Annotated in this window: 51 protein-coding genes (2 of these 51 cut by a window edge); 12 read left to right on the top strand and 39 right to left on the bottom strand. The window is 65.4% G+C overall.

Translation table 11 applies throughout. The annotated features are described in order from the left end of the window. Positions 1–3312 carry the 5' portion of a LamG-like jellyroll fold domain-containing protein gene (locus tag ETR14_RS09125; protein ID WP_206186005.1) on the bottom strand. 105 nt of this gene lie to the left of the window's left edge, so only the first 3312 of its 3417 coding nucleotides appear in the window; its start codon is at positions 3310–3312; its stop codon lies beyond the left edge, outside the window. A 115-nt stretch (positions 3313–3427) separates the two neighbouring features. Here ETR14_RS09125 and ETR14_RS09120 point away from each other — a divergent pair, with 115 nt between their 5' ends. Continuing rightward, on the top strand, positions 3428–4765 hold the full coding sequence (locus tag ETR14_RS09120) for a sugar porter family MFS transporter (RefSeq protein ID WP_129384322.1): 1338 nt from the start codon (positions 3428–3430) through the stop codon (positions 4763–4765). 96 nt (positions 4766–4861) lie between these two features. Beyond that, entirely contained in the window at positions 4862–6079 is a 1218-nt protein-coding gene (locus ETR14_RS09115; RefSeq protein ID WP_129384321.1) for an ROK family transcriptional regulator, read from the top strand. Positions 6080–6085: 6 nt separating this feature from the next. On the opposite strand, the gene ETR14_RS09110 is transcribed toward ETR14_RS09115, so the two are convergent. From ETR14_RS09110 to fliG, 5 genes are all read right to left on the bottom strand, one after another. Then, on the bottom strand, positions 6086–7597 hold the full coding sequence (locus tag ETR14_RS09110; RefSeq protein ID WP_129384320.1) for a tryptophan halogenase family protein: 1512 nt from the start codon (positions 7595–7597) through the stop codon (positions 6086–6088). Positions 7598–7690: 93 nt separating this feature from the next. Then, a complete protein-coding gene (locus ETR14_RS09105; protein WP_243455832.1) occupies positions 7691–10801 on the bottom strand; it encodes a TonB-dependent receptor in 3111 nt (1036 codons plus the stop codon). Between the two features lie 229 nt (positions 10802–11030). Continuing rightward, complete coding sequence (locus ETR14_RS09100; RefSeq protein ID WP_129384319.1) at positions 11031–11276, bottom strand: hypothetical protein; 246 nt, start codon at positions 11274–11276, stop codon at positions 11031–11033. 111 nt (positions 11277–11387) lie between these two features. Then, complete coding sequence (locus ETR14_RS09095; RefSeq protein WP_129384318.1) at positions 11388–12044, bottom strand: FliH/SctL family protein; 657 nt, start codon at positions 12042–12044, stop codon at positions 11388–11390. A 19-nt stretch (positions 12045–12063) separates the two neighbouring features. Then, positions 12064–13089 carry a flagellar motor switch protein FliG gene (gene fliG, locus ETR14_RS09090; protein ID WP_371416811.1) on the bottom strand — a complete coding sequence of 342 codons (1026 nt, stop codon included), beginning with the start codon at positions 13087–13089 and terminating at the stop codon, positions 12064–12066. A 107-nt stretch (positions 13090–13196) separates the two neighbouring features. Between fliG and ETR14_RS09085 the strand changes: the two genes are divergently transcribed. Both ETR14_RS09085 and ETR14_RS09080 read left to right on the top strand, forming a co-directional pair. After that, positions 13197–15902, top strand: coding sequence for a hypothetical protein (locus ETR14_RS09085; RefSeq protein ID WP_129384316.1), 2706 nt, complete (start codon positions 13197–13199; stop codon positions 15900–15902). A 19-nt stretch (positions 15903–15921) separates the two neighbouring features. Beyond that, positions 15922–16338 (top strand): flagellar basal body protein, encoded by a 417-nt coding sequence (locus ETR14_RS09080; protein WP_129391595.1) that lies wholly within the window; start codon positions 15922–15924, stop codon positions 16336–16338. A gap of 403 nt (positions 16339–16741) precedes the next feature. On the opposite strand, the gene ETR14_RS09075 is transcribed toward ETR14_RS09080, so the two are convergent. From ETR14_RS09075 to ETR14_RS09065, 3 genes are read right to left on the bottom strand one after another with little or no spacing between them, the layout of a single operon-like run. Then, positions 16742–17164, bottom strand: a complete 423-nt coding sequence (locus ETR14_RS09075; RefSeq protein ID WP_129384315.1) for a flagellar biosynthesis protein FlgN — start codon at positions 17162–17164, stop codon at positions 16742–16744. After that, entirely contained in the window at positions 17154–17462 is a 309-nt protein-coding gene (locus ETR14_RS09070; protein WP_129384314.1) for a rod-binding protein, read from the bottom strand. The genes ETR14_RS09075 and ETR14_RS09070 overlap by 11 nt, the downstream gene beginning before the upstream one ends. A gap of 9 nt (positions 17463–17471) precedes the next feature. After that, entirely contained in the window at positions 17472–18566 is a 1095-nt protein-coding gene (locus ETR14_RS09065) for a flagellar basal body P-ring protein FlgI (protein ID WP_129384313.1), read from the bottom strand. Positions 18567–18650: 84 nt separating this feature from the next. On the opposite strand from ETR14_RS09065, the gene ETR14_RS09060 reads away from it, so the two are divergent. Continuing rightward, positions 18651–19046, top strand: a complete 396-nt coding sequence (locus ETR14_RS09060; RefSeq protein ID WP_165356387.1) for a flagellar assembly protein FliX — start codon at positions 18651–18653, stop codon at positions 19044–19046. Between the two features lie 112 nt (positions 19047–19158). Here ETR14_RS09060 and ETR14_RS09055 read toward each other — a convergent pair whose 3' ends face one another. The 11 genes from ETR14_RS09055 to flgC form a co-directional block, all read right to left on the bottom strand. Further along, positions 19159–21018, bottom strand: a complete 1860-nt coding sequence (locus ETR14_RS09055) for a methyl-accepting chemotaxis protein (protein ID WP_129384311.1) — start codon at positions 21016–21018, stop codon at positions 19159–19161. A 318-nt stretch (positions 21019–21336) separates the two neighbouring features. Further along, complete coding sequence (locus ETR14_RS09050) at positions 21337–23172, bottom strand: methyl-accepting chemotaxis protein (protein WP_129384310.1); 1836 nt, start codon at positions 23170–23172, stop codon at positions 21337–21339. A 312-nt stretch (positions 23173–23484) separates the two neighbouring features. Continuing rightward, entirely contained in the window at positions 23485–25332 is a 1848-nt protein-coding gene (locus ETR14_RS09045; RefSeq protein WP_129384309.1) for a methyl-accepting chemotaxis protein, read from the bottom strand. 157 nt (positions 25333–25489) lie between these two features. Beyond that, positions 25490–27235, bottom strand: a complete 1746-nt coding sequence (locus ETR14_RS09040) for a methyl-accepting chemotaxis protein (RefSeq protein WP_165356386.1) — start codon at positions 27233–27235, stop codon at positions 25490–25492. 256 nt (positions 27236–27491) lie between these two features. Then, positions 27492–29264 (bottom strand): methyl-accepting chemotaxis protein, encoded by a 1773-nt coding sequence (locus ETR14_RS09035; protein ID WP_129384307.1) that lies wholly within the window; start codon positions 29262–29264, stop codon positions 27492–27494. Positions 29265–29452: 188 nt separating this feature from the next. Continuing rightward, positions 29453–31303 (bottom strand): methyl-accepting chemotaxis protein, encoded by a 1851-nt coding sequence (locus tag ETR14_RS09030; protein WP_129384306.1) that lies wholly within the window; start codon positions 31301–31303, stop codon positions 29453–29455. 452 nt (positions 31304–31755) lie between these two features. Continuing rightward, positions 31756–32829 (bottom strand): flagellar biosynthesis protein FlhB, encoded by a 1074-nt coding sequence (gene flhB / locus ETR14_RS09025; protein ID WP_129384305.1) that lies wholly within the window; start codon positions 32827–32829, stop codon positions 31756–31758. A 3-nt stretch (positions 32830–32832) separates the two neighbouring features. Beyond that, a complete protein-coding gene (gene fliR / locus ETR14_RS09020; protein WP_129384304.1) occupies positions 32833–33585 on the bottom strand; it encodes a flagellar biosynthetic protein FliR in 753 nt (250 codons plus the stop codon). Positions 33586–33589: 4 nt separating this feature from the next. Further along, positions 33590–33853: a flagellar biosynthetic protein FliQ gene (locus ETR14_RS09015; RefSeq protein WP_129384303.1), complete on the bottom strand. Its 264-nt coding sequence runs from the start codon at positions 33851–33853 to the stop codon at positions 33590–33592. A gap of 2 nt (positions 33854–33855) precedes the next feature. After that, entirely contained in the window at positions 33856–34182 is a 327-nt protein-coding gene (locus ETR14_RS09010) for a flagellar hook-basal body complex protein FliE (protein ID WP_129384302.1), read from the bottom strand. 11 nt (positions 34183–34193) lie between these two features. Continuing rightward, complete coding sequence (flgC, locus tag ETR14_RS09005; RefSeq protein WP_129384301.1) at positions 34194–34601, bottom strand: flagellar basal body rod protein FlgC; 408 nt, start codon at positions 34599–34601, stop codon at positions 34194–34196. A 166-nt stretch (positions 34602–34767) separates the two neighbouring features. On the opposite strand from flgC, the gene ETR14_RS09000 reads away from it, so the two are divergent. The 3 genes from ETR14_RS09000 to fliP are packed head-to-tail and all read left to right on the top strand — an operon-like array spanning position 34768 to position 36349. Beyond that, complete coding sequence (locus ETR14_RS09000) at positions 34768–35004, top strand: FliM/FliN family flagellar motor switch protein (protein WP_129384300.1); 237 nt, start codon at positions 34768–34770, stop codon at positions 35002–35004. 2 nt (positions 35005–35006) lie between these two features. Continuing rightward, entirely contained in the window at positions 35007–35600 is a 594-nt protein-coding gene (locus tag ETR14_RS08995; RefSeq protein ID WP_129384299.1) for a flagellar biosynthetic protein FliO, read from the top strand. Between the two features lie 17 nt (positions 35601–35617). Further along, complete coding sequence (gene fliP, locus ETR14_RS08990) at positions 35618–36349, top strand: flagellar type III secretion system pore protein FliP (RefSeq protein ID WP_129384298.1); 732 nt, start codon at positions 35618–35620, stop codon at positions 36347–36349. Between the two features lie 81 nt (positions 36350–36430). Here fliP and ETR14_RS08985 read toward each other — a convergent pair whose 3' ends face one another. The 13 genes from ETR14_RS08985 to motA are packed head-to-tail and all read right to left on the bottom strand — an operon-like array spanning position 36431 to position 45738. Next, positions 36431–37057, bottom strand: a complete 627-nt coding sequence (locus ETR14_RS08985) for a PilZ domain-containing protein (RefSeq protein WP_129384297.1) — start codon at positions 37055–37057, stop codon at positions 36431–36433. Further along, positions 37057–37485, bottom strand: coding sequence for a hypothetical protein (locus ETR14_RS08980; RefSeq protein WP_129384296.1), 429 nt, complete (start codon positions 37483–37485; stop codon positions 37057–37059). Before ETR14_RS08980 ends, ETR14_RS08985 begins: the two co-directional genes overlap by 1 nt. Before the next feature lie 11 nt (positions 37486–37496). Then, positions 37497–38336, bottom strand: coding sequence for a flagellar motor protein MotB (locus ETR14_RS08975; RefSeq protein ID WP_129384295.1), 840 nt, complete (start codon positions 38334–38336; stop codon positions 37497–37499). Positions 38337–38338: 2 nt separating this feature from the next. Beyond that, positions 38339–38635 carry a hypothetical protein gene (locus ETR14_RS08970; protein WP_129384294.1) on the bottom strand — a complete coding sequence of 99 codons (297 nt, stop codon included), beginning with the start codon at positions 38633–38635 and terminating at the stop codon, positions 38339–38341. Positions 38636–38667: 32 nt separating this feature from the next. Then, a complete protein-coding gene (locus ETR14_RS08965; protein WP_129384293.1) occupies positions 38668–39192 on the bottom strand; it encodes a chemotaxis protein CheD in 525 nt (174 codons plus the stop codon). A 3-nt stretch (positions 39193–39195) separates the two neighbouring features. Continuing rightward, the gene (locus tag ETR14_RS08960; RefSeq protein ID WP_199193033.1) at positions 39196–39585 is read right to left on the bottom strand and encodes a response regulator; all 390 of its coding nucleotides are present in this window, start codon (positions 39583–39585) and stop codon (positions 39196–39198) included. A gap of 12 nt (positions 39586–39597) precedes the next feature. Further along, the gene (locus tag ETR14_RS08955) at positions 39598–40623 is read right to left on the bottom strand and encodes a chemotaxis response regulator protein-glutamate methylesterase (protein WP_129384292.1); all 1026 of its coding nucleotides are present in this window, start codon (positions 40621–40623) and stop codon (positions 39598–39600) included. Between the two features lie 3 nt (positions 40624–40626). Continuing rightward, the gene (locus ETR14_RS08950; protein ID WP_129391592.1) at positions 40627–41499 is read right to left on the bottom strand and encodes a protein-glutamate O-methyltransferase CheR; all 873 of its coding nucleotides are present in this window, start codon (positions 41497–41499) and stop codon (positions 40627–40629) included. A 2-nt stretch (positions 41500–41501) separates the two neighbouring features. Then, the gene (locus ETR14_RS08945) at positions 41502–42011 is read right to left on the bottom strand and encodes a chemotaxis protein CheW (protein WP_129384291.1); all 510 of its coding nucleotides are present in this window, start codon (positions 42009–42011) and stop codon (positions 41502–41504) included. Further along, the gene (locus ETR14_RS08940) at positions 42008–44197 is read right to left on the bottom strand and encodes a chemotaxis protein CheA (RefSeq protein ID WP_129384290.1); all 2190 of its coding nucleotides are present in this window, start codon (positions 44195–44197) and stop codon (positions 42008–42010) included. Before ETR14_RS08940 ends, ETR14_RS08945 begins: the two co-directional genes overlap by 4 nt. Continuing rightward, complete coding sequence (locus tag ETR14_RS08935) at positions 44194–44559, bottom strand: response regulator (RefSeq protein ID WP_106515538.1); 366 nt, start codon at positions 44557–44559, stop codon at positions 44194–44196. Before ETR14_RS08935 ends, ETR14_RS08940 begins: the two co-directional genes overlap by 4 nt. After that, a complete protein-coding gene (locus ETR14_RS08930) occupies positions 44556–44834 on the bottom strand; it encodes a lipid asymmetry maintenance protein MlaB (RefSeq protein ID WP_371416771.1) in 279 nt (92 codons plus the stop codon). Before ETR14_RS08930 ends, ETR14_RS08935 begins: the two co-directional genes overlap by 4 nt. A gap of 19 nt (positions 44835–44853) precedes the next feature. Further along, a complete protein-coding gene (gene motA, locus ETR14_RS08925) occupies positions 44854–45738 on the bottom strand; it encodes a flagellar motor stator protein MotA (protein WP_129384288.1) in 885 nt (294 codons plus the stop codon). Positions 45739–46060: 322 nt separating this feature from the next. Here motA and flaF point away from each other — a divergent pair, with 322 nt between their 5' ends. Next, positions 46061–46423 carry a flagellar biosynthesis regulator FlaF gene (gene flaF / locus ETR14_RS08920; protein WP_129384287.1) on the top strand — a complete coding sequence of 121 codons (363 nt, stop codon included), beginning with the start codon at positions 46061–46063 and terminating at the stop codon, positions 46421–46423. Positions 46424–46510: 87 nt separating this feature from the next. Next, the gene (locus tag ETR14_RS08915; RefSeq protein WP_129384286.1) at positions 46511–47887 is read left to right on the top strand and encodes an alginate export family protein; all 1377 of its coding nucleotides are present in this window, start codon (positions 46511–46513) and stop codon (positions 47885–47887) included. A 104-nt stretch (positions 47888–47991) separates the two neighbouring features. Here the strand turns inward: ETR14_RS08915 and ETR14_RS08910 are convergent, their stop codons facing one another. The 4 genes from ETR14_RS08910 to ETR14_RS08895 all read right to left on the bottom strand — a co-directional run bounded on the left by ETR14_RS08910 (position 47992) and on the right by ETR14_RS08895 (position 53741). After that, positions 47992–49572 (bottom strand): MFS transporter, encoded by a 1581-nt coding sequence (locus tag ETR14_RS08910; protein WP_129384285.1) that lies wholly within the window; start codon positions 49570–49572, stop codon positions 47992–47994. A gap of 147 nt (positions 49573–49719) precedes the next feature. Beyond that, positions 49720–51252 carry a PAS domain-containing protein gene (locus ETR14_RS08905; RefSeq protein ID WP_165356385.1) on the bottom strand — a complete coding sequence of 511 codons (1533 nt, stop codon included), beginning with the start codon at positions 51250–51252 and terminating at the stop codon, positions 49720–49722. Positions 51253–51475: 223 nt separating this feature from the next. Beyond that, a complete protein-coding gene (gene ftsZ, locus ETR14_RS08900; RefSeq protein WP_129384283.1) occupies positions 51476–52939 on the bottom strand; it encodes a cell division protein FtsZ in 1464 nt (487 codons plus the stop codon). Between the two features lie 100 nt (positions 52940–53039). Next, on the bottom strand, positions 53040–53741 hold the full coding sequence (locus ETR14_RS08895; RefSeq protein WP_129384282.1) for a response regulator transcription factor: 702 nt from the start codon (positions 53739–53741) through the stop codon (positions 53040–53042). Positions 53742–53935: 194 nt separating this feature from the next. Here ETR14_RS08895 and pncA point away from each other — a divergent pair, with 194 nt between their 5' ends. Further along, positions 53936–54577: a bifunctional nicotinamidase/pyrazinamidase gene (gene pncA / locus ETR14_RS08890; protein ID WP_129384281.1), complete on the top strand. Its 642-nt coding sequence runs from the start codon at positions 53936–53938 to the stop codon at positions 54575–54577. Here the strand turns inward: pncA and ETR14_RS08885 are convergent. Beyond that, the gene (locus tag ETR14_RS08885) at positions 54574–55194 is read right to left on the bottom strand and encodes a flavodoxin family protein (RefSeq protein ID WP_129384280.1); all 621 of its coding nucleotides are present in this window, start codon (positions 55192–55194) and stop codon (positions 54574–54576) included. The two genes, pncA and ETR14_RS08885, sit on opposite strands and share 4 nt — an antisense overlap. 149 nt (positions 55195–55343) lie before the next feature. On the opposite strand from ETR14_RS08885, the gene ETR14_RS08880 reads away from it, so the two are divergent. After that, complete coding sequence (locus ETR14_RS08880; protein ID WP_129384279.1) at positions 55344–55574, top strand: hypothetical protein; 231 nt, start codon at positions 55344–55346, stop codon at positions 55572–55574. A 416-nt stretch (positions 55575–55990) separates the two neighbouring features. Here the strand turns inward: ETR14_RS08880 and ETR14_RS08875 are convergent, their stop codons facing one another. Continuing rightward, positions 55991–57131, bottom strand: the 3' portion of a protein-coding gene (locus ETR14_RS08875; protein WP_129384278.1) for a response regulator. 953 nt of this gene lie beyond the right edge of the window; the window shows 1141 of its 2094 coding nt (coding positions 954–2094); its start codon lies off the right edge, out of view — the gene reads right to left on this strand; the stop codon is at positions 55991–55993.

Here is a 57131-nt window from a genome sequence, read left to right as displayed (position 1 = left end):
CTCGCCTGGCAACAAGGCGACGTAATTGTCGCTGTAGAATGCGGGCAGGATTCGCTCGCCCTTGCCGTCGACCAAGGTCAGCTTGGCATTCAGGGCAGGGACGCTGGTGGTGTTGGTGAGGGTCGCAGTGACGATCCGATCGCTGCCGGCAACTCCCCCGGCGGCTGCGTTCAAGGTGAGCCCCGCCGGCGCGAGCGCGTTGAGCGCGCGGTAAGCGGACGCGTCCTTCCCGCGCCAGTAGAAGTTCTCCGACACGAGTTGCCCCCCTGCGTCGGTGAGGCGCAAGGAGACCAGAGCGACGCCGTTCTGCGCGAGCAGCGGGTCGAGCGGAATGGCCTCCAGCCGGGTGGCGCGATTGGCCTTGGCATCGACCCGGTCGGTGCGCGTGAACAGTTCGCGATTGTCGAGGCCGACGACGCGGGTGGTGGCGGTGAGGCCGGGTCGATCCTCCCGCGTGGTGTTGAGCACGACCAGGGCGTTGTCGGGCAGGTTGATCTGCACGTGGAGCGGCTCCGCCGCTTTCTTGGCGCCATAATAAGCGGCGTGGGTGTCGTAATCCCAGCTGTAAATCTGCCACGCGTTGGAGGGCCAGGCCGGATGGGTCATCCACAGCAGCCGGCCGCTATTCTTGGTCCAGAGATGGCCAAGGAACCCTTCGTACATCGCCTTGTGAGTCTCGAGGTTCATCATCTGCGACTTGCGCTCGAAATCCTCGAAGCTGGTCGCAGGGCCGAACATCGTGTCGAGGGCCTGCATGAACGTCTTGGTGTCGCCGTTCCCGGCGAAATGCCAATCATGATAGGCCAGCGTGTCGCTCAGCGGCCAGAGATCGGCCTGCGGCACATAGCTCTTCACCGATTCGATCGTGGACAAGGACGGGGTGCCGGTCTCGACCGAGAAGCCGGTGGCGAGATCGGTGAAATAGCCGACCGGCGGCCGGTAATTGTAGGGCCCGGAGCCCTGAAGGTTGACGACGTTCGAGCTGCCCGTGAACCAGCGCGTGCCGTCCAGCGCGGCGACGGCATCGTCCAGCCCTTCGTTGAGCATCGGATAGGGCACGCCCTCGTTGCGGCCGAACCAGAGGATGATCGAGGGATGGTTGCGGTAGCGCGCGATCGTGTCGCGGGCGTTGGCGAGGAAGAGCTGCGGATCCTGCGGCTCGACCTGGAAATTCTGGGTCGATTGCCAGAAATCGTTCATCACCATCATGCCGTATTCGTCGGCAAGATCGTAGAATTGAGGTTCGGTATTGGTCCCCATCCAGTTGCGGATGATGTTCATGTTGGCCTCCTTCTGGAGGCGGAAATACGGTTCGAGCCGCTCGCGGGGGACGCGCTTCATCGCGTCGTCCATGCCCCAATTGCCGCCGCGTGCCGCGATCTTGACGCCATTGACCCGGATGGCGAGGTGAGGCTCGGGCAGGCTTTCGTCGATCGCGGTGACGCCGGCCGATTTCTCGCCGGCCGGAGTCAGCGATTCGGCAAAACCGCGCGGGCTCTGCTTGATCGCCTCATGGGTGACGTCGATCAGCTTCTCGCCGTCGAGCTTGCCGTCGGTGGTCTGGACGTTGACCCGCCGCAATCGGCCCTTGCTGTCGAACAGCGACAGATCGTAGCTGACCTCGCGAATACCGAAGCGGACATCCTTCGTGTCGGAGGCCGCGCCGCCGTCCAGCGCGGTAACCCGCAAGGTGTGCAGCGCCGGATCGCCATAGCCGTTGGGCCACCACAATTTCGGATTGCGAACTCGCAAGGCCGCGAACTCGGCCGGGGTGAAGCGCACGCTCGATGGCCCGGCGGGCGCGGTGATCGTCTTCTCGACGGTAACGTCGTCGAATGCCGCGCGGACCGTCACCGTCCGCGATGCATCGGCGTCGTTGCGGATCGGGATTTCGATATGAACGTCGGCGCTGTCGGTGCGCGGCAGCGGCAGATCGGTGATCACCTGCGGATCCAGGATACGGATGGCGCCGTGGGCCTGAAGCTCGACGGGCAGCCAGATGCCGGTGTTGCGATCCCGAATGCCGGGGATCCAGTCCCACCCTTCGGTGGCGACGAAGGTCGGGCCATCGATCGCCATCTGACCGCCATTCTCGCCGACTCCGCCCTTAATCGATTGCTCGTGCGGGATGCCGGGATGCGGCGGCGGCGACACGCGAACGGCCACCACATTCTCGCCGGCCGCCGGAACGATGTCGAACTGGCCGCGGATGAACGCGCCGACCGTGCCGCCGAGCTTGCGGCCGTTCAGCCAGACTTCCGAGGCGTAGTTGATACCGTTGAACACCAATGTCAGACGCTTGCCCGCTGCTTCGGGCGGTATCGTGAAGCTGGTGCGATACCAATAATCCTGGCGCGACAGGCTCTCCGGGATCGCCATGTTGTTGAGCCCGTAATAAGGATCGGGATAGATGCCGCGGTCGACCAGAGTGGTCAGTACGGTTCCGGGTACCGTCGCCACGTGCCACTTGCCCGCGTCGAACGCGGGGGCCGACAGCTGCGCGCCGTCCGCCTTGACATCCGGCGCGGCCGCCAGCCGCCAGCCGTTGACCTGCCAGCGATCTTCCGCGATCCGCTCGACGGCCGGCTTGGGCGCGAGCGCCTTTGCGACCGGCTTCGTCGTTGCGCCCTTGCTCTGCGGCAGGGTCCAGGGATCCTGCTGACGCCACAGGCCGGTATTCGCCTGTTTCTGCCATTCCCAGCCGACGCCGACCTTCCACATCTGCACGAGTTCGAATTGCGGGCGGGCGCGCACGGCAGCGGTGATCGCAGGGGCGTCCAGCGCCTCGTCGTGAAGGGTGGCACCGACCAGGCTGCCACCGAAATGCGGCTGGCCCTCGATCGCGGGTGCAATCGCCAGGCGGGGGGCGATGCCGGGCTGCGGCAGTGTTCCGGAGGCGACGCGGCGGCCATCGACATAGAGAGCGATCGTCCTGCCGTCCGACGAGGCCGCGACATGGGTCCAGCGTCCCGACGGGACGGCCGCATTCGAGGACAGCACACGCCCGCCGCTGCGGAAGGCGAGGCGTCCGTCACTCACGAGCAGACAGCGGCAGCCCTCTGCGGTCGCGCCGCCGGCGGCGATGAGGACGATCTCGCCCTTGCGCTCCGCATCGGGACGCACCCAGGCAGTCATCGTGAACGGCCGCGCGGCGCCGAGCATTGGCTCGGCCGCCTTCAGATCCCGCTCGACGCCGATGCCGCCCTGGAGAATGCTGACATTGTACGGCCCTCCCTGGTCGGGAACGGTCGCCGAAGCGGCGCCCGCAAGAGCCAAGGCTGTCAGAGATGTCCCGATTCGAAGCATGCGCATGTCTTCCCCCCTCCGTGCCGGCGTACCGCTTTATGCGTGCTCGCCATCTGAACCTACTTTCCCATAGGGTCAGGATATGATTAAACACAACAAATTTAGAAAATAGGGGAGGGGCATGGAAGAGGCTCGGGCGCCGTACAACAGGGCCGCCGTCATTGCCGCCGCGCTGGCGGGCTTGCTGTTCGGGTTCGACACGGCGGTGATCGCCGGGACGACAGGCGCCCTGCGCGACGCTTTCGCGCTGAGCCCCTCGGGCCTCGGCGCCGTTGTGTCCGCCGCGCTCTGGGGCACGCTCGTCGGCGCGCTCGGGGCCGGTATCCCGGGCGATCGGTTCGGAAGCCGAGCGGTGCTTGGCTGGATCGCCTTGCTCTACGTCCTCTCGGCAGCGGGTTCGGCGCTGAGCTGGAATCTTGAATCCCTGTTTTTCTTCCGTTTCCTCGGGGGTCTCGCGATCGGCGGCTCGTCGGTGCTGGCGCCGGTCTATATCGCCGAGATCAGCCCGGCAGCGCGCCGGGGTGCCCTGGTCGGTCTGTTCCAGCTCAACATCGTCATCGGCATCCTCGCCGCCTATCTCAGCAACTTCCTCGTCGCCCAGGCTTTGGCCGACGCCGACGCGTGGCGCATGAAATTCGCGGTCGCGGCGGTTCCGTCCCTGATCCTGCTGCTCGCCTTGCTGCGCATCCCGCAAAGCCCCCGCTGGCTGCTCGAACGGGGCCGCCGGGCCGAGGCGCTGGCGGCGATCGAACGCCTGCAGATGGGCGCGCCCGATACCATCGCCGCCGAGCTGGAAAGCGCGCGTCCCGAGACCGCCACGCGTTTGACGTGGAGCGCCTATCGCAAGCCGATCCTGCTGGCGCTGACCATCGCCGCCTTCAACCAGCTCTCCGGGATCAACGCGATCCTCTATTATCTCAACGACATCTTCCGGGCCGCGGGGTTCAGCGCGCTGTCCGCCGATGTCCAGGCGGTGGCGATCGGGATTGCCAACCTCGCGGCCACGATGGTGGGCCTCAGCCTGATCGATCGCGTCGGCCGCAAGCCGTTGCTGATGACGGGGGCTGCCGGCACCTGTGCCGCGCTGGCGGGCGTCGCAGCCATCTATGCAAGCGGCCGGGGTGAGATCCTGCTGCTGCCGATGCTTGTGCTCTTCATCCTGTTCTTCGCCCTGTCGCAGGGCGCGGTGATCTGGGTTTACCTGTCGGAGATCTTCCCGACGCCGGTGCGCGCCCGCGGCCAGGCCCTGGGCAGCGCGACCCATTGGGTGATGAATGCAATCATCTCCTTTGCATTTCCGGTGATTGCAGCGCACACTCTCGCCCTGCCCTTCTGGGTCTTCGCCGCCGCGATGGCGCTGCAATTCGTCGTCGTCTGGCGCTTCTTTCCGGAGACCCGCTCGGTGACGCTGGAAAGCATGAACAGCGTCATGGGAAAGCCCGATGCCGACCTGCGCTGAGTTCGCGCAGGGCAGGCGCGGAGCACGGGCATTGTTTCCTGCGTATCAATCTGCCTGTGACCCAATCACCATCGCCGAGACGAGGATAGGAGACGCGTGAAGACGTCGAAACAAAAGGTAAGGCTCTCCGGCACCAATCTGGAGCGGGCGGCCGATCATAACCAGCGTGTGACGCTGCATGCGATCCGTGTGAACGGCGAATTGACCCGGGTCGATCTCGCCAACATCACCGGGCTGACGCCTCCTGCCATCGCCAACATCACCCGGCGGCTGCTCGGCGAAGGCCTCATCGAGGAATCCGGGCAGCTTCGCGGAGGGCGCGGCCAGCCGGCGACCAAGTTCGTGGTGGCGCGCAACGCCTGCTACTCGATCGGGGTCAATATCGACCGGGATCACATCACCATCGTGATCGTCGATTTCGCGGGGCAGACGGTCGCCCGCCTGTCGCGCGAGGTGCCGTTCGCGCTGCCGGGCGAAGTGCGCGACATGTATCGCGGCGCGATCGAGACGATGATCGAGCAATCGGGCATCGATGCGTCGCGGCTGGTCGGCATCGGAGTCGCCATTCCCGACGATCTCGGCCGCATCGACCTGCCCGGGCGATCGCCGGATTATTCGCAGTGGAACGACGTCAATCTCGCCGCGCTGTTCGCAGAGCCCCTCAACTTGCCCGTCTTCACCGAGAATGACGCGGCCGCGGCCGCAATGGGCGAGATGCAGCTCGGCCTTGGCCAACTCCACTCGAGCTTCTTCTACATCCTGGTCTCGTCGGCGCTTGGCGGCGGCCTGGTGATCGACGGCAATTACTTTCGCGGGGCCGACGGCCGCAGCGGCGAGCTCGGCTTTCTGCTCGCGGAGGACGGCAAGGGTGGCCATGAGCAGATCCAGCAGACCGTCTCGCTCTCGGGTCTCGCGGTGCCGCTCGAAGCCGCCGGCTTCAGGCTTGACGAGATGATGGGCGATCAAGCGGCGGCGGACGTGGACGTTGTAGTCGATCGTTGGATGGACGTCGCCGCCGAACGGCTGACCGGCGCGTTGACTGCGGTCAACTGCCTGATCAACCCGGCGGCGATCCTCATCGGCGGCCGGCTTCCCAGACGCTATGTCGAAGCCCTCGCCGAGCGCTGCCAGGGGCGCCTCAAGGATTGCGCGACCAATGCTCCGACGCTGGCGCCCATCCTGCGCGCTGCATTGTCCGAAGATGCGCCGGCGGTGGGCGGCGCGATCCTGCCGTTCAGCTATTTCCTGCTGCCGCGCAGCGGCACCTTGTGGAAGGAGCCGGCCGACCCGAGCAAGAGCCGCCGCGCCGCCTGACCGCGATCAGGCGAGGATCGACCGGTGCGGCACGCCGAGCTTCACCGTGCCGGCGATGGCGGCGCGCATTCGCGCGAAGGTGTCGCGCAGTTCGGCCTCGGTGAATTGATCGGCGAGCGGGCTGTAGCGGCGCGGCAGATCGCCGAAGCCTGCGTAGAGGCTGAGCCAACTCGGGTTTTGAAACGATTCCCATTCGTAGCGGACGAACTCGCCGCGTGCCCGCCACGCATCGAGCTTCGCCTGCAGCGTGTCCGGCAGCGCCATGCCGCGCATCCGATCCCAGAAAGGCTCGCCGATACGCGCGTTGCCGAGATAATGGAGCAGCAGGAAGTCGCGGATCCGCTCAAATTCCAGCGTGGACTGGCGATTGTAGGTGGCCGCCAGCCTGGGATCGCAGCTCCGATCGGGGAAGAGCTGAACGAACCTTTCCAGCCCTGACTGGATGAGGGTGATGCTGGTCGATTCCAGCGGCTCGAGAAAGCCGGCGGAAAGACCGATGGCGACGACGTTGCGGTGCCAGGTCTCGGCGCGGTGGCCGGCGGTGAAGCGCAGCCTGTTGGCGGCGGAGACCGGATCGCCTTCCAGCCGGCTGCGCAGCGCCGCTTCCGCCTCGTCGTCGCCGATATGGTCAGAGCAGTAAACATAGCCGTTGCCGATGCGGTGCTGCAGCGGGATGTGCCATTGCCACCCTGCCTCGCGTGCGGCGGCGGTAGTCACCGGCTTGTGCGGCTGCGCTTCCCGGCATCCGATCGCCACCGCCCGATCGCAGGGCAGCCAATGGCGCCAGTCGAGGAACGGCGTTTCGAGTGCGCCGGCGATCAGCAGCCCGCGGAAGCCCGAACAATCGATCCAGAGGTCGCCTTCGATCCGGTTGCCGTCGGCGAGAGCCACGGACGTGACGTCGCCGCGTTCCGGATCCTGGGCCACCTGCTCGATGACTCCGTCGATGTGACGGACGCCGTTGGCGAGCGACAGCCGTTTCAGCATCGCGGCAAATCTGGACGCGTCGAAGTGCAGCGCGAAGTCGAAGATGCCGAGGTCGCTGGTCGGTCGATCCGGCGGCGCCAGGAACAGGCCGTTCTCGGCAAGCTGGGTGCAGAGGCAGTAATCCGAGAGCGGCAGGGCATCGCCGGCAGCGAGCAGCTTCAGCCAATAATGGTGGAACGCGACGCCGCGCGCCGGAACCCCGTAGAGGCCGAACGGGTGCAGGAATTGGTGCCCGGGCCGCGCCCAGTCGACGAAGCGGATGCCGAGCTTGACCGTGCCTTCGGTCTCCCGAAGCACGTCGACATCCTTGAGTTCGACGGCGGCGAGGAAGTCGCGGATCGCCGGCACGGTCGCTTCGCCGACGCCGACGGTTCCGATCTGGGCGCTGTCGACGACCGTGATCGCGATCGGCAAGTGGCGAAGCTTGCGGGCAAGATAGGCCGCCGACATCCAGCCCGCGGTTCCGCCGCCGACGATCACGATCGATCGGATCGGGCCCTCGGCTGATTGGTCCAGTGCCGCTTCGCTCATGCGCTTCCTCCCCGTCTCCGCGTCCCTTTCCAAGAAAAAGCCCCTCCGCGCCAGAGGCGGGGAGGGGCCGAGAGTTTCACTTGGCTATCGCGCTTAGAAGCGGGCGCGGACACCCGCGGTGAAGCGGCGCTCGTAGATGTTATCCCACGCGACCTGATCCGGGAACGTCAGGTAATAACGCTCATATTCGCCGGTAAGGTTGGAAGCCTGACCGTAGATGGTGACATGATCGTTGACGTCGAATGCGATCGAGGCGTCGAGATAGCTGGTCGGCCGCTGGTAGACGGCAAGACCCTCGATGCCGCCGTAATTCGACGAATTCAGCCGCTTGGATCGGTAATTGTAGGCAAGGCGCGCTTGCAGTGGGCCCTGCTCATACCAAAGAGCCGCATTCACCTGGTGCTTCGAATTGTCCTGGAACGGCTGCTTGGCGCCGGACAGATCGACACGGCCGGCGTCGCCGAGCGACAGCGTGTAGTTCGCGTCGATGCCGAAGCCGCCCAGGAAGCCCTCGATTCCGTAGTCCGACAGCGACTGGCGTGCCGAGAGTTCGAGACCCTTGAGCGTGCCTCCGGTGCTTTGCACCAGCGTATTGACCGGAACCTCACGCCGGATGACGCCATCATTGTCCGGAATGTCGTTCCGAACGATGGTGGTGCTCGAGATGAAGCTGTCGACGCTGATGTGGAACAGGCCGGCCGCGACAAGGCTCGAACGGCCGGTATAATATTCGAGGCTCGCCTCGACATTGTCGGCGCGCCACGGATCGAGCTGCGGGTTGCCGCGCGCATCGGCGGTCTGTGCCCTGAAGATGTTCGGGGTGACGGACGTGTCGATGGCATAGTTAACGTTGAGACCGCCGCCCCACTGCAGCAGGTCGAGCAAGGTCATCGTCTTGGCATAGGCTGCGCGGAAGCGGAGCTTACCGGTCAGATCCACCGCGACGTTGAAGGCCGGAAGGAAGTCCGTGAAGTTGCGCTTGGTGACGAAGTCGCCGGCGTCGACGCCAGCAACGCCGTAAGGCTGCGGAACACCGACGATGTTCTGGCGAACGTTGAACTTGGTGTTGACGATGCGGACGCCGCCATTGGCCCTGACCGGCAGGCCGAACAACTCACCTTCGCCGTCGATCTGGACGTAGCCGGAGGTCTGCTGAAGGTCGATGCTGAACGATTCGGCCGGGTTCACGACGTTGACGCTGCCCGGGTAGAACTCGTTCTGGAACTTCTCCGAATTGTCCATCTGCTTGGGGTCGAGCACCCAAAGCGCAGGCGTTCCCTTGGCCGGAAGCGTATATTGCTTCAGCCGGTCGTTGAACACGGCATCGTTGGCGAGGCGGGTATATCCGGCGGTGTAGGGATTGCCGGCGGCATCGAGCACGCTGCAATTCTTGTCACCCAGATTGACGTCGAAGGCCTTCCATTTGACGAGGCAGCCACCCGCCGGATTTGCCGGATTGTCCTTGTTGCCGGCGTAGAAGGGAGAGGCTCGGTCGAAGGTGAACTGCTCGACGCTGCGCTCGCCATAGCGGCCGCCGAAACGCACCCGTAGACCTGTGCCGAGCTCCCATTCGGCATCGCCGCGGAGAGCCCAGAGATCGCCATTCTGGTAGACGTTTCCTTCCGACGAAATCGTCTTCAGGCCATAGCGGGACGTGTCTTGGGTCTGGTCGAGGAAGGCCTGCGGGAAGCTGAAGTTCACCGTTCCGCTGGAATAATCGACGGTCGCGGGCTGGCTGTAGACGGCATAGCCGCCCGGATTGAAGCGAACGTCGCCGCCCGGGTAATTACCGACACCAGAATAGGCCCACTGCGTACCATTGGTCAGGTTGAACTGCAGATAGGACTGATCGCTCTTCTTGCTGGCCTTGCCGTAGAGCCCGCGGATCGTCGCCTTGAACGGACCGCCGTCGTTGAAGACGAGCTGCGCGTTGTAATTCTGCGATTCCGTCTTCACCCGGAACGTCTCCGAGTAGCTGTCGAAGTTCGGCATGTCATATTGGTAGGTCTGAACAGTGTTCAGATTGAACAGTCTCGTGTCGTCCGGGTCGGCGGTCGACAGGTTCGCATCTCTGACCTGCGCACCCGTATCGGTGGAACCGGTCGGAACGAACGGAGACGACAGCCAGTCGACGTTCTGGAACTGGAAGCCGGCGGTGCGGTCATACTGCGTCTGGCGGGTGTAGAATGCGTCCGCGGTGAAGGTCAGGGCATCGCTGACCTGGAACTGCAGCGAAGCGTTCGCGCCGATGCGTTCGCGGCTGGTGATCTTGTTCCAGGCGGTGTGGGACTGCGGCGTGATGAAGGCGTCGTTGGCATCGCCGTCGCCGTTCAAGTCGTAGCCGATGATGGCGCCGTTCTGCAGCACCGGGGTGCCACGGCTGACTCCGCCATTGCCGACCGCGAAGTCGCCCGGGTTGATCGCCGAGGCGCTCTCGGTGCTGAGGCCGACGCCATAATCCTGAAGGCCGCGATAGCTGTTGGAGAGGTCGACCTTGCTGTAGGCGCCCGACACCAGGATCCCGAAGCGGCCGCTATTGTACGAGATGAGCGCGTTGCCCGAGGGATTCCACTTCTTGGTCTTGTCGCCGTACAGAGCCTCCGCGCTTGCCGCCACGGTGAGGCCCTGCTTCAGATCGAACGGGCGCCGGGTCAGCAGATCGACGGTGCCGGAGAGGCCCGCTTGCTGAAGCGACGCGGTCGGCGACTTGAACACGGTCGCGCCGGAGAAAAGCTGCGAGGGAATGTCAGTGAAGTTCGGCTGGACGGTGGTGACCGAATTCGCCCCAAGGAATTCTTCGCCGTTGAGGAGGGTGGTGACTTGCGGAAGGCCGCGGATGTTGATGCGCCCGCCTTCGCCCGCTTCACGGCGGATCTGGACGCCCGGGATACGCTGCAGCGAGTCCGAGATGGTGACGTCAGGCAGCTTGCCGATATCCTCGGCGCTGATCGCGTCGACGACGCTGTCGGCGTTGCGCTTGACGTTGATCGCTCGCGCTTGCGACGCGCGGATGCCGGTGACAACGATCTCTTCGCCGCCCGCCGGATCCTCGCTGGTGGTATCGCCCTGATCGCTGCCGACCGGATCGACCGCCGTCTGATCGGCGGCTTCCTGCGCAGCCGCATGGCCCGGTGCCATCAGCGCCGCGACCGAAGCTGCCACCATCAGAGCCGGACGCACGTTCCCCTTGAACCTCATCATCATCTCCCACACTGCGGTCCACGCCGCTTGGTCGGCAAACCTGCCGGTAATTAAATCAATTCCATTTATTAATCTGGCGCCAACCAAGTCAAGCGGGCAAGCTGCTCAAGATCGTATACTTTGATCATATGGCCAAACGGCCACAGGCGCCGCCTGAGGACACCAGGATCTGCCCGGGAACGATGCTACCGCGCAGGTAATTGCAAACCGGCGGCAACCGGCGGGTTGCGCCTTAGCGGCTGCGCACGCGCTGGAGATCGGAGCCGTTGGCGGCGTCCTCTCGGGACTCGTCCCACTCCTTGACGGTGCGGCAGACGCGCTTGCGCATGCGGGAGGTCGATCCGGCCTCCTCGAGCTTGCAGATCTTCTTTTCCTTGGCGGGCTTGGCCTCGGCAGTGGGCGGTGCCGGATTGTCCTGCGCGGACGCAAGCGCTGGGGTTGCAAGGAGAATGAGAGCGGAGGCAGCAACAAGACGCATGGAAACGGAACTCCCCACCTGAGCGGGGAGCCTTATAGCCGCGGCGTAAGGTGTTGCAAGGGCGTGAAACTTACGATTTCAACGGAACGTAGCGGCTGCGAGCGCGTCGGTTCAGCCGAGGATGCCGTCCAGCTCCTCGCGCACTGCGTTGCGCCGGGCGTCCATGTCGAGGCGCAGGCCGCCTTCGTCCCACGAGATCAGCGTGTCGCCGATCGGGATCGTGTCGTCCGGTGCGACGTGCAGATGCATCCGGCGGCGCTCCCCCGCCTGACGCGCGGCCACAAGCCGCTCCATCTCCTCGACGAGGCTCGGATGGACCCTGATCTGCAGCCGGGGATTGCGCCCGAGCTGCTCGAGCACCCGGCCGAGCGCGGCATCGATCGTCTCCGCAGGCGCCGCGGCGATCGCACGACCGGCGAGGAGATCGGCGGTCGCGAGCGCGAGCTCGGCCGCTTCGGCAGTGGCCTTGGCGACGGCATCGCCGACCTCTTCCGCAATCTGCTCGATGCCGGCCTGGAGCGCGTCGATCGCGGCGAGCATCGCCGTTTCGCGCTCCGCTCTTGCTTCGGCCAGGCCGGCCTGCACGCCGTCGGCACGGGCCTGGGCCAGCGCCATGTCCTTCTCGAGCTCGAGACGCTCGATCTGGGCGCGAAGCGTCTCCATTTCGCCCTGCAGGATCATCGCATCCGGCTTCGCGGCGTCGGAGGAGGCTGCCTGGGAGAAGACCCGCTCGAACGCGAACGGCTTGATCGTCGATACGCTTGCCATGCCGGATTGGTCCTTCGGATCAGTAGATCAGGCCGTCGTCGCTTTTCGGATCGACGAGCATGATCTCGCCGCGATCCGCCAGCGATTTGGCGAGGCGGACCATCGCCGTCTGTGCGTCTTCGCAGTCGCGCGCCCGCACCGGGCCCATCGACGCCATCTCCTCCTTCATCAGCTTGGCGGCACGTTCGGTCATCGTCGAGAAGAAGAGCTGCTTCATCGGATCCGGCGCACCCTTGAGCGCCAGCGCCATGTCGCGCTTGTCGGCGTTGCGGACGATCGCCGAGATAGCGGCCGGCAGCAGATTGGCGAGATCGTCGAAGGTGAACATCAGAGCACGGATCCGCTCGGCGGCTTCCGGCGCGCGGTCGTCGAGCGCGGCAAGCATCGCTTCCTCGCTCGAGCGATCGAGGGCGTTGAAGATTTCCGCCATGGTCTCGTGCGGATCGCGGCGCTGCGAGCGCGAGAGGTTCGACATGAACTCGGTCCGCAAGGTCTGCTCGACTTCCTGGATCACTTCCTTCTGGACGGTGTCCATGCGCAGCATGCGCATGATGACGTCGGTAGAGAATTCCTGCGGCAGCTCGGACAGCACGCGTGCGGCATGATCGGAGGAGAGCTTGCTCAGAATGACCGCAACGGTCTGCGGATATTCGTTCTTGAGGTAAGCGGCGAGCACCGACTCGTTCACGTTGGACAGCTTGTCCCACATCGTGCGCCCGGATGGACCACGAATGTCCTCCATGATGTCCTTGACCTTCTCGTTCGGAAGGACGCCGCGCAGCAGGCGCTCGGTGGTTTCGTAGGAGCCGTGGAGCGACGCCATCGAGGAGACTTCACCCGAGAACTGGATGAGCAGGTGCTCGACGACATTGGCCGGCACGCGGCCGAGCTGGGCGATCGCGGACGACAGTTCCTTGATCTCGTCGGTGGAGAATTGCTCCCAGATCGACGCGCCGTGCTCCTGGCCGAGGGCGAGCATCAGCATCGCTGCGCGCTGCAGGCCCGAATATCTCTTCAGCTCGGGGGGCTCGGCGACCACGGTCATCACGCTCAAAGGGGTCTCTCCAAAAAACAGCCTGCCGGACGCGTCGGGCGAGCGGCGCACGTCTATTATAGGATCAGAGAAGAGAGCGGCGGGGGTTTGGTAAACAAATGACTGTGAATTTTTCGAGCGGTTTGGTCGGCCTTTCGATGCTCACCGGCGACACCAGCCTGTTCAGCCTGGTGTCCGAGCTCAAGATCGAATCCAACGCCCTCCGCAAGGCGCGCGCACAGTTCACCTTGGCTCCCGTCGTCGCCCCCTGGCAGGAGGCGAAAAGCACGGTTCCGGTCAGCACCCAGGTCTCCAACATCAAGCGGATGCCGACGATCATCGACAAGCCCACGGCCAAGGATGCGACGCTCAACAAGGACGTGCAGACCACCTTCACCGCGTACAAGGCGCTCGAGCGGCTCCGCCTGCTGACCGAAGCGAGCGCCGCCAAGACGACATCCTCCGCCGAACGCTCCCTGCTGCAGACCGCCTTTTCCAAGGGCCTCGAGGATCTTCAGGATTATCTGGCAGGAGCGCCGTCCGACAAGGTCAAGCTCAGCTTCGGCAATTCCCAGCGGCGCGCCGAGACCGCGCCGGTCGGCACCGTCTACAACGAGAAGACGGTCGGCACGGCGCTGCTCGCAAGCCGCACGGCTGCGCTCGAAGGCGTCGCCGGCAACGAGGTGCTTCAGGTCAAGCTCTCCAAATACGGCGCCACCGAAGCGGTGTCCGTGGATCTGGCGACCACCACCCAGCCGCCGACGCTCGACAGCGTCGCTGCGGCGCTCAACGCCGCCATCGCCACCATTCCGATGCGCGACACCAACGGCAACATCGTCACCGATGCCGACGGCAATCCGACCACCAAATACGGATCCAAGTTCATCGTCGAGAAGACGGGTGAAAAGTGGGGCCTCACCCTGGTCGGATCGGGCGTCGAGGAGGTCGCGCTCGATCAGGTCGGCGCCAAGGATGCGCTCATGGTCGTCACCGGCCAGACCGCGCTCGATGCCCCGGCAACGACGCAGATCATGCGGTTCGACGATCCCGCCGCCACGTCCGTGCGCAAGACGCTGGGCACACTGACCGCGATCGACGCAGATGCCACCGAGCGCGCCAAGAATGCGGCGGACGATGAAAGCAAGGTCAAGGACGTGGTGGTGCGTACCGCCGCACGCGCGATCACCACCGACACGCAAGGCAATTCCTACGTCGTCGGCACCGCCGCCGGCGATCTTGGCAGCAACCATCTCGCCGGAACGGAGGATCTGTTCCTCACCAAGCTCGACAGCGAAGGCAAGGTGCTCTGGCAGCGGACCTTGGGCGCCGCCTCGTCGGCCCAGGGTGCGGCGGTGACCATCGGCGCCAATGGCGACATCGTCGTTGCGGGCACCGTCACCGGTCCGTTCGACGGGTCGGGCAACCAGGATAGCGACATCGTCGTCGTCAAGTTCGACGCCAAAGGCGACGAGACCTTCGCCACCTCGATCCGCGCGGTGGGCAATCAGGAAGCCACCGCCGTGGCCGTGGGTGCGGACGGCACCGTCTTCGTCGGCGGCAAATCGGACAGCGGCGGCGGCGACGCGTTCGTCGGGCGGATCAGCGCGACCGGAACGCTGCAGGAGCGCCGCACGATCAACAGCGGCGGATCGGACACCGTCTCCGCGCTGGCCGTCGGCGCGGACGGCGAGTTGCTCGCGCTGACCCGCGAGAGCGGCACCGCGCGCCTGCGCCGTCTCGACGCCCAGGCCCTGGTCACCGATCTCGGCGCCCTCGATCTCGGCACCATCGATGCCCGCGTGCTCGCGGTCTCGGCCAGCGGTGAAATCGCGGTCGGCGGCGCGACCAGCATCGCCGTTGCCGGCGATCAGGTGAATGCGCTCGGGGGCGGCCGCGATGGCTTCGTCGCCCGGATCGATGCGGATCTCACCAAGGCCACCGTCTCCTATCTCGGCAGCGATGCCGCCGACGAGGTCGACAGTCTCGCCTTCATGGGTGACGATCTCTATGCCGGCGGCCGCACCTCGGGCGTTCTCTCCGGTGCCGCCCGGCAGGGCGCGGTGGACGGATTCGTCGCGCGGATCGATGCCGCCTCCGGCACGGTCGAGAATATCAGTCAGTTCGGCACCTCGGCGCTGCGCACGGAGCCGGTCCGCATCGCCGCCGCCACCGGCGGTGCCGGGATCACCTCTGCGCTCGGTTTCCATCGCGGAACGCTGAACGCCGCCGACTCGTCGAAGCTGGTCGCCAACACCAGCCTTCGTGCCGGCGACGAGTTCACCTTCAAGGTCGACAATGGCACCGAGAAGAAGATCACGATCGGCGCCGACGACACGCTGATCTCGCTGGCCGATCGCATCCGCAAGCTGGCGGGAACCAACGTGACCGTCACCACGCCGCGGAGCGGCACCGGCAACACGCTGCGCATCGAACCCAAGGCGGGCCATACCGTCGCCTTGCTGGAAGGCGCGCAGGGCAAGGACGCGCTCGAGAAACTCGGAATCGATCCGGGCCGCTACAACGTACCGGCTATCGATCCCAAGGCGCAGCGCGTCACGCCCGGTGGCACGTTCGGCCTGATGCTCGAGGATTCGCTCAGCATCGCCAATGTGGCCGATGCGAAATATGCGCTCGGCCAGATTAAATCGGCGGTATCGATGTCCCAGACGGCGTTCCGCTCGCTATATTGGGATCAGATGAAGGCCAATCTGGTCGATGGGGTGAAGGCGACCGGCAAGCCGTCCGCCTATCAGCAGGCGCAGCTCGCAAATTATCAGAGCGCGCTCACCCGGCTGACCAGCGCCAACACCTACACCGGCTTCTAAGGACAGACGCATGAGCGGCATGGGCGGAACCCCCAACCTCTTCCAGGGCATCGAGCGTGCGATGCAGCACCTCTCCGGGCGCCAGAAGGTGATCTCGCAGAACATCGCGAATTCGGAGACTGCCGGCTTCAAGGCCCGCGAAGTCGAAGCTCCGGATTTCAGCGATCTGCTCGCCGCGCAGCAGGGCGGGCCGCGCGTCGCACGTCCGCGGATCAGCATTACCAGCGGAATGGCCGCGCTCGGCGCCAGTCAGCCGCGCGGCGGAAGCGGCATCGTGCTCGATGCCGACACGATGGAAACCAAGCCGGACGGCAACAACGTCACCCTGGAAGAGCAGTTGCTCAAGATGGGCGAGATGCAGGCGGATTTCACCGCGCTGACCAATCTGTACCGCAAGCAGCTCGGCCTGATGAAGGTCGCCACCGGATCGCGCTAAACTTGTGCGGCGCGAGCGGCGTCGCACCTTCGCACAGCATCCGTGCAGGCGCAGGCTAGCGGTCCGAAAAGCGCTTCTGTTCGGATCCTCGTTGCTGCGCGCGGCGTCGGCCGTGCGATTTTCAGCACGCATCGGAACGGCAAGTTTGCTCCTTGCCTTGTGGCCCCGCCGCGGGCGATCGCAGTGCCGCTGCGCAAGCAGGCGACCCTTCTTTTCTCTGACGAATCAACGAGCACGTGGCGTTCGGTTGCCGTGCGCGCCCTGGTGGACCGGCGAGGCGGGGACATCCGCGTGGTCGGACGGCCACGAGGCCGGGCATCATCGTGCGCGGCGTCGGACGAACCTCGGGCGCCGCTGTCGGCGCCGGTCACGATGGCCGGCTGCGTAGCGGCCGGCCACAGGCTCAATAATGTGAGTTGTGGGAGATGGGGGTCGGCAGTTCGAGGCGCGACAGATTGCCGCGTGCGCCATAGACGCTGTGCCGTGTACCGATGATCCGCTTCGCTTCGGCGGTCACCGCCGCCATCATCTCGGTGGTCAGATCGATCTGACGCGAGAGCGCTTCGGCATTGGGGCCGGAGGCGTCCTTGAGCTCGCCAAGGGCTTCGATCAGTTCCGCTTTGGGCTCCTCTTCGAGCGCCTCGAGCCAGTTGGCATCGCTGCGGTCGAGCTCGGTGGTGCGCGCCTCGAGGGCGCCGACCAGGCGCGCCTTGGCGCCGGCGATCTCGTGGATGCCGGCGGATCGGGCGCCGCTGCGGAGCAGTTCGGTTTCCTCGCGCATCAGCGCGGCCAGCGACTTGACGAGGTCGACGAGCTCACTGACCATTTCCGGATCCTCCCTGCATCTTGATCATCTGTTCGAGCACCGCGGGCGCGAGGCCGACGCCGCCGCCCTTGGCCATTTCCTTGCCGAGCGTTTCGGCGAGCACGCCGCGGAACATTTCCTCGCCATGGCCGCCGGAAAATTCATCGCCGGTTTCGACGCTTTCCATCATCAACTTCGCCATCTGGCCGAGGAACACGGCCTCGAAGTCCCGCGCGGTCGCTTCGGCCGAACTCTGCTGCTTCTGCGGCATCGCGCTGCGTCCCGTCGGTGCCGGCAGGCTGCTCTGGATCTCGGTCATGCCAGTTCCTTACTGAACGACGATTTCGGCCTGGAGCGCGCCCGCCGATTTGAGGGCCTGAAGAATGGTGATCAGATCCCGCGGCGACACGCCGAGCGCGTTCAGACCCGAGACGAGCGACCGCAGCGACGAACCGCCGCCGACCATCGCCAGCGATGCGCCGCCGCCGTCGTCGACATTGACGGAGGTTCGCGGCAGCACCACGGTTTCGCCTTCCGAAAGCGGCGCGGGTTGCGATGCGATCGGGTTTTCGGAAACGCTGATCGTCAGCCCGCCCTGCGCGATCGCGACCGGACTGATGCGGACGTCCGCGCTCATCACCACCGTGCCCGCGGCCTCGTTGATGACGACCTTGGCGGCCTGATCGGCGTTGATCTCCAGATTTTCGATGCGGCCGACGAGATCGACCACCGAGCCGCCCTGCGGCGTCAGCTGGACGGTCGCGGGATCGAGCACTTCGGCGCTTCCGGGCGCTTCGCCGTTGATCGCTTCGGCGATCCGGCGGGCGGTGGTGAAATCGGGATTCTTGAGCGCGAGCTTGAGGGTCTGGGCGGATTTTAGCGCGAACGGCACCTCGCGCTCGACGATCGCGCCGCTGGCGATCCGCGCCGACGTGGAGACACCGCGGGTGACGCTGGCACCGGCGCCCTGCGCCTTGAAGCCGGAGACTGCGACCGGGCCCTGGGCGACGGCGTAGATCTCTCCGTCCATCGCCTTCAGCGGAGTCACGATCAGCGTACCGCCCTGCAGGCTGGACGCGTCGCCCATCGCGGACACCTGAACATCGACCTGGCTGCCGCTCCGAGCGAACGGGGGCAGGGTGGCCGTCACCATCACCGCCGCGACGTTCTGGGTGCGCATCTGCGTTCCTTCGACGCTGATGCCCATCCGGCCGAGCATGCCCTTGAGGGATTCTTCGGTGAACGGCGCGTTGCGGGTACGGTCGCCGGTCCCGGCGAGGCCGAAGACCAGGCCGTAGCCGACGAGCTGGTTCGAGCGGACGTTCTCGACGTCCACGATGTCCTTGACGCGCGGGCCGGCAAGCGCCGGCGCGGTTACCGCGGAAGCGGCGATCAGACAGGCTGCGAATATGGTCTTGCGCATTAATCTCTTCGTCAATGGCGATGAGCCGCTCAAGTCTTTATAGGATGGTTAAGAGGGCACGGCCCGATCGAAAGGAAAATCATTGTGCGCATCAACGGCGTGACACCGATCAGTCCCAAGGACCTGAAGCCCGTGCGCGGCGTGCGCGGCCGCTTCACGGTGCCGACCGGCGACGGCGCTCCGAGCGCCACCGGCGCCTTGCAGGCGTTGACCTCGGTCGACATGCTGCTGGCGATGGCATCGGTGGACGACGAGGCGGAACGGCGCCGCCAGATGGCCTCGCACGCCGCCGCAGGTCTCGACGCTCTGGAAGCACTCGATCACGCGGCCGACGAGGAGACCCGGCGGCAGAAAGGCGAGGACTTGGCGGAATGGGCGCAGGGCGTGCCCGACGACGGGCATCCGGAAATCACCCGTATCCTGCGCCAGATCGAGCTTCGTGCGCTCGTCGAGATCGCCAAGATCGAACGCGGCGCCTGAGCCCCCGAGGCGGAGGCCGCCGGCGAACCTTGTCACGCACGAACAGGGCCCGGCTGAGCCGGGCCCCCGAACCGGCTGCGCTCTCGAGGGCGCGGCCGATCTTCGTTAATGCTTAGAAGGCGTTCCAGTCGTCGACTGCGGTCGCGAGGCTGGATTGCAACGCGAGCGCAGTGTTGCCGTGGACCCGAGGAGCAGGCGCAGCCTGACGGGGAGCGCGCACCGGTGTTGGCGCGGCCCTTGCACCCGTTTCGAAGCGTCCGACGAGGCGGGCCAGGCCCGATGCCTCCTCGGCGAGGCTGCGTGCCGCCGCATTGCTTTCCTCGACCATCGCGGCATTCTGCTGCGTGAGCTTGTCCATGTCGGTGACCGAGGTGTTGACCTGGGCGAGGGCAGAGCTCTGCTGATCGGCGGCCATGGCGATCTGGCTGACGAGGCCGGAGACCTCGTCGACCGAGCCGATGATCCGCGCCAGCGCCTTGCCGGCTTCGCCGACCAGAGTGACTCCGCCTTCGACCTGGCGTGAGCTGTTCGAGATCAACGTGCCGATCTCCTGGGCGGCATCGGCCGAGCGCTGGGCAAGCGCGCGCACTTCGTTGGCGACGACCGCGAAGGCACGGCCGGCTTCGCCCGCGTGCGCCGCTTCGACCGATGCGTTGAGCGCGAGAAGGTTGGTCTGGAAGGCGATCTTGTCGATCACCGCGATGATCTTGGTGATCTCCTGAGAGCTCTTCTCGATCTCCGCCATCGCGGCGACGGCGTCGCCGACGACCTTGCTGCTGGCCTGGGCGTCCGCCTGGGTGGCGAGGACGACCTTGTTGGCCTCGCTGGCACCCGCCGCGCTGTTCTGCACGGTCGTGGTGATCTGGGTCATCGCGGCAGCCGTTTCCTCGAGAGAGGCGGCCTGTTGCTCGGTGCGGCGCGACAGATCGTCTGAGGCCTGGCTGATCTCGCCGGACCCGCCATGAATGTTGCCGGTCGAACGCGAGATTTCGATCAACGCGTTGCGCAGCTCGGTCACTGCCGCGTTGAAGTCCTCCTCGAGCTTGCGATAGTCCGCCGGGAAGCTCTTGAGGCTTACGGTGAGGTCGCCTCCGGCGAGGCTGCCGAGCGCGTCGGCAAGATCGGCCACCACCCGCTGTTGGGCGGCATCCGCCTTCGCTTTCTCGACGGCGGCCTGCTCCTGCGCGATCGCCGCGTCACGGAAAACGAGCACCGCCTTGGCCATTGCGCCGACTTCGTCGCCGCGGTCGGTACCGTCGACCTCGACCGCGTTGTTGCCCGCGGCGAGCGCCCGCATCGTCTCCTGCAGGCGCAGGATCGGTCCGCTGATGCCGTTGCGCGCCACGAAAATGCCCGCGCCCAGCGACGCCAGAAGACCGAGGATCGAGATGATCAGCGTTGTCCGCGCCGTTGCTTCGATGTCCTCGCTGAGAGTGTTGGAGGTCGCCTCCGCGTCCGCCACCGCCTTGCGGTTCATCGGCACGAGCGCCTGCTCCATCTTCTCGAACAGCGGCTTCGCGGTGCGCATGACGTTGGTCGCCGCCACTTTGTCGTTGCGAAGACCCAGCGCGATCGCCCGGGTGGTCGCCCCGTGGATATCGTCGAGATCGCGTGCGGTCTGTGCGAGCTGTCCGTCGAGTTCGGGGCGCAGTCCGCGTGCCTCCGCCAGCGCCTTCAGCGCGTCGGCGTAGGTCCGCTTTTCCCATGCTTCGTTGTCGCGGGATTCCTGTGTCCCTCCGTCATAGGCGATCGCGCGGAATCCGGCAGCGCGGATCTCGGCGGTGAAGCGGTGCAACCGGACGAGCCGGATCGTGCCTGCAAGCTTCTTGTCGACCAGATCGGCATAGCGCGTGTCTGCATCCTTGAGCACGCTGTTGGAGTAAAGCGCAAGGCCGAGGCAAAGCGCGCCGAGCAGCGCAAGCAGGGCGAGGATCTTCGCCGAGATCTTTGTATTCTTGAGGAGCTGAGTCACGTTCTGTCTTCCCCGATGGGCGGGCTTGAAGCCCGATTAGAGGCAGCGCGACAGGGGGTGGTTTTCCCGCCCGTCAAGGTCCGGTCGAACCCGTTCGCTTCAGATTCCTCTTTAGGAGACAATTGCGGACAGCATCTCCACCGGCATGGCCTTTCTGCTGTAAATCCGTATGATTACTAAGCCTTTCCCGTGACTTGCCCGCTGCGGCCGGTTTCCGAAGTCCGCTGCGACGGCGCATGCGAGTTGCCGGAGAGGCAGGGAATGAGAAAGGCCGGCGGCATTGCTGCCGCCGGCCCCTCGATCACCAGCGCCGGCCGATCAGAATTCGTTCCAATCGTCCACCGCACTTGCAAGGTTCGATTGCAGCGCAAGAGCGGTATTGCCGCGGACCTGCGGGGGCGCCGCCTTGCGCGCCTTGCGGATCGCTGCCGGAGCGGCCTGCGCGCCCGTCTCGAAGCGGCCGACCAGCCGCGCCAGCCCGGTCGCCTCCTCGGCGAGGCTGCGCGCCGCCGCATTGCTTTCTTCTACCATCGCGGCGTTCTGCTGCGTGACCTTGTCCATCTCGGTGATCGCGGTGTTGACCTGGGCCAGCGCCGAGCTCTGCTGGTCCGCCGCCATCGCGATCTGGCTGACGAGGCCGGAGACTTCGTCGACCGAGCCGATGATCCGGCCGAGCGCCTTGCCGGCCTCGCCGACCAGCGCCACGCCGCCCTCGACCTGCTTCGAGCTGCTCGAGATCAAAGTGCCGATCTCCTGCGCCGCATCGGCCGAGCGCTGGGCAAGCGCGCGCACTTCGTTGGCGACGACCGCGAAGGCGCGACCGGCTTCACCGGCATGCGCCGCTTCCACCGAGGCGTTGAGCGCGAGAAGGTTGGTCTGAAAGGCGATCTTGTCGATCACCTCGATGATCTTGGTGATCTCCTGCGAGCTCTTCTCGATCTCGGCCATCGCGGCGACCGCATCCGAGACGACCTTGCTGCTCTCCTGCGCATCCGCCTGGGTGGCGAGCACCAGCTTGTTGGCCTGGTTGGCACCGGCGGCGCTGTTGTGGACCGTCGTCGTGATCTGCGTCATCGCAGCCGCGGTTTCCTCGAGCGAAGCCGCCTGCTGCTCGGTGCGGCGCGACAGATCGTCCGAGGCCTGGCTGATCTCGCCCGAGCCGCCGTGAATGTTGGTGGTCGACGCAGCGATCGAGGTCATCGCCGACCGCAGCTCGGTAACTGCCGCGTTGAAATCGTCCTGCAGCTTGGCGTAATCGGCCGGGAAGTTCTTGAGCTCGGCGGTGAGATCGCCCGAGGCCAGCTGGCCCAGGCCATTGCCGACTTCCGACACGATCCGCTGCTGTTCGGCATCGCTCCGCGCCTTATCGGCCTTCGCCTTTTCCTCGGCAACGGCAGTGTCACGGAACACGCTAACCGCCGAGGCCATCGCGCCGATCTCGTCGCTGCGGTCCGCGCCGGGGATCTGCACTTTGGTATCGCCGGCCGCCAGGCGCCCCATGACGGAAGTCATGTTGGTGATCGGCCGTGCGATGACGCTGGACAGCAGCCATCCGAGCGCACCGGCACACAGGATCGCCAGGGCCGCACCGACCCACAAGGTGGTCATTGCCGAGTCATTCGCCGAGTCCATCTCGGCCTGCTGGCCGGCGATGTAGCCCGCGGAGGCCTTCTGCATGTCGGCCACGATCTCACGGACCTTGGACAATTGCTTCTGACCGGAGATTTGCTGCGCGCGGCCTCGGGTCGCCGGATCGCGGGCGAGGCTGATCAGTTCGGCGAAGCGGCGATCGTTCAGATCCCGGACTTCCTCTTTCAGCGCGACCAGACGCTCCTTCTGATCCTGCTTGCGGGTGGTGGCAAAGCCCTCCGCTTCCTTCTCGAAGACCCTCTTGCTCTCTTCATACTCCTCAAGCAGCTCGGGCCGGCCGAGCATCGCGAACCCGCGCAGGGCGTTTTCCTGCTGAATGATGGCACTGAGCATGCCTTGGCCATGGCCGGAAACGCGCACGGTGACGGCGTTAGCCTCTGCGGCCGCCGTCAGGGTGTTAAGGCTCGAGGTGATGAAGATCGCCGCCGCGATGAACGTTGCGATGACCACGGCAAAGGCCGTCGTGATCTTGGCGGGTATCCGCATTCGATTGAAGAAGTTCATGATGACTTTCCTGAGGCTGCCGCGGATGGGGTTCACGGTGCCGGCTGACCTGAGACGTGACGCGTCGCGTCGCGTCCTCGTCAAGTCGCTGCTTCCGATCGCGATCCAGCGATTATATCCTGATATTCATAGGAAAACTTTCGAGCGTGTCGCGCTCCCGCCGGGCTTTTCTACCCGGAGCTTCCCAGGCGCGTCCTATCCCGTCCGGACTTCGCCAGGTCCCTGGTCACCGCCTGCCTGGCTCCGCCGGACACGAGAAGGCCGGCGACATCGCTGCCGCCGGCCATCCTTGAAGCACAGGTCCGAAAGGGCTCAGAATTCGTTCCAATCGTCTGCCGAGGCGAACGGCGTCGCCTTCAGCGCGGTGTTGCCGGCCGTCCGGCCGCGCGGCTGGGGGGCAGCGGCAGGCGCCTTCCGCGTGGGAAGCGCGACCACCCGGGCTGCCTGGGGGCCGGTGTCGAAGCGGCCGACCATGCCGGCCAGGCCGCTCGCTTCGTCCGCGAGGCTGCGCGCGGCGGCGTTGCTCTCCTCGACCATCGCCGCATTCTGCTGAGTGACCTTGTCCATCTCGCTGATCGCGCTGTTGACTTGGGCGAGTGCCGAGCTCTGCTGATCCGCCGCCATCGCGATCTGGCTGACGAGGCCGGAGACCTCGTCGACCGAGCCGATGATCCGGGTCAGCGCCTTGCCGGCTTCGCCGACGAGGGCAACCCCGCCATCGACCTGGCGTGAGCTGTTCGAGATCAGGGTACCGATCTCCTGCGCCGCATCGGCCGAGCGCTGCGCCAGCGCGCGCACTTCGTTCGCCACGACAGCGAAGGCGCGGCCCGCTTCACCCGCCTGTGCGGCTTCGACAGAGGCGTTGAGCGCGAGCAGATTGGTCTGAAAAGCGATCTTGTCGATCACCTCGATGATCTTGGTGATCTCCTGGCTCGACTTCTCGATCTCGGCCATCGCGGCCACGGCATCGCCGACGACCTTGCTGCTCTCCTGCGCGTCTGCCTGGGTGGCGAGGACCAGTTTGTTGGCCTGGTTGGCGCCGGCGGCGCTGTTCTGGACGGTGGCGGTGATCTGCGTCATCGCGGCGGCGGTTTCCTCGAGCGAGGCGGCCTGCTGCTCGGTGCGGCGCGACAGATCGTCCGACGCCTGGCTGATCTCGCCCGAGCCGCCATGGATGTTGGCGGTGGAGCGCGAGATGTCGAGGAGCGCGGTGCGCAGCGCGGTGACCGCAGCGTTAAAGTCTTCCTCCAGCTTGCGATACTCGGCAGGGAAGTTGGTCAAGGTGACGGTGAGGTCACCGCCCGAAAGCCTGCCGAGCGCATCGGCGAGCTCGTTGACGACCGCGGTCTGCGCGGCATCGGCGCGCGCCTTCTCCGCAGCGGTCTTCTCCTGGGCGACAGCCGCGTCTCGGAAGACCATGACCGCCTTGGCCATCTGGCCGACCTCGTCGGCGCGTTCGGAATTGGGCACGTCGACCTTGTTGTCGCCGGCGGCCAAACGTCCCATCACGCCGATCATGCCGCGTACCGGAACCGCGATCATCCTTGCGAGGAGCACGTTCATCAGGATCGCTATGCCGACCGCCGCGAGCGCGCCGATGATCAGGGTGACGATCGTCAGGCTGTAGGCATCATTCTGTTCGCCGGTGCGGATTTCGATCCGCTCTTGGGCGGCATCGAGCAACTCCTTGCCGATCGCACGGGCTTCGGAGAGATCGGCAAGGTCCGAGAGATTGGCCGAGGCTTGGGCGCGGGTCGCCGGGTTGGCCGCGAGCTGGATCAGGCGGTCCGCTTTCGCGCCATACGCATCCATCGCCTTCTGCAGCTTGGCCCCGCGCGCCTTTTGCGCCTCCTGGGTCGTCGTCTCGATGAAGCTGGCGACATCCTTCTCGAACGCGCTCTTGGCTTGGCGGTAGTCGTCGGCAAAGCGCGCCTCGCCCGTGGCGGCATAAGCATGAAGCGCCGTCTGCTGCTCCAGTGCCTCTCCCATCGCCTGCTGCGCGAGGCCCTTCAGCATGTTCGAACGGATGTTCGAATTGCTCGCGTCCTGAATCGAGGTCGCGCTGGAATAGACGAGATAGTTGCAGGTCAGTGACGCGAGAATGACGGCGGCGAAGCCGAGCGTCAGCTTGCGCGAGACTGGAAGGTTGCTGATGTTCACGTGAGGACCCCTGAAGGACGGTTTCTATGCTTTATAGACCCTGAGCCCCCGGCAAGCTGGAGCACCCTGCGGAAATCCGGCGTGTGTCTTCGGGCAAGAAGGCCGGCGACATAGCTGTCGCCGGCCTTCCTCTTCATCGTCAGGGTAGGTGGGATGTTTAGAATTCGTTCCAGTCATCCGCCGAGGGCGATGGCTTCAGCGCCGTATTCCCGACCACGCGCGCGGGTGCAGGCGCCGCCGCTTTGCGGGTCGGAATTGGGACGATTCGTCCCGGCGCGGCGCTGCCAGTTTCGAAACGGCCGACCAACTGCGTCAGACCGGTGGCCTCGTCCGCGAGGCTGCGTGCGGCGGCGTTGCTTTCTTCGACCATCGCCGCGTTCTGCTGAGTGACCTTGTCCATCTCGGTGATCGCGGTGTTGACCTGCGCCAGCGCCGAGCTCTGCTGATCCGCCGCCATCGCGATCTGGCTGACGAGGCCCGAAACCTCGTCGACCGAGCCGATGATGCGGCCGAGCGCCTTGCCGGCTTCGCCGACCAAAGTGACGCCGCCTTCGACCTGCTTGGAGCTGTTGGAGATCAAAGTGCCGATCTCCTGCGCCGCATCGGCCGAACGCTGGGCAAGCGCGCGCACCTCGTTTGCGACCACCGCGAAGGCACGGCCGGCTTCACCGGCATGTGCCGCTTCCACCGACGCGTTGAGCGCGAGCAGATTGGTCTGGAAGGCGATCTTGTCGATCACTTCGATGATCTTTGAGATTTCCTGGCTCGACTTCTCGATTTCGGCCATTGCCGCCACCGCGTCGGAGACGACCTTGCTGCTCTCCTGCGCATCGGCCTGAGTGGCAAGCACGAGCTTGTTCGCCTCGTTGGCACCGGCCGCGCTGTTCTGCACGGTCGTCGTGATTTCGGTCATCGCCGCAGCGGTTTCCTCGAGCGAAGCCGCCTGTTGCTCGGTGCGCCGGGAGAGATCGTCCGAAGCCTGGCTGATCTCGCCCGAGCCGCCATGGATGTTGGCGGTGGACCGGGAGATGTCGACCAGCGCGTCGCGAAGCGCGCCCACGGCGGCGTTGAAATCCTCTTCGAGCTTGCGATAGTCACCGGGGAAGTTCTTGAGGCTGGTGGTGAGATCGCCTTCCGAGAGACGGCCGAGTGCGCCGGCAAGCTCGGTGACGACCTGGTTCTGTGTCGCTTCGGTACGCGCCTTCTCCGCCGCAGCCTTCTCCTGTTCGATGGCGGCGTCGCGGAAGACGAGTACGGCCTTGGCCATAGCGCCGACTTCGTCGCCGCGATCGGCATTGGGAACCTCAACCTGATTGTCACCGGAAGCAAGGCGGCCCATCACGGCCGTCATGCCGGCAATCGGCTTGGCCAGCATGCCCGAGAGCAAGGTCGCGAGAGCGATGGCCAGTCCGATGAGCACCAGGGCGCCGACGATCAATGCGGTGTAGCAAGCGGAGATGGCGTCCTCGCGCGCCTTTGCACGCTGGTTCAGCTTCGCGCTCTGATCGGTACGAACCGCTTTGAGGAAGTCGATGATGTGGCCCATGCGCGCTTTGTCGCCTGCGGCGATGATCGCCTGCTGCGCGCCCATGCGATCGCCGCTTTGCACCAGTTTGATCTGCGGGTCAGCCCAATCCCCCCGCCACTGCTCGAGCGCCGCCGAAGCATCCTTGATGTGCTGGATGTTCTCGGGGCTGGAGAGATGGGAAAGAGCCTCGTCGCGAGCTCCGGCGAATTCCGCGATGCTGTCGCGGTAGGGTTCGAGCATCGTCGATTGCGCCGTGATCATGTAGCCCCGCAACTGACCCTGCTGCCGATTGACGGCCTTCTCCATCGTCTCGGTTGCGCTGATGATCTGCTGGGTGCGCCGTTCGTCGGCCGCAGCCTCGTCTGAGACTTTCAACTTCCAATAGATGGATGCCGAGACTAGCAACGATATCGCGACGACGAGAGCGAATGACAGGGCAAGCTTCCGAGATACGCGTAAATTCTTGAGCATTGGCTACTCCAGGTTGGGGGCGCTGCATTGGCAACACTTCCCTCTCCACTGAGAAGCTGCGATTCGACTACATTATAGAAGATGAAATCGCGGTTCTGTGCCTCGTGCTGACTTTCCTTTATGGTTTCCTCAACCCGTCGTGGAGCCCCCAAGCGGGATGTCAGGCCGCCCGCGCACTCATGCTGTGTGCGCCATCCGACCGTCTCGCATTGGCGGCGACGCCGGTATCGAACCGCCCGACGAGGGTGGCGAGACCGCTGGCCTCGTCGGCCAGGTTGCGCGCCGCCGCCGTGCTCTGCTCCACCATCGCCGCGTTCTGCTGGGTGACCTTGTCCATGTCGGCGATGCCGGCGCTGACTTCGACGAGAGCGGATGTCTGCTGGTCCGCAGTGTGGGCAATTTCGGACACGATCGCGCTGACGCTGCCGATTTCGGCGATGATCGCGTGCAAGGCGCGGCCGGCCTCGCCGACCAGCCCGACACCCGCTTGAACCTGCTCAGCGCTGGTCGAGATGAGGGTCGTGATTTCGTGTGCGGCTTCGGCGGAACGCTGCGCGAGCGCTCGTACTTCGTTGGCGACGATCGCGAAGGCGCGGCCCGCTTCGCCCGCGTGAGCGGCCTCGACGCTGGCGTTGAGCGCGAGCAGATTGGTCTGGAAGGCGATCTTCTCGATCACGTCGATGATCTTGGTGATCTCCTGCGAGCTCTGCTCGATTCTGGTCATCGCCTGCACCGCGGACGCGACGACGCTTTCGCTGGCGCCGGCCTGATCGCGCACGGCGTTCGCCAATTTCTGCGCGTCGGCGGCGCGCGCCGCGCTGGCGCGGACGGTTTCCATGATCTGCGTCATCGCCGCAGAGGTCTCTTCGAGCGCGGCGGCGCTCTGTTCGGTGCGGCGCGAAAGATCGTCGGCGGCATGGCTGATCTCGCCCGATCCGCCGTGAAGCGACTGAGCGGTGCCGACGATTGCCGTCATAGCGTCGCGAAGCTGGTCGGCGGCTGCGTTGAAATCGTCCTTGAGCTGGGCGTAAGCGGGCGGAACCTCACCCACCTGGGCGGTGAGATCGCCCTGCGCCAGCTGATGGAGCGAGGCCGCGATGGCGGCGACCGCGACGCGCTGCTCCTCGTCCGCCTTCGCCTTCTGGATCGCCGTTTCGCGGAAAACGAGGACGGTGCGGGCGATGGTTCCGACTTCGTCCTTTCGCGTCGTCCCGGGGACGTCGACCGAAAGGTCGCCCTGGGCGAGACGGTCGACCGCCTGGGTCATTCCGACCAACGGCTGAAACAGCTCGCGTGCGAAACGTCGGCAGAGGAACGCGACGATCAAGGTGATGACGAGGGCGATCCCGGCGAGGGTCAATCCGATGACGTTCACGCTGGACAGGAAATCGTCGGCAGGAACGCCGACGTAGAGGACTCCGACGACCTTGCCGCTGCTGTCCTTGATCGGATCGTAAGCGGTGAAATAGGAGGTGCCGAGGATCTCGGCGCGCCCACGGAAAGGCTCGCCGCGCTTCAGCACCGCGTCATAGGTCGGGCCGGCGGCAAGCTTGGTACCGACGGCGCGGCCGCCATCCTCTTTCTTGACGTTGGTCGAGATCCTTGTGTCGAGCGCGAAGATGGTGGCGGTGCCGCCGACGAGCTGCTTGATCCGGTCGACCGCCTCGTAGCGGCCATTCAGCGCGACATTGCCGGCGTAGAGGGTTTCGCCGTCGAGACGCAGGTCGCGGCCATATTGGCCGAGCACGTCCCACGCGACCCGCATGTTGGTTTCCTGCCGTTCTATCGCCCGTTCTTCGGCGTCTGCGTAGAGGAAGTGGGTGGTCGCGAAGAAGCTGACCAGGCTGAGCGCAATCAGCGCCAGCACGATCATCAGGGTGACTTTCGCCTGCAGGGCGAGAGCATCGGCGCGGGCGCGCAGCGTGGAAAGCATGTACAAACCTCTTGAACGCGCGGGCTCCTTCCGTTTGCACGGGATCCGCAGCTTTGTAGTGATGTAGACGCATTTTCGAACGGGCGCGGGCCTTTAGGCTGTATTTCAACGCGTTGCGGACCGCGCAGAGCGCAAAAGGCCGACGGCATCGCTGCCGCCGGCCCTCTGTCGCACGATGGCGATCTTGCTTAGAATTCGTTCCAATCATCGTCCGAGGCGGCGGGCTTCAGCGCGGTGTTGCCGACGCTGCGCGCGGGCTGGCGGACCGCCTTCCGCGTCGACGTGGGCGCCGGCGCCGCGGCTCGGGCGGGGAGCGGAACGACTCTCGCCGTCTCGGCACCGGTGTTGAAGCGGCCGATCAGCTGGGCGAGACCGGTCGCCTCGTCGGAAAGGCTGCGCGCGGCGGCGTTGCTTTCCTCGACCATCGCGGCGTTCTGCTGGGTGACCTTGTCCATCTCGGTGATCGCGGTGTTGACCTGGGCCAGTGCCGAGCTCTGCTGGTCCGCGGCCATTGCGATCTGGCTGACGAGGCCCGAGACTTCGTCGACCGAGCCGATGATCCGGCCGAGCGCCTTGCCGGCCTCGCCGACCAGGGTTACGCCGCCTTCGACCTGCTTCGAGCTGTTGGAGATCAAGGTGCCGATCTCCTGCGCCGCATCGGCCGAGCGCTGGGCAAGCGCCCGCACTTCGTTGGCGACGACCGCAAAGGCGCGCCCTGCTTCACCGGCATGCGCGGCTTCGACCGACGCATTGAGCGCGAGGAGATTGGTCTGAAAGGCGATCTTGTCGATCACCTCGATGATCTTGGTGATCTCCTGCGAGCTCTTCTCGATCTCGGCCATCGCGGCGACTGCATCCGAGACGACCTTGCTGCTCTCCTGCGCATCCGCCTGGGTGGCGCGGACCAGCTTGTTGGCCTCGTTCGCACCCGTCGCGCTGTTCTGCACCGTCGCGGTGATCTGCGTCATCGCGGCGGCGGTTTCCTCGAGAGAGGCGGCCTGTTGCTCGGTGCGGCGGGAGAGGTCGTCCGAGGCCTGGCTGATCTCGTTCGAGCCTCCCTGGATGTTGCCGGTGGCGCGGGCAATGGTCGCCATCGCCTCCTGGAGCTCGCCGACCGCGGCGTTGAAATCGGTCTTGAGCTTCTCGAACTCCGGCGGGAAGGCCATGTCGAGCGAGCAGGTGAGGTCGCCGGAGGCGAGGGCGGAGAGGCCTCCCGCCAGGGCCGTCGTCACCCGCTCCTGCACCGCAGCGGCGTCGGCTGCACGCACGCGCTCCTTCTCGACGACGGACGAACGGAAGCTGTCGACCGCGCGCGAGATGTCGCCGATTTCGTCCTGCTGCGTCGTGTTCGGCACCACCGCTTCCGGATCCTTGGCGAGGCCGCGGATCGTGTCGGCAAGCGCCTTGATCGGCTCGGCAACCTTGCGGGTGACGACGAAGAAGGACACGGCGATCGCAGCAAGCGCTGCAAGCGCCAGCAGGATCATCACGAACGTCATCGTGGCGCTGAAGCCCTTGGCTGCGCTCGCTTCCGTGTTGGCCGCCTCGATGTTGAGCTGAGAAAGCTTTCCGGTGAGGGAGGTGATCGGTACCACGGCTGCCGCCGTCTCCGACTCCCAGCCGTTGAGCGCGTCCATGCTGCCCGAGTCCAGGATGCGCTGAAGTTCGTCGAGATCGTGCTGGGACTTCGCGATCGCGTCCTGCGCGTCCTTGGCGAGTTTGCCTTCCTCGCCATCCATCGGCGTGGACATATATTCGTCGAAATGCTTCTTGCCGGCAATCCGGCTCTCGCGGACGGTGCGCGCGCCTTCGGCGAACGAAATGTCCTCGTTGCGGACCTTGTGGCCGACTTCCACCACACCCAGTGCGAACGCATCCTGGGTCTTCTTCAGCTGGTCGAGGGCGACCACGCGATTGTCGACGAGGTCGTCGAATCCTGCCTCATTGGCTTTGCCGACGTAATAGCCGGTGCCGCAAATGGAGATGATCGACGCCCCGAGGACGCCGAGGCAGGTCAGCAATTTCATTCGAAGCGTCATCTGTCGGCTCCTGTTCGAAGCAAAGCCGCAGTCGCAGGGCGGAATATGGACGCGATCCGCTCGCGTGAGCGGGTCCGTGCCGGTCCTGTCCGCCGCCGAAGCGGTCTTTGCCGAGTTTCTTCGAATCTTTCATAGGAACGTTCCGGCGTGGACTCGCCCATTGTCACCGAAATGACGCAATCACGGATCGTTCGACTGCGTCTGCTGTCGTTCTGAAAAGGTCTTGGATGGCTACTTAGTCGTCGATTGCTACCGACATTTGTCAGCAAGGATTGCTGCGAAAATCGTTGAAAATTCGCGATAAACCATGATTTCCACGATGGCTGCCGAGCCGCTCTGGCCATCCGCCTAGCGTCGCGATCTCGTGGAAAGTCGCGCGCAAAAAGGCCCCGTACGTACGACTACGTAGGGGCCTCGGATGCAGTGTTTCGAAGACCGGGCGGGGTGTCTGATCAGGTGCGGCGGCGCTTGGCCAGCCGCATCACGAAGCTGATGATCTCGGCGACCGCGGCATAATGTTCGGCCGGGATGGGACGGTCGATCTCCACCGATGCGTAGAGGGCACGTGCGAGCGGCCGGTTTTCGACGATCGGCACGCCCGCCTCGGTCGCGATGGCGCGGATCTTGAGCGCGATCGCGTCGAGCCCCTTGGCGACGACGATCGGCGCGGCCATGTCGCCATGCTCGTACTTCAGCGCCACCGCATAATGGGTCGGGTTGGTGACGATCACGCTTGCAGTCGGCACGGCGGCCATCATCCGGCGGCGCGACCGCTGCATCGCGATCTGACGGATCTTGCCCTTGATCTTCGGGTCACCCTCCGACTGCTTGAACTCGTCCTTCACTTCCTGAAGGGTCATCCGCATGCGCTTCATGAACGCGCGCTTCTGATAGATGAAGTCGGCCATCGCGATCACGACGACCAGGATCGCGATCGTCTTGACCAGCGAGAAGCAGAGTTCGAGGGTCGTCGAACCGATCCGCTCCGGCCCCGAACCGATCAGCTGGTCGAGCGCCGCCGCCTTGGGCCAGACGACCATGAAGGCAATGCCGACCACGACGATGATCTTGGTAAGCGATTTCAGAAATTCGACGAAAGCCTGTTTGCCGAATATCCGGCCGAATCCCGCCATTGGGTTGAGCTTCGACCATTTGAAGCCGACGCGCGCCCAGGCGATGGTCGGGCGCCCTTGCAGGAGACCGCCGAGCACCGCCATGCCGATCAGGAAGGCGAAAACCGGGGTAAGGGCGCTCACCACCTGCATCGAAAGGCCGGTGAACAGGCCTTGCGCGCCTTCGGGCTCGAGCCGAAGCGTGTCGGCACCGCCCCAGATCCGCACGCAGATCTTGCTCAGCGCGTGGAGACTGACCGCACCGAGCCCGCCGAGCATCACCACCGCGCCGATGAACATGGCCGCGTGGCGCATCTCCGACGCCATCGGCACATCGCCCTTCTCGCGGGCTTCATCGAGCTTCTTGCCGGTCGGATCGTGAGTCTTCTGATCCTGATCTGGTGCGTCGGACATCGATCAGCCCCAACTGGCCCGCATCCACGTCGCCATCGTTTCGGCGAAAGTGGTCAGGAAAATGCCGAGCGTTCCGGCAAAAAGCGCAATGCCCAGCAACAGGTTGAGCGGCTGCGCGATGAAGAAGACCTGGATCGACGGCGCGACGCGGGCCGCAAGGCCGAGCGAGACGTTGAAGATGATCCCGTAGACGATCAGCGGCGCGGCAAGGCTCATCGCCAGCGCCATCGCATTGGTGGTGGTCTGCACGGCAAGCCGCGCGAAATCCTCGGCCGGCGGCAGCCCGCCGACCGGAAAGGCGCCGTAGGATTTGACGAGCGAGGCGATCCAGAGGTGGTGCACGCCCATCGACATGCAGACCACAGCCGCCGCGACGGCGACGAAGCGCCCGAGCACCGGCGACATGCCGCCCATCGCGGGATCGTTGATCAGCGCCGAGGAAAGGCCGACCTGCATGCTGACGATCGCGCCGGCGATCGACACGGCGCTGAACATGATCTTGACGATCATGCCCATGGCCAGGCCGACCATCACTTCGGCGATGATGATCGCCGGCAGCGCGTCGAAATTTCCGGTCACCGCCGAAACCTTCGGCGAGATGATCGGCCACATGCCTGCGGAGATGCCGAGGGCGATCATCAGCCGGGCGCGCGGCGGCACCGATTCCTCCGAAAAGACCGGCAGGAGCATCAGCACCGCACCGACGCGGGCGAACAGGATCAGGAAGGCCGTTGCGTCGGCGGGGAGATTTTCCACGGGATCAGCCGGACACGATCCGCGCGGAAAGCTGCGCCGTGAAGTTGGACATTGCCTGGCCGATCATCGGCAGGGAAAGCAGCATGACGCAGCCGATCACGAGCAGCTTGGGCACGAAGGTCAGCGTCGTCTCCTGGATCTGGGTCAGCGCCTGGAACAGGCCGATCGCGACACCGACGATCAGCGATGCGATCAGCATCGGGCCGGCGATGGTGAGGACGAGGATCAAGGCGGCTTTCGCCAGCTCCATGGCGTCGAGCGCGGTCATCGTCAGATCTGCATCCGCATGATGTCGCTATAGGCGCCGACCACCTTGTCGCGGACGGCGACGACGGTGTCGAGCGCCATCTCGGCGGCGCCGATCGCCGTCACGACGTCGATCAGATCGCCCTTGCCGGCAACCTGCTTGGCACTGGCCGCTTCCGCACTGCGCATCGAGCCGGCGGCGTCGGTGATCATGCTCTCGACCATGCTGCCGAACCCGCCCTTGGTCTCGCCGGCTTCGTCGCTGCCGCCGATGCCGGCACTGCCGCCGGTCTTGCCGGTGCTGAGAATGCGGCCGTAGGCCGATGTCGCGTCAAGCGCTCCGATGGACATGCTGTCGTTCCTTATTTGAGAAGATCGATGGTGCGCATCGTCATGCCCTTGGCGGCTTCGATGGCGTTGAGATTGGCTTCGTAGGCGCGCTGCGCTGCCTTCATGTCGGCGCTCTCGACGAGTGAGTTAACGTTGGGGCGGAGCACGTAGCCGGTCGCATCCGCAGCCGGATTGCCCGGCTGGTAGACGCGCTGGAAGGCGGTCTTGTCGCCTTCGATCGAGCGCACGTTGACGCCCTGCGCACCCGACGCACGATCGACCTCGGACTCGAAGGTGGCGACCCGCCGCCGATAGGGCTGGCCGCCGGGCGTGGTCGCGACGCTGTCGGCGTTGGCGAGGTTCTCGGCGATGATCCGCATCCGCAGCGACTGGGCGCGCAGACCGGAGGCCGATACCTCGACACTGTTCTTGAGATCCATTGAAGTCTCCTGGCGGAAAGGCGTGTTGCCGCCTCCCACCATCTTATAGGCAAGATTTTCCTAGTCGGGTCCGATCGACCAAAAATCCGATAGGCAAAATTTTCCTACCTGAGCCCAACCGCCTCCCGATCCGCTCCTATGATGGGGGCAAGAAGGAGAAAGACGCATGTCCGCTGTCGAGGGTATCAAGGTCGAGCTCGAGATCGTTCTGGGATCGGCCAAGCTGCCGATCCGCCAGATCCTGAAGATGAGCCGCGGCGCGATGATCCCGCTGAGCCAGAGCCACGAAGATCCGACCGAAGTCTACGTGAACAATCAGATGGTCGCGAAGGGCAAGGTCACGGTCGAGGGCGACCAGATGTCGCTCGAGATCATCGAGGTCGTGAAGAAGAAGAGCCGCTGATCATGGACCTGCTGTCTTTCCTCCGCACCATCGCAGCGCTCGGAACCGTGCTCGGCCTGCTCGGCGGCGCACTCTGGGCGGTCCGCCGCTACAACATCGTGCTTCCCGGCCAGGTCGGCGATCGCGGGCTCAAGCGGCTTGCTCTCGTTGAGCGGATCGGCATCGATGCGAAACGCTCGATCGTTCTCGTCCGCCGCGACGATCGCGAGCATCTGATCATGATCGCACCCGATGGCCACGCGGTGATCGAAAGCGGCATCGTCCGCGGGGACGTCAACATCGACGTGACCGCCGCCTCCGACGCCGCAACCCCCTCCGCGCCGGCCCGGCCGGTGCTGGTGAAGGCCGAAAAGCCGGCCAAGGTCGCCGAGGATTTCGCGACCCTGGTCGATCTCGTCGGCGCCGCCGGCAGCAAGGCCAAGGCCGCTCTGATCAAGACCGACAAGCCGCTGCCGATGCCGGAAACGAACCTGGCCGCAGCGCCGAAGCCGAAGCGTCAGCCGGTTCGTCTCAAAGTTACCGCGCCTGACGGGCGCACCGTCGTCGAGCCCGTGCCGGCGGCTGCCACCATCGCCCCGGCCAAAGCGGCCGCCTGAACAAAGGCCAGAAGCCAATGCGCAAGATCCTGAGGCTGGCGGCTTTCGCCGCCGCCCTCGCCACGCCTGCCGTACTCTACGCGCAGTCGGCGACCGTCAATCTTGGGGAAGGCGGCTCCGTGTCGGGCCGCGCCATCCAGCTGGTGATGATGCTGACGGTGCTCAGCCTCGCGCCGGGCATCCTGATGACGGTGACATCCTTCACCCGCATCGTCGTCGCCCTGTCGCTGCTTCGCACCGGCATCGGCGCGCCCGGCGTGCCGCCCAACCCGGTGATCATCAGCCTTGCGCTGTTCCTGTCCTTCTTCGTCATGGCGCCCACCATGCAGGTTGCCTGGGACAAGGGCATCACGCCGTACAATGAAGGCCGGATCAACGAGACCCAGGCGTTCGAGCGGACGTCGGCACCGTTCAAGGACTTCATGCTGAAGCACGTCCGCAACGACGACGTCCAACTGTTCGTTGAGCTCTCGGGCAAGCCGCCAGCGAGCCGCGCCGAGATCCCGCTGACCACCTTGATGCCCGCCTTCATGATCTCGGAACTGCGTCGCGCGTTCGAAATCGGCTTCATGCTGCTGCTGCCGTTCCTGATCATCGATCTCGCGGTGTCCGCCGTATTGATGGCGATGGGCATGATGATGCTGCCACCGGCGACGATATCGCTGCCGATGAAGATCATCTTCTTCGTGCTGATCGACGGCTGGGCGCTGGTTGCCGGCTCGCTGGTCAAGAGCTTCGGCACGGGCTGAGCGAGACCGGAAGATCGGACACGAAAAAGGGCGGCTCGCACGTGCGAGCCGCCCTTTTTCGCATGAAACCAGAGTTTGGGGTCAGCGGGTCTCGCGGTCGGACAGCCACCGCGACAATGTGTCGAACGGAATCGTTTCGTGGAAGGCGACGCCCGCTTCCTCATCCTGGGTCCAGCGGACCGTGGCCTTGATCGCGCTCAATCCGCTCACCGAGAGCGAGACCTGCTGGCCCCGATCGAGCGCGGCGCGGAGGCGCAGCTTGGCGCCGCCTTGCGACATGTCGATGATCGAGGCGCCAAGCATCTTCGGTCCGGCATGGACCAGCACGGGATGGTTGATCTGGACGCGGGGCAGGCGCGAGACATGCGCGCTGTCGTCCGCCGGCATCGAAGACAGCAGCGTCTCGACGTCGTAGGTCCGATGGAAGTGCATGCCGGCAAAGGGCGGGCTCGACCACACGATCTTGCCTTCCACGGCCTGGCCGTTGCGCAGCTCGATCCGGATTTCCTCGCCGACCGCGAGCGGGAAGGCGGTGTTGACCTTGAGGCCGTTGGCCGAGATGTTGCGGACACGGCAGAGCTGATCGCGGCGATCGTTGACCAGCCGGGCAACCAGCATCACCGTCGCCACCCGGCCTTCGCGGCGGACGAGGACGCGGCCGTCGGCTGCGACGGCCTCGGGTTCGTCGCTCTGGGTGGGCTTCAGCATCAGACCGGATTCGCCTGGGTGATCGCGGCACGGCGCACGACGCCCTTGCCGAACGCCTCGTCGGCCGCAGCCATCACGACTTTGCGGAAGGTGCCGATGTCCGGGAGCAGTCCGTCGGGGCCCGCTGCCATCGGAGTCTTGTAGGTGCGCATGTTGACGGCGTTGAGCAGCAAGGGAAGGCGCGTCTGCACGTCCTCGGCCACGTCCGCGCCGACTTCGAGCTCCACGGTGAACGAGACGTAGCCCGAGAGCCGTCCGTCCTTGAGGACGAGCGGGGCCAGGATCTTGCCCGCCGGTACGAAGGCGGTCGGGCCGCTATGGTCCGCCGGCGCCGGCGGTGCCAGGAACATCGAGGTCGCGTAGGCGGCACCGCCGCCGACGCCGAGTCCGGCGATCGTCACCGAGAGCATGATGAGAAGCTTGCGCATGACGCGGGACCCTAGAACTGGAAGTTGACGTCTTGCGGTAGAGCGGGTGCCTCGGCCATGACCACGATCGTGATCCGGCGATTTTCGGGCCGATCGGGCTGGTCCGCATAGATTGGCTGCGATCCGGCAAGCGCGACCACTTCCGAGAAGCGGTCCGGCGTCAGGCCGGCGGCGATCATCGCCGATCGTGCCGCCTGCGCGCGGTCGCCGGAAAGACGCCAGTTCGAGTCGCTCTGGCCGCCGATCGAGTCGGTATGGCCCTCGATCGCGATGCGGGCGCCGGATTTGACCAGCCGTCGGGCGATCTGCCCCAGCATCTCGCGTGCATAATCGTTGAGCACGGCGGTCGCGCCCTTGAACATCGGCCGATTGGCGGTGTCCGTCAAATTGATGCGCAGCCCGTCGCGGCTGGTCTCGAGCTTGACCGCATCCTTCGCGTCCTTGGCGGGAATGGAATCGAGCACCACGCGCAGCTCGGCCGCGATCACCCGCATCGACGAATCCGGAACGTTGGCCGATCCGCCGCGCGCCGTCCCAGCGGTGGCGACCTCGACGGTCGGCTTGCCGTTGGTGTCCTGGCTTTCGGCCTGGGAGCGCTGCGAGCGGCCGCCGCCGCCTGCGTCGCCGGTGGTGCCGGTCGCGCTCGGATCTTCCGGCGTGAAATATTCGGCAAGCCCCTTGAGCTTGTCCTTGTCCGGGGTCGAGAGCAGCCAGAGCAGCATGAAGAACGCCATCATCGCGGTGACGAAGTCGGCATAGGCGACCTTCCACGCACCGCCATGGTGCGCGTCGCCGCCGCTCTTCTTGACCTTGCGGATGACGATGACAGGCTCGTTCCGGCGGCTCGCCATGATCAGGCCGCCTTCTGCAGGGCGGCGCGAAGACGGTCCTGAACGCAGCCAAGGCGAACGGCATCGATCGCCGAGCCCGCCTGAGCGCCCTTGGAAAGGCGCTCCAGCATGTCGGCGCTCTCGTCGGCCCGCTGGATCGCCATGTCGAATGCCTGCAACTGATCGAGATTGGCCATCGCAAACTGCTCATCGGCGACGATGACCTCCGCGATCTGCTCGATCAGCCGGCGCACGTCGCGGATCTCCTCGGCCAGGACGGCCTTGAGAGCGCGGAGGTGCTCGATGTCTTCAACAGTCATTTCGTGGCTCCTCAGGCACATCGGCCCGGCGATCAAAACAGTTCGAGGTCGCCGCCGGCAACGGCGGCAACGGGCGTCGGCGGCGCGACCGGGGCGGCATCGCCGACATAGGTGCAGCGTGCCTTGCCGAGATACGGCAGGAATTCGACCTTGCGCGCCTGGCGCCCGCCGACGTTGGTATGGCCGACGCTGATCCCCTCGACCTCCAGGAAGCGGCGGGCGAAGGCGGCATTGTTGGTGCCGATCGGCGTGCCGAGGCCGCTGACCACGTTCGCGCCGCCATAGAGCTGCGCGCTCATCCGCGACCGGATCGCGCCGCGCTTCATCATCTCGTTGATGAGCAGCTCCATCGCATGAATGCCGTAGCATTGCATGTCGGCGTCGCTCAGCTGCCGGCCGCTCGTCGGCTCGGCGAGAAGGAAGTGGTTCATGCCCCCGACCTTGGCCAGCCGGTCCTGGAGGCAGACGGCGATGCAGGAGCCGAGCAGTGTCGTGATCATCACGTCCGGCTCGGCCACCACCTTATGCTCGCCCTGGATGATGGGGATGCGCTTCATGGCTCAGGTCAGTTCGCCGAAGACGCGCTCGATCTTCTCCTTGAGCGCGGCCGGAGCGAACGGCTTCACGACGTAGTTGTTGACGCCGAGGGCCGCGGCCTTCTGGACGATCTCCTTGTCGGCCGAACCGGTGAGCATGATGAACACCGTCTTGCCGATCACTGGATCCTTGCGGACCTGCTCGAGGAACTGCAGGCCGTCCATGTCCGGCATGTTGTAGTCCGAGATGATGAGGTGGACGCGGTCGCTGCGGACCGCGCTGAGCGCTTCGACCGGGCCCGCTTTGTCGCGGACGTCCTTGAAGCCGAGATCTTGGAGCGCGCGCCGGATCATTGCGCGCATGCTCGCCTGATCGTCGACCACCATAACCTTAATTGCAGACGCTGCTGGCATTTCGCTCCAACCTTACTTTCTGCATGCCGCGAGGATCGCCTCGGGCATCGCTGACAAACTGACTTCTCGTTCCACGGCGCCTCTTTCGAAAGCGGCACGCGGCATACCGTAAACCACGCAGGTCGCGGCATTTTGTCCCAGGGTGCGAGCGCCTGCCTGGCGCATCGCAAGCAGACCCGCCGCACCGTCGCTGCCCATCCCGGTAAGGATGGCGCCGACGGCTGCGTGACCCAATTTCGCAACCGAGTGGAACAGCACGTCCACCGACGGACGGTGACCGGTTACCGGATCCGCCTGGGTGAGCCGGATCCGGCGGTCGCCGATCCCGACGAGCTCCATGTGGCTCTCGCCCCCAGGAGCAATATAGACGGTCCCACGCTCCACCGGCATGCCGTGACGGGCCTCGACGACGTTAATTTGGCACTCGCGGTTGAGGCGGGCGGCGAAGCCGCCGGTGAACGCCGCCGGCATGTGCTGAACGACCAGCATCGGCGGTGCATCGACCGGCATCGATCCGATCACCTGGAACAAGGCTTCGACGCCGCCTGTCGACGATCCGACCGCGATCACCACGTCCCGGTTGAGCCCGGGGGTGGAGGCCGCCGCCCTGATCGTCGGCGCTTCGACGCGCCGTACGGTCGATCGCGCCGCAGTCTTGACCGTGGCGCACAGCAAGGCCGCATTCTGCGCCATTTCCTGGGCATTGCCGCTCGGCTTCTGGATGCAGTCGACCGCGCCGAGGCGGAGCGCCTCGATCGTCGCTTCGGCACCGCGGGCGGTCAGCGTCGAGCACATCACCACCGGCATCGGCCGCAGCCGCATGATCTTCTCCAGGAAGGACAGCCCGTCCATTCCCGGCATCTCGATGTCGAGCGTGATGACGTCGGGATTGAGGTCCTTGATCATCTGACGCGCGGCGTGCGGCTCCGGCGCATGACCGATCACCTCGATGTCCGCGTCGCGGCTCAGGATGCGGTCGAGCGCGGCCCGCATCGACGGACTGTCGTCGACGATCAGGACACGAATGGGGGCACCCATGGCTCAGCTTTCCTTGACGTAGATGGTGTGGCCGGCCGGCTTCATCCGCGATGCGGCGGCGCCGATCAGGCGCTCCGAATGGCCGATGTAGAGATACCCGCCCGGCACCAGCATATCGACGAAGCGCGCTTCGAGCTCCGCCTTCGCCTCGTCGTCGAAATAGATCATGACGTTTCGGCAGAAGATCACGTCGTATTTCTGGCGCATCGGCCACGGCTCGAAGAGGTTGAGCACGCGTGCCGTCACCATCTTCTTGATCTCGTCGACGACCGCGAAATCGGCGCCCTCGGGACGCAGCCACGCAGACCGGTAAGGAGTCGGGATCGGCTGCACCGTGTTGGCGGAATAGACGCCGCGCCGCGCGGTCTCGACCACCAGTGGCGAAAGATCCGTCGCAAGCAGCTTGACGTCGGCGCGGTCGACCCACGCTCCGGACCCGCGGTCGGGGCCGCGAAGGCACATCGCGATCGTGTAGACCTCCTCGCCGCTCGAACAGCCCGCCGACCAGATCCTCACCGGCTTGGTGGCGGCCTGGCGCTGCAGCCACGGCATCGCCGTCGCCTTCAGATGGTCGAAATGATGGTTCTCGCGGAAGAAGTGGGTGTGATTGGTGGTGAGCGCCACCACCATCGCACGCCGCTCCTCCGGATCCGAGTGGACCAGCTTCACATAATCCTTGAAGTTCTGCAGGCCGTGCTTGCGCACGCGCTTGCTGAGCCTCGAGTGGACCAGGGTGGTCTTGCCCGGCGCGAGGTGAATGCGGGCGTCGCTCTGCATGATCGCCGCGATCGCGGCGAACTCGGTGGCGCCCAGCTCACCTGCGCCGGCGTTCACGTCCGGAGCCCCCGGACGGGAAACAGCCTGGGCTCCGGACATGCTCACGCCGCGAGATCCAGATGACCGGTGACGTTCAGCGCTTCGAGATCCAGCAGCAGCACCATGGTGCCGCTTTCGGTCGACGCTTCGTCGCCGGCCTGGATCTTGTTCGGAACCTGGACGAGGCCCGAGATGATGCCCTGCTCGCCGACTTCGACGTCGGGGGCCGGCTGGATGTCGGCATCATCGATCGGGATGATGTCGGCAACGTGATCGACCAGGAAGCCGGCCCGCTTGCCCGAAATGTTGACGACCAGGATGCACGAGCGCGAGTGAAGCACGCTCGGCTCCCAGCCCAGCCGCTCGGACAGGCCGACGACGGGCACCACGGTGCCGCGCAGGTTGGTGACGCCGCGGATGAAGTGCGGCACGCTCGGCAGCGGGGTCGGCTCTTCCCACTCGCGAATCTCGATCAGCGACTTCATGTCGATGCCGAAGACCTGCTTGCCGAGGATGAAGGTGACGATCTTGCGATCGGCTGCAGCGATCGCTTCGACGTTGGTGGGGGTCATGCTGCAATTCCTTTCGGAGTGTACTTGGTGTTGCTGTGGCTTGCGCCGGACAGGAGCGCGTCGATATCGAGGATCAGCGCGATCGATCCGTCGCCGAGAATGGTGGCTCCGCCGATCCCGCGGATCGGATGAAGGTTCTCGTCCAGGCTCTTGATCACCACTTCGCGGCGATCGTCGATCGCGTCGACCATCAGGCCGACATTGCCGGCTTCGCTGTCGACGATGATCACCAGCGAGTCTTCGGGGCTGCGGGGATCGTTGGCGGCAAGGCCGAACATCTCGCTGAGGCGCTTCACCGGCAGATAGGAGCCGCGCAGTTCCATGACTTCGGAGGTCGGAGTCATCGGCTGCACCTGCCCCGCTTCCGGCCGCACCGCTTCGATCACGTTGGCAAGCGGCAGGACGTAACGCTGTTCGGCGAACCGAACGATCATCCCGTCGAGGATCGCCAGGGTGAGCGGCAGGGCCATGGTGAAGGTGGTGCCTTCGCCGGGTGTCGAGTGGATCTCGACACGGCCGCCGAGCGCTTCGACGTTGCTGCGGACCACGTCCATGCCGACGCCGCGGCCCGAGATGTTCGAGATCGTTTCCGCCGTCGAGAAGCCCGGCGCGCAGATCAGCTGATCGATTTCCTCGTTGGAGAGGACCGCGTCGGCCGAAATGATGCCCTTTTCGATCGCTTTGGCGCGAACCCGCTCGCGGTTGATGCCGCGGCCGTCATCGGAGACGCGGACGAAGATTCGCGCGCCCTTCTGCTCGGCCGAAAGCCGGATCGTGCCCTCGGGCGACTTGCCGGCGGCGATACGCTCGGCCGGGCTTTCGACGCCGTGATCGACCGCGTTGCGGATCATGTGAGTCAGCGGATCGCCGATCTTTTCGATTACGCCCTTGTCGACTTCGGTCATCTCGCCCGTGGTCTCGAGGATCACCTGCTTACCGGTTTCGGCCGACAGGTCACGCAGCATGCGCGGCACGCGGGAGAAGGCCTGGCGGATCGGCTGCGCGCGCAGCGACATCACGTTGTCCTGGATCTCGCGGGTCAGACGCGCCAGTTCCGGAAGTTCCACCCGTTCCTGATCGCGCGGCGAGAGCCGGTCGTTGAGGATCGAGCCGCGGATGACGAGCTCACCCACCAGGTTCAGCAGCAGGTCGAGCTTGAGCAGATCGACGCGGATGGTCTGGGCGGCTTCGACGGTCTTGCCTTCGGTGGCCGGAGCGGCTGCCTTGGGCGCAGGCGCCGCGACGGCAACGGGTGCGCTGGGGGCGACCGCCGCGTCCGCAGGGGCCGCTTCGACGACCGGGACCTCGGCCACGGCCGCCGTCTCCACGACGACGGGCGCGGCCTGCGGCACGTCCTCGCGGGCGATCTCGATCTTTGAATCCGGTGCGACGAAATCGAAGCAGTCACGAATGACGCTCTCTTCGGTCTCGGCGGGCATCGCCAGGGTCCATTCGAGATAGCTCTCTTCCGGATCCAGATCGCGCAGATCAGGCAGCGAGACGCTGTCGACCCCGATCACCCGGGCACCCGATTCCTCGAGCTCGCGGATCACGAACATCGGCTCGGCGCCGTTCGCCATCGCGGCGCGCGACGGACGGAAGCGGATGATCCAGCCGCCGAGCGTCGGCGCAGGAGCGTCGAAATCCTCGAGCGACACGCCGACCGGCTCGAAGCCGAACGGATCGGCATCGAAATCGTCGAGCTCGACGACCACGGGCACGAAGCCCATCTCGTCGGCCACCGGAGCGGCTTCGACCGGAGCCGGTGCCGCGGCGGGCGCCGCACCGCCGGCGCTCGCGCCCTTGGTCTCGAGGATGCGATCGAGTTCGACCAGCATCTCGGCATCGTTCGGAAGGCCGGCATGGCCCTGTGCCGCAGCGACGTGATCGGACAGCAGGTCGAATGCAGCCAGCATCGTCTTGGTCACTTCGGGCGTCGGCACGATCTTGCCGCCGCGCACCTCGTCGAGGACGTTCTCGAACCGGTGCGAAAAGGCGAGCAGGGCCGCGTGGCCGAATGCGCCCGACCCGCCCTTGATCGAGTGAACGGCGCGGAACACGCCGGCGATGACCTCGGACGACACGTCGCCGGCCGCCATCGCGGACAGACCTTCCTCAGCGGTGGCAAGGCCTTCGGCGCATTCTTCGAAGAAGATCGCCTGGATTTCGTCGAGTTCGTCGCTCACGGGCACACACGGCGGATCGCCGCCCCCAGCTTGGTCGGATCGAAGGGCTTGGTGATCCAGCCGGTGGCACCGGCCTCACGGGCACGGGCCTTCTTCTCATCCGAGAATTCGGTCGAAAGGACGAGGATGGGAAGACCGCGGAACTGCGGCAGCTTGCGCACTTCCTCGATCAGGCCGAAGCCGTCCATCTTGGGCATGTTGATGTCGGTGATCAGCAGGTCGGGATTGACCTCCTGGATCCGCTCGAGACCGTGAACGCCGTCATTGGCGCCCTCGATGGCGAAGCCCTGGGCGGTCAGCGACGTCTTGAGCAGCATGCGCATGCTCGCGCTGTCGTCCACCGTCAGAATGAGTTTGCTCATTGAACCTGGTCCTCTTCTTCGAGCCCGAATTGATCGCTCAGGCCGCAAGCTGAAATTCGCCGGCGGAGCGGTTCGCTCGGATTGGCGATGGTGAAGGTCTGTCCGTTGCGCTCGGCTTCGGCCTTGGTCGCGATCAGCAGCTGGAGCACGGCCTGGCCGATGCTCTCCACATCGCTGCCGTCGATCACGACGTCGCCGTCGACATCCGCTGCGAGCACGAGCTGTACGCGCAAGTCCTCGGCAGTCACGGTCGATCCGTGGGCCGGAAGGCTCACTGGCCCGCCGGCTTCAGCGTCAAATTGGGATAGCATTGAGTTCATCCTTGGCCTCGTCGAGAGCGCTCTCGAGCTGCTGGAAAGTGGGTGCGTGGTGCGAAGGGGTCATGCGCCGGGCGATCTCGATCGCGACCTGCGTCGGAATGCCCTGGGCGTAACCGACGATCGCGGTCTTCACGAGCTGGTAGGGGTGGCAATCGGAGTCGATCGTCTCCTTGAGCTTCGAGGCGAGCGGGCCGACGAAGCAATAAGACAGAAGCACGCCGAGGAAGGTGCCGACGAGTGCGCCGCCGATCATCGCGCCGAGGATCTCGGTCGGCTGATCGATCGAGCCCATCGTCTTGATGACGCCGAGCACCGCGGCGACGATGCCGATCGCCGGCAGACCGTCCGCCATCGTCTGCAGCGCATGCTGCGGCAGCAGCTCCTCATGATGATGCCGGTCGATGTCGTTCTCCATCGCCTCGGCAATCTGATGCGGATCCTCGAAATTGACCGTCATCATGCGCAGATAATCGCAGATGAACTCGATCAGGTGATGGTCGGCGAGCAGTCGCGGATATTTGGAGAAGAGCGGGCTCTCGGCCGGCTCGTCGAGATGCTTCTCGATCCCGGTGGCACCGCCCTTGCGAAAGGTGGTGAGCAGGCCGAACAGCAGAGCGAGCAGATCGCGATAGTCGCTGTCCTTCCAGCGCCCGCCCTTGAACGACCGCTTGATCCCCGCGAGGGCGCTCTTTGCCGTGCCGCCCGAATTGGCGACGAGAAAGGCGCCGACGGAGGCGCCCGCAATAGCCATCATCTCGTGCGGCAGTGCGTGGAGCACGATTTCGAGCTTGCCGCCCGAGATCAGGAAGCTCCCGAACACGCAGACCAGAATGACGACGAAACCGATACCGTTTAACATTGAAGATCCGATCAGGAGCTTGACTGCATTACTTTATAGAGGGGGACAGCGGCCGCGGGTTCGCCGCGGACCGGAAATCTTCCGTTGGGCCGCGCCGCTCTCGTGCGATGGCGCTCCGACCCGGGATTCCCCGTAGGTTCCGGACGCCGCCGGCACCGCGTCGAGCGCTCCCGATCCACGGTCTCGTCCCGGACGCGGCATGGTTGGTCCCATTATAGGCGCCGGGCGGGAGGACCGGGGCGGTCGGAAAAAAGTGCCGGGCGCCGCCGCCGGCACCCGGGACCATCCTATGATGGGGGGGAAACGACCCGAGGAGTATTCAATGTCGCTCGACGCCTATCGCCGCGTGCGCTCCATTGCGGAGACCCCGCGCGCGCAGGAATATCGTCTGATGAGCCAGATCACCGGCGAGATGATCCACGCCCGCGATGCTGGCCTGAACGGCGCGGCGCTGGTGCCTTCCTTGCACCGCAATCGGCAGGCCTGGAGCACCTTTTCCTCGCTGTGTGCAGCGCCGGGCAACAAGCTGCCGACCGAGCTTCGTGCAAGCATTATCTCGATTGCCCTGTGGGTCGATCGCTATACCAGCGAAGTCGTCGCAGGCCGCGACAGCATCGAAGATCTGATCAATGTCAACCGTGCCATCATCGATGGTTTGGCCAACGAAAACTTGCAGGCTGCCTAAGGTAAACCACAGTAACGGTATATTACAAAACGAAGACTGCGCAGTGATCCTATAATCAGGTCAAACCATCAGTTGGGAAGACCAAAGATGATCACTGCGCGCTTCTGTCTCGCGGCCTCCGGTGCTGCACTTCTTCTCGGCCAGGCTGCGGCGGCCAACGCCGGTCCGCTCCAGGACGCGATCGGCGCCGGCGACGATTGGAAGATCCGCGGCACCTTCCGCAGCCGCACCGAGGCCATCGACGGCCAATTCCGCCCCAAAGTGGCGGAAAGCGACTTCTTCCAATCGTTCCGCAGCACCCTTTTCGCCGAATACGATGCCGGTCCGGTGCGCTTCGGCGCCGAGGTGATCGACGCCCGCGGCTACGGCCAGGCCGACGACAGCTCGGTCGGCACCGCCGAGATCAATCCGCTCGAGCTCGGCCAGGCCTATGTCGCCGTCGAATTCGACGGCAAGCTCGGCAAGGGCTCGAAGGGGCTGGTCACCGCGGGCCGCTACACGCTCGCGATCGGTTCGAAGCGCCTGCTCGATTCCTATGGAGCGGGCAACCGCGTGCCGACCTATACCGGCATCAACGTCGACTGGAAGAGCGCCGGCGGCGATCGCCTGATCGCCTTTTGGGCGATGCCGGATCTGCGCGAGCCCACCACGCTCCGCGATATCCGCCATAATCACGTGAAGTGGGATCCGGAGACCACCGATCTCCAATTCTTCGGCGCCAGCTTCACCAAGGCGAATGTGCTCGGCGGCAGCCTCGAATTCTACGGCTACCGCCTGTGGGAACGCGATTCCGAGGACCGCCCGACCATCGATCGTCACCTGTTCACCCCCGGCATGCGCTTTTCGCGTGCGCCCAAGGCGTCGACGATCGATTGGGATCTGGAAGGCGCCTATCAGCTCGGCGAGGTTCATGCGACCAAATCGCCGACCGACGTCCGTTACCTCGATGTCTCGGCCTGGACCGTCCACGCGGAAGTGGGCAAGAGCTTGGCGGGTGCCTGGGCGCCGCGCGTGTCGGTTCATTACGATCAGGCGAGCGGCGATACCGCGAACGCCGGCACCTACACCCGCTTCGATCCGCTGTTCGGCTCCCGCCGCACCGATTTCGGCCCGGTCGGCCTCTACGGGCCGGTCAACCGTGCGAACGTCGTTTCCGGCGGCCTGCGCCTCGATCTGGCGCCCTCCAAGCGCCTCGATCTGGGTTTGATGGGCCGCGGTCTGTGGCTGGATTCGCGCACCGACAGCTTCGGCGTGACCGGGGTTCGCGATCGCACCGGGGCGACGGGCCGCTACGCCGGCACGCAGGCGGAGGCGCGGATCCGCTATTGGCTGAAGCCCAAGGTCGTGCGTCTCGACACCGCCTTCGCCTATCTCGCCAAGGGCAGGTTCCTCCGCGATGCGCCGAATGCACCGGCGACCGGCGACACGGTTTACGGCGGACTCGATCTCACCGTCGACTTTTGAGCATCCGCCGGCGGGCAGTGCGAACGAAAAGGCGGCGGAGCCTGGCTCCGCCGCCTTTTCGGCGTGTACGGCCTTGCCGGATCGGAGCCCGCGCCGGCCGCGGATCAGGCGCGGGCGAGCTTGGCGGCAGCGCGTTTCTGGCGGATCAGCCGGCGCGCGACCGCGCCCGCGGTGCGCGACGGGCTGCGGTTCGGCGCGCGCATGTCGCGGAGCGGAGCGCGCCTCCGTGCCTCGATCAGCGCAGCGGCCGGGAAGGCGACGCTGGCCCGCAGGCCGGCGACCGGCGATGCGTTGCGGATGCCCCGGCGGGCGCTGTTCAGGACGTGAACGATCATCTCGCGCGGCTGCACGGCGCCCTGCTCGGTGACGGCCGAAAGCCGGAGGAGGGCGAACACGCCCATCGCGGCGGAGATCAGGAAGTAGAATTGCCACCAGTTGAACGACAAGGCGACCACCTGCGCCACGCCGTCGGGGCTCGTCCAGGTCAGACCCAGATTGAGGCCGCGCTGCGCGAAGAAGGTCGCAAACAGGCCGCCGATCAGCGGCGCCATCCCGGCCGCGGCGGATGTGATCAGCGAACTCGTCGCCATGTAGACGTGCGCCTCTCCCTGCGGCGCCGCCTTCATCGTGATCGCGCTCGAGGCGAGCGCGACTCCGGCCGACGCCATGCCCATCAGGATGTGGAGCGCGATCAGATAGGCCGAGCGGACGCCGGCATCGAGTTCGGGCACCAGCGCCATGGCCGCGATGCAGGCGATGAATCCCGGTGCGGCGACGGCGAGCACCGTCTTGTTGGCGAAGCGATCCGAAAGCTCGCCCCAGCCGCGCAACACCAGGAGATTGGCGACTTGGCTGACGATGCTGAGCACCAGCACGAAGCCGGCCGTATAGCCCGCCTGCTCGACCAGATAGACGGTGAAGAACGGCAGCGCGAAATTGACTGCGAACTGCCACGTCGCGAGGAAGCGGATGATCCGGCGGAAATTGTCTTCCTTGAGCGGCTTGGCGAGCAGAGTCTTGAGGCTGCGGCGCTGGGCGGGACGGACCATGCTGGTTTCCGGCACCTGGGCGAGCTGCCAGGTGCTGATCAGGCTCGACAGGAAGCCGAAACCGTAAAGCGCGAAGAAGATCGTGCCGGCAGCGGCATAGCCCCGGCTTGCAAGCTCCAGCGCACCGGCTGCCGATGCGGTGCCCGCGGCGCCGAGCAGCGTCGCCCACACCGTGCGGCGGGCGAAGAATTTGCCGAGCGTTTCGGAGGGCACGAGATCGCGGATCCAACTGTTCCACGAACAGCCGGCGACCGAGTTGAAGGCGCAGTGGACGGTTTCGCCGATGACGAGCAAGGCGAGCGCCAAGTTCTTGTTCGGCAGAAATGCGAGTCCGGCCATCAGCGGCAAGGCAAGGCGCGCCGTGAACAGAGCGGCGATGGATATCAGCCGCCGCGAGCGTGCACGCTCGACCAGCAGGATGGCGGGCGCCTGAAGCAGCTGGCACAGGAACGGGATTGCGGCGAGAATGCCGATCACCGTCGGAGAGGCGCCCAGGAAGAGGGCATAAGCGACCAGCACAACGCCGCTATTGAGGGTGCCGACGATGGTGGCGAAGGCGGCATCGGCCATCAGCCGGTTGACGCCACGGGTGAGTTCCTGCGGGCTCACCGAGCCGTGCGTTTGGGAAAGGCGCATCGCAATCCGGATCTTCAAGCGGGATGGGGAAAGGCCCGGTGCCGATCGCGGTCACTCGGGCTGGCGCGTATCTAGTCCCGCCTTCGGACGGCTTCGATTGCGGTGATTCACGTTAGGTAGTGGTACCTACCACGCCGTTTCGTTCGGCTACCGGACCAACGGCAGAGTGAAGGCGAACGTCGTTCCCGCCTCCGGGTTCGCGAAAGCCCGGATCTTGCCGCCATGCGCCTCGACGATGGTGCGGGAGATCGACAGGCCCACGCCGAGGCCCTCCTCCTTGCTGGTCATGAACGGCGTGAACAATGTGTTCTCGAAGGCGGGATCGATGCCCTTGCCCGAGTCCGAGATCCGCACCTCGGCATGGGTCTCACGCGGGGCAACGGCGACGACCAGCTCCCGCCGCGGCCGATCGATCATCGCCTCGATGCCGTTCCGCACCAGGTTCAGAACCACCTGCTCGATCTGGACCCTGTCGACACGAACGCGGGCGCTCTCGAGCCTCCTGTGGCAGGCGATGCCCGATACGCCGGAGCCGAGCAGCGCCAGGCGAAGGCTTTCGTCGACGATGTCGCGCAGATCGTGGATTTCGCGTTTCTCGCCTCCCCGCGAAAGCATCGCCCGGATCCGGCGGATGATCTCGCCTGCACGCTGGATCGACGCGCGCGCTTCCTCCAGCGCATCTCCGGCCTGCCCTGATATTTCGGGCGCGCGCTGCACCAGCACACGCGCCACGCCGATCCAGTTGTTGGCTGCGGCGAGGGGCTGGTTGAGTTCATGGGCAAGCGTCGCCGCCATCGCCCCCATCGCGCTGAGACGCGAGACGTGGATCAGCTCCGACTGCAATTGCTTCACCCGCGCTTCCGCCTCGATCCGTGGAGTCAGATCGGTAATCGCGCCGATCATCCGGGTTGCGCAGCCATCTGCCCCACGGACGACATAGCCGCGCTCGTAAACGTGCGAGTAAGCGCCGTCGAGGCGACGCATCCGGTATTCTGCCTGCCAGCGCTCTCCCTCCGCGGAGTGCAGGAAAGCGTCCAGGCTCGCGATCGTCTGCGCGCGATCGGCAGGGTGGATCGTCTCCTCCCACCAGTCGAGCGACGCCTGTGCCGGGTCGCTGCAATAATCCCGGATCGAGGCATTCCACGAAATCTTGCCGGTGGGAATGTCGAGGTCGTAGATGAGGTCGTTGGTTGCCAGGCCGGCGAGGCGGGAGCGTTCGATCGCGCTGCGAAGTTTCGTTTCCGCCTTGATCTGCTCGTGCACGTCTTCCGTGAAGCCGTAGATGAAGGCGGTGCGCCCCTCCTCGTTCACCCGCGTGTAGCCCCGGGTGCGAAGCCAGCGCCACTCGCCGTTCTGCCGCAAACCGCGGAAGCGCACGTCGTACGAACCGCCGCTGCGCCGGGCTTCCGCCAGCGCGTCGAGATAGCGATCGGAATCGTCCGAATGGATGAAATTGCGCCAGCCGGTGCCGAGCACCTCTTCGTCCGGCCGGCCTGTCAGTTCGTGCCAGCTCTTGCTGATGCCGATTACACGCTCTTCATGATCCGCGATCCAGCAGATCTGGGGGCTATGTTCCCACAGGAAGGCGAGATGATCGTCGCGCTGCTCCGCCGAGTGTTCCAGCGCCGAGAGCGCGTCGATCGCCGTCGAGATTTGCGCCTGCACCGCCTCGGCAGACATGATTCCGCCTTGCGCACCGCGGAGCGCGCGCAAGGCGGTTGTCAGCCGGCGTCCGGCATCGACACTCTCGAAAAATGGCACCTTGCCCCCCCGCAAGCCCATAGCGAATCTGGGCTCAACCTTAAGCGGGTCGGGAGTGCTTGTGCCAGAGATTCCTCGTTTCGGACGTGCCACGTTGGAACGGGAAACCTGTCTGATCGCAGTGACGTAGCGTCAATCGGATTCAGAGCGCCTGATGTCGGACGAGCGGGCGCCGGCGGTACACGGAGGGATCCTCGATCGTCGCCGCAGGCTCGGCGGTGACCCGGCGGCCGCCGCGGGCGAGGCCGGCCATCCTCTCGAACAGGCTGGCGCCGCGGCCCTCGTCCTTGGAGTCGAGGCGCGATGCCGGAGCGGCGATCTTGCCGGGCGTCACCCACATGCGCTGCGCTTCCGCCTCGCGGATGATCGCGGGCGCTGCCGGTGCTGCGGTCGCGATCGGCCGGTGCTCGGGCGGCGCCAATACAGAAGCGGGCGGATTCAACGGTGCAGGCGGCGCGATCGGTGTCGTGGGCATGGCGGCGATCGGCGGCTGCGGTGCCTGCTGTGCCGGCGCGGGCGCACTGGCCTGCGTAACCGGCGCGGGTGCGGCCGGGCGCTGCGGGGCGGATTTCGAAGGCGCGAAGGACTTGACGGCAGGCGCTTGGACATCGGCTGCCGCGTGCGGTTTGCCTTCGCTCTGGACGACGGCGGATTCGATCCCGGTCGCGACCACCGAGACCCGGATTCGTCCTTCGAGCTCGGGCAGGAAGGAGGAACCCCAGATGATGTCGGCGTCGGCATCGACGACGTTCTTGATGTGGTTGGCGGCCTCGTCGATCTCCATCAGGCGCATGTCGTCGCCGCCGGTGATCGAGATGATCAGGCCCTTGGCGCCGTCGATCGCGCCGTCGAGCAGCGGATTGGCGATCGCCGCTTCCGCGGCTTCGATCGCGCGATGCGGCCCGCTGGCCTCGCCGGTGCCGAGCATCGCCTTGCCCATCCACGACATGATCGCGCGAATGTCGGCGAAATCGAGATTGATGACGCCGGGCATCATGATCAGGTCGGTGATGCTGCGGACGCCATGTTCCAGCACTTCGTCGGCCATGCGGAAGGCGTCGCGGAAGGTGGTGTCCGGGCTCGCGACGCGAAACAGATTCTGGTTCGGGATGACGATCAGCGTGTCGACGCTCTTCTTCAGTGCCTCGAGCCCCTGTTCGGCGGCCTGGCTGCGCTTGCGGCCCTCGAATGCGAACGGCTTGGTGACGACTCCGATGGTCAGAATGCCCTTGGCGCGGGCGGCGGCGGCGATTACCGGCGCGGCACCGGTGCCGGTGCCGCCACCCATGCCCGCGGCGACGAAGCACATATGGGCGCCTTCCAGAGCATGCTCGATCTCCTCGATCGATTCTTCGGCGGCGATGCGGCCGACCTCGGCCTGCGCGCCGGCGCCGAGCCCCTGGGTGGCGCCGCGGCCGAGCTGGATACGGGTGTCGGCAGGCGACACGTTCAGCGCCTGGGCGTCGGTATTGGCGACCACGAAGTCGACGCCCTCGACACCACCGCGGACCATGTTGGCGACGGCATTGCCGCCGGCGCCGCCGACGCCGATCACACAGATGCGCGGACGAAGCTCGGGATTGGGACGCGGATCGATATCGAACATGGGAAGCATACCTTTTCGAGGAGACAGGCCGCAGGGCGGCACGGTCGGATCGCGAGGATCGACCCGCGCCGGACGGCGCGGGCAATGGTGTGAAGACGGATCAGGCGGCGAGGAGGCGCTGCTCCTGCTCTGGCTCGCGCAGCACATAGCCGCGGCCGCGCAGGGTTCCGATATAGCTCTCGCCGCTGCTGGTGACGGACAGCTTCTTGCGCAGGCGGCAGATGTAGACGTCGATCACCTTGCTGATCGGCTCGTCCATGTGGCCATAGACGTGATCGAGGAAGGTCTCCTTCGGGATCGGCCGGCCCTGACGGAGGGCGAGCAGTTCGAGCACCGCATATTCCTTGGCGGTCAGATCGACGCGGCTGCCGTCGAGTTCGACCGTCTTGCCGTCGAGATCGATGGTGAGGCCGCCGACGCGAACATTACGGTCGGCATGGCCGGAGGAGCGGCGAACCAGCGCGCGCAGACGGGCGGCAAGCTCGCTGCGGTGGAACGGCTTCACCACATAGTCGTCGGCGCCGTGCCCGAAGGCGGAAACCTTGGCATCGGTGCTGTCGACGGTGCTCAGCACCAGGATCGGGGTCTTGACCTTGGCACCGCGGATCTTCTTGATCAGATCGAAGCCGTGAAGATCGGTAAGGTTGAGCTCGGTAACGATCACGCTGAACTCGAAGGAACGGGCGAGATCGAGAGCATCGTCGCCGTCGGCGACCGCCTCGACATTGAAGCCCTCGGCGCGCATCGACAATTCGATGCGGTTACGCATCACGGCATCCGGCTCGACAACAAGTATACGCATCTCGGACCTCATGAATTGACTTGTCTGTGGAAGAGCCCGACTCTCGCGTTCGATCGCTCCCGATGAGGTCTCTGATGCCTGTTGACGGGTTAACGGGTAAGCGCGGAAATCTACTCTAAGGGCTAGTGCGTAAGCCGCTGGCGGAGTGCGAAATGGCGGGCTAAGCGGGCCTTGGACAGCGAAGGAAGCCGCTCGTGATCGATCTGGATATCCGCCCCGGCGACGCACTCGTGATCGTCGATCCTCAGAATGATTTCTGTCCGGGCGGCGCGCTCGCGGTAGACGGCGGCGACGAGATCATGGCGGCGATCGGTAATCTTGCCGCCCGGTTTCCGCTGGTGGTGGTCACCCAGGATTGGCACCCGCGCGGCCACAAGTCGTTTGCCAGCAACCATCAGGGCGGCGTAGCGTTCGGCACCGCCGAAATGCCCTATGGAGCCCAGGTGCTGTGGCCCGATCACTGTGTGCAGGGCACGGCCGGGGCCGATTTCCACCCGGGCCTTGCCGCCGCCCTCGATCGCGCCGATCTGATCTTGCGCAAGGGCACCAATCCGGCGGTCGATTCCTACTCGGCCTTCTACGAAAATGATCGCAGCACCGCGACCGGGCTTGCCGGCTATCTGCGCGACAAGAAGGTGTCGCGCTGCGTCTTCGTCGGCCTCGCTTATGATTTTTGCGTCGCTTATTCCGCGCTCGATGCGGTGCGCGAAGGCTTTGCGTCGGTGATCGCCAAGGATCTCACCCGCGCGATCGCAATGCCCGCTGGTGATGGCGGCGGCACCACCGTCGATGCGGCGGAACGGCAATTCGCGGAAGCAGGCGTCGCCATTCTCTAGGATTGGGGGACGCCTGGATAGGTTGCATCCTTCAGCAATGAGGCGAGATGCGCGGCGTTAGCGGCAAGCATCTCAGCCGTCGACGCCACCTGATCCGGCACCTGGGGCAAGTCCTTGAAGTCGGTCTTCGCCATCGCTTCACCGACCCAATAGCAGGCGCCCGCCGCCGGAATCGTCCAGCCGACGTCGTTCAAGGCCTGAAAAAGATCGGCGGTGATGCGATGGGCGCCATCCTCGTTGCCGACGATCGCTGCGACGGCGACCTTGCCGAAGCTCGGAGTCCGTCCGAGCGTGTCGGTTTCGCTCAGAAAGGCGTCCATCCGCTCGAGTGCGCGTTTGGCGATGCTCGACATCTGGCCGAGCCAGATCGGGGTCCCGAAGATGAGGATGTCGGCGTCGAGGATGCGGCGACGAATATCGGGCCAGGCATCCCCGGCCCCTGCATCGGATACGACGCCGGGCTTCACGTCGTGATCCGCCAGCCTGATCGTCTCGGCGAGGGTGACGTCGTGTCGGCCAAGAGCGGAGGCCAGCAGGCCGATCATCTTGTCGGTGGACGATCCTTCATCTCCTCCGGCCTTGAGGCTGCAGTTGAGGGCGATCGCGCGTAGCGTCATGACGTGCTCCTTGCAGAGGGATCGGCAGCCCGTATCGGCAGGGCACCGTTTTCCTCAACGAAGTCCTGGCGGCGTCGATCCACGGCCGCGGGGCACCTGTAACAAAGGCCGTAAAGGGAAAGCTTTCGGACGGCGCGCGTTGGGCCATCGTGCCGCGTTATTATTTCAACGTCTGCTGCGATCGCTTCGAGGCTACCGACGTCGTCGGCGAATATTGCCGAGACCGAACGGCAGCGCATCAGGAAGCGCTGCGTGCTGCGCGCGCGATCGTTCGGAAGCAACTCAGTGCCGAGGAATTGCCGCAACGCGGCTGGATCGAAGTCGAGGATGAGCGTCATCGAACGATCTTGCGCGTGCCGCTTCGCTCCGTGGCCTATTGAGTTGGCACGGCCGCATCCTGCGATTTCGTCCGAAGTGGAGGGTAGATCACCGACGTTTCGCGCGCACTTGCCGTGACGGAGCCGCTTCTGCTGGTCTGTCCTCAGACGCCGCGCCTTTTCAATGCTTTCGCCCGACAGGTGCCCGATCGGTTTTGCGACGTGGGCAGCCTCGATTGCCCGCTCGACATCGGGCTGCTGCGGCCGGGCTGCTCGGGTGCGATCCAATTCGGACCAAAACCGGCTATCTCGGTTCCGCAAAGGAAGGCACACAGAAGGCGTTCCGCATGGAACCCTATGGAAGACGCTTCGTTCGACCAGTCCCCCCCCCGGGTGATCAGACCTCCCCCACCCGCTGATCACCACCAGCCCCGGCCCCTCCCAAGGGGCTGGGGCTTTTCACAGGCGCCAGCCCGGCCTCACGCCTCGGACGGAATCGGCGACGGCACAGCCGTCTGCTCGCTGTGGGCGCTTCCGGCGACGGCATGGCACAGCTGATCCGGGGTGAACGGCTTCGAGAGGACCAGCACGTTCTCGGGACGTTTCGCGATCGATTGCGCATCCGCATAGCCGGTGATGATGATTGCCGGCAGATCGGGACGTCGCTCCCGCACCTGCCTGATCACTTCGGCACCGGAGATGTGGGGCATGGCGTAATCGGTAATCAGCAGGTCGTAATCTTCGCTGCTCTCTTCGAAGAGGGCGAGCACCTCGCGTCCGTCGGCTGCCTCGACGACCACATGACCAAGGTCGGACAGCAATGCGGACGTGGTTGCCCGAACGCCATCATGGTCGTCGACCAGCAGGATGCGCAGCGCTGTCGATGCCTTTTCCGTCGTCCTGCGGCGTTCCGCATCGTCATCGCCGGTTTCGCGCTGCTCCTCGGCGCGGGGCAGCCAGATTTCCGCGCGCGTGCCGACACCGACTTCGCTGTCCATTCGAAACGCGCCGCCCGATTGCTTGGCGAAGCCGTAGACCATCGAGAGACCGAGGCCGGTACCCTTGCCGACATCCTTGGTGGTGAAGAACGGCTCCATCACCTGTTCGAGCAGCTCGGGCGCTATGCCGCAGCCGGTGTCGGCCACGGTCAGCACCACATAGTCGCCCGGGGCGAGACCGTGGTCCGGATCCGCCGAAGCAATCCGGTTCTCCGCACGCACCGAAATGGTGCCGCCGTCCGGCATCGCGTCTCGGGCGTTGATGATCAGGTTCATCAAGGCGAGCTCGAGCTGCGCCTGATCGGCGAAGGCGCACCACAAATCGTCGGTCATCGCCCATTCGAGCTCGACGAGGCCGCCGAGCGTATGGGCGAGAAGATCGGTGACCGCCTCGGCGAGCGTTTCGATCTGGATGCAGGCGGGCTCCAGCTGCTGCCGCCGGGCAAAGGCGAGCAGCCGGCCGACCAGGTCGGAACCCTGTTCGGCCGCGCGCTTGGTCATCGTCAGGATCTTGAGCTGCTCGTCGGCGAGCGGCACCCGGCGCTCGATGAGCCCCAGCCCGCCAAGCACGGCAGCAAGAAGGTTGTTGAAATCGTGCGCGATGCCCCCGGTCAGTTTGCCG

This window comes from Sphingosinicella sp. BN140058 (assembly GCF_004135585.1).
Classification (GTDB): Bacteria; Pseudomonadota; Alphaproteobacteria; order Sphingomonadales; family Sphingomonadaceae; genus Allosphingosinicella.
This window is presented reverse-complemented; position numbering and strand designations above follow the sequence as displayed.

What these genes read in the sequence shown, in the direction of transcription:
- ETR14_RS09120 (WP_129384322.1), top strand. Translation starts at nt 3,428, where the DNA reads ATGGAAGAGGCTCGGGCGCCGTACAACAGGGCCGCCGTCATTGCCGCC.
- ETR14_RS09110 (WP_129384320.1), bottom strand. Translation starts at nt 7,597, where the DNA reads ATGAGCGAAGCGGCACTGGACCAATCAGCCGAGGGCCCGATCCGATCG.
- ETR14_RS09105 (WP_243455832.1), bottom strand. Translation starts at nt 10,801, where the DNA reads ATGATGATGAGGTTCAAGGGGAACGTGCGTCCGGCTCTGATGGTGGCA.
- ETR14_RS09100 (WP_129384319.1), bottom strand. Translation starts at nt 11,276, where the DNA reads ATGCGTCTTGTTGCTGCCTCCGCTCTCATTCTCCTTGCAACCCCAGCG.
- ETR14_RS09095 (WP_129384318.1), bottom strand. Translation starts at nt 12,044, where the DNA reads ATGGCAAGCGTATCGACGATCAAGCCGTTCGCGTTCGAGCGGGTCTTC.
- fliG (WP_371416811.1), bottom strand. Translation starts at nt 13,089, where the DNA reads ATGACCGTGGTCGCCGAGCCCCCCGAGCTGAAGAGATATTCGGGCCTG.
- ETR14_RS09085 (WP_129384316.1), top strand. Translation starts at nt 13,197, where the DNA reads ATGACTGTGAATTTTTCGAGCGGTTTGGTCGGCCTTTCGATGCTCACC.
- ETR14_RS09080 (WP_129391595.1), top strand. Translation starts at nt 15,922, where the DNA reads ATGGGCGGAACCCCCAACCTCTTCCAGGGCATCGAGCGTGCGATGCAG.
- ETR14_RS09075 (WP_129384315.1), bottom strand. Translation starts at nt 17,164, where the DNA reads ATGGTCAGTGAGCTCGTCGACCTCGTCAAGTCGCTGGCCGCGCTGATG.
- ETR14_RS09070 (WP_129384314.1), bottom strand. Translation starts at nt 17,462, where the DNA reads ATGACCGAGATCCAGAGCAGCCTGCCGGCACCGACGGGACGCAGCGCG.
- ETR14_RS09065 (WP_129384313.1), bottom strand. Translation starts at nt 18,566, where the DNA reads ATGCGCAAGACCATATTCGCAGCCTGTCTGATCGCCGCTTCCGCGGTA.
- ETR14_RS09050 (WP_129384310.1), bottom strand. Translation starts at nt 23,172, where the DNA reads ATGAACTTCTTCAATCGAATGCGGATACCCGCCAAGATCACGACGGCC.
- ETR14_RS09035 (WP_129384307.1), bottom strand. Translation starts at nt 29,264, where the DNA reads ATGCTTTCCACGCTGCGCGCCCGCGCCGATGCTCTCGCCCTGCAGGCG.
- ETR14_RS09030 (WP_129384306.1), bottom strand. Translation starts at nt 31,303, where the DNA reads ATGACGCTTCGAATGAAATTGCTGACCTGCCTCGGCGTCCTCGGGGCG.
- flhB (WP_129384305.1), bottom strand. Translation starts at nt 32,829, where the DNA reads ATGTCCGACGCACCAGATCAGGATCAGAAGACTCACGATCCGACCGGC.
- ETR14_RS09015 (WP_129384303.1), bottom strand. Translation starts at nt 33,853, where the DNA reads ATGACCGCGCTCGACGCCATGGAGCTGGCGAAAGCCGCCTTGATCCTC.
- ETR14_RS09010 (WP_129384302.1), bottom strand. Translation starts at nt 34,182, where the DNA reads ATGTCCATCGGAGCGCTTGACGCGACATCGGCCTACGGCCGCATTCTC.
- flgC (WP_129384301.1), bottom strand. Translation starts at nt 34,601, where the DNA reads ATGGATCTCAAGAACAGTGTCGAGGTATCGGCCTCCGGTCTGCGCGCC.
- ETR14_RS09000 (WP_129384300.1), top strand. Translation starts at nt 34,768, where the DNA reads ATGTCCGCTGTCGAGGGTATCAAGGTCGAGCTCGAGATCGTTCTGGGA.
- ETR14_RS08995 (WP_129384299.1), top strand. Translation starts at nt 35,007, where the DNA reads ATGGACCTGCTGTCTTTCCTCCGCACCATCGCAGCGCTCGGAACCGTG.
- fliP (WP_129384298.1), top strand. Translation starts at nt 35,618, where the DNA reads ATGCGCAAGATCCTGAGGCTGGCGGCTTTCGCCGCCGCCCTCGCCACG.
- ETR14_RS08985 (WP_129384297.1), bottom strand. Translation starts at nt 37,057, where the DNA reads ATGCTGAAGCCCACCCAGAGCGACGAACCCGAGGCCGTCGCAGCCGAC.
- ETR14_RS08980 (WP_129384296.1), bottom strand. Translation starts at nt 37,485, where the DNA reads ATGCGCAAGCTTCTCATCATGCTCTCGGTGACGATCGCCGGACTCGGC.
- ETR14_RS08975 (WP_129384295.1), bottom strand. Translation starts at nt 38,336, where the DNA reads ATGGCGAGCCGCCGGAACGAGCCTGTCATCGTCATCCGCAAGGTCAAG.
- ETR14_RS08970 (WP_129384294.1), bottom strand. Translation starts at nt 38,635, where the DNA reads ATGACTGTTGAAGACATCGAGCACCTCCGCGCTCTCAAGGCCGTCCTG.
- ETR14_RS08965 (WP_129384293.1), bottom strand. Translation starts at nt 39,192, where the DNA reads ATGAAGCGCATCCCCATCATCCAGGGCGAGCATAAGGTGGTGGCCGAG.
- ETR14_RS08960 (WP_199193033.1), bottom strand. Translation starts at nt 39,585, where the DNA reads ATGCCAGCAGCGTCTGCAATTAAGGTTATGGTGGTCGACGATCAGGCG.
- ETR14_RS08955 (WP_129384292.1), bottom strand. Translation starts at nt 40,623, where the DNA reads ATGGGTGCCCCCATTCGTGTCCTGATCGTCGACGACAGTCCGTCGATG.
- ETR14_RS08950 (WP_129391592.1), bottom strand. Translation starts at nt 41,499, where the DNA reads ATGTCCGGAGCCCAGGCTGTTTCCCGTCCGGGGGCTCCGGACGTGAAC.
- ETR14_RS08945 (WP_129384291.1), bottom strand. Translation starts at nt 42,011, where the DNA reads ATGACCCCCACCAACGTCGAAGCGATCGCTGCAGCCGATCGCAAGATC.
- ETR14_RS08935 (WP_106515538.1), bottom strand. Translation starts at nt 44,559, where the DNA reads ATGAGCAAACTCATTCTGACGGTGGACGACAGCGCGAGCATGCGCATG.
- motA (WP_129384288.1), bottom strand. Translation starts at nt 45,738, where the DNA reads ATGTTAAACGGTATCGGTTTCGTCGTCATTCTGGTCTGCGTGTTCGGG.
- flaF (WP_129384287.1), top strand. Translation starts at nt 46,061, where the DNA reads ATGTCGCTCGACGCCTATCGCCGCGTGCGCTCCATTGCGGAGACCCCG.
- ETR14_RS08915 (WP_129384286.1), top strand. Translation starts at nt 46,511, where the DNA reads ATGATCACTGCGCGCTTCTGTCTCGCGGCCTCCGGTGCTGCACTTCTT.
- ETR14_RS08910 (WP_129384285.1), bottom strand. Translation starts at nt 49,572, where the DNA reads ATGCGCCTTTCCCAAACGCACGGCTCGGTGAGCCCGCAGGAACTCACC.
- ETR14_RS08905 (WP_165356385.1), bottom strand. Translation starts at nt 51,252, where the DNA reads ATGTCTGCCGAGGCGGTGCAGGCGCAAATCTCGACGGCGATCGACGCG.
- ftsZ (WP_129384283.1), bottom strand. Translation starts at nt 52,939, where the DNA reads ATGTTCGATATCGATCCGCGTCCCAATCCCGAGCTTCGTCCGCGCATC.
- ETR14_RS08895 (WP_129384282.1), bottom strand. Translation starts at nt 53,741, where the DNA reads ATGCGTATACTTGTTGTCGAGCCGGATGCCGTGATGCGTAACCGCATC.
- ETR14_RS08885 (WP_129384280.1), bottom strand. Translation starts at nt 55,194, where the DNA reads ATGACGCTACGCGCGATCGCCCTCAACTGCAGCCTCAAGGCCGGAGGA.